A 57,671-nucleotide genomic window follows, 5' to 3' on the forward strand; every position below is an offset into this window, starting at 1 on the left:
CGGCAGAGATGAATTCATAAGGATTCAGGCAAGGCTGCCCAAGACCAGTGAGCTTGAACTCCATCTGGGAATATAGACGAATTCCATCTGCTCCATTTGCAGTAGCGCAGCGGATATAGACATCTCCATCTCCCAATCCAGTAATCACGGCCTCATGACCCTTCACCTCAATGGAAGCTGCATTGGCATCAATTCCCGCCGCATTGGTTACCCGCCATTGTACATCCTGATAGGTGGCATTGCTCGGGTGGAGCTTGACGCGGACGGGAAGGGAAGGATGATCCGGCGTCAGTTGGTTGCCTTCCGGGCAGATGATTTCCAGCTTACGTACAGGGATTTCCAGTTCATCCGGGTTAGGCATATTTTCTCCGTATACAGCCTTCGCCTCCAGAGGACAATCGGCATACAGCACCAGCTCATCTTCTGCGCAGCCGCCCGATTGGTGAGGGACAGCCTCCAGGATAAGTATTCCTTCGGCAAGCCCTGGTGAGGAGCAGCGCAGAGTGATCGGGCCAGCCTCATGGGTGCTTGCAATCACAGCCAGCAGCTTGCCGCTGAACAGCCGCCGGCTTGTTCCTTTGTATGGATCGTAATCGGTGCTGTCCCCGTTATCCAAGCCGACCAGACGCCCTGGGCCCTCTACCGTCAGATGAACCCGGTTGTTCGCATTCTCGACCCTATGTCCTTCCTGATCAGCCGTGGTGATGGTCACGAAGATCAAGTCAGAGCCGTCCGCCAGTATCTCCTGCTTGTCAGGCGTAAGGACCAGCGAGGAAGCATCTCCAAAAGAGGAGATATGGTCCGTCGCAATTACGTTGCCAAGTTCATCGTAGGCAACGGCACGAAGGCTGCCGTGTGAGTAAGGGATCTGCCATTCACCGAGGAGCTTGTGGCCGTGGGCATGATCAATATCGAAGCTGCCTTGAGATACCTCATTCAAGAACAATTCAATCCGCGGCGCATTTGAGCAGACACGCACATCAATTAACTGCCCCTCCGAGAAATCCCAGTAAGGAAAGATGTGGATCATTGGATGTGTACGGTAATCCGTCCATTCGGCTTGATAAATGTAATAAGAGTCCTTGGGGAACCCTGCCGTATCCAATTGCCCGAAGTAAGAATTTTTGGTGAAGTAAGGCGTAGGCTCGCCTATATAATCGAAGCCGGTCCAGAGAAACTGTCCAAGGGAAAAGGATGCATCCCGGTCTGAGATAATGCAGCTTTCCGTACTTTTTGCTCCCCAGCTTGTAGAGCTGTTCCCCAGAGCGGAGCACTGCTCATCATCGTCTGCCAGTACCGACTGGGCCAGCGGGAAATGATAGATGCCTCTGCTCTGCACCGTAGAGCAGGTTTCGCTGCCGTAGATGAACCAGTCGGGATGCTCCTGATGGTGAAGCTCATAATATTTCTCCGCATAGTTGTAGCCTGCGACTTTAACAATGTCAGCGCATTTCTGCGCATTTTCCCAAGGCATGTAGTTGGAACCAAACGTCACGAAGGCGTTGCCCTTAGGATCGTGGATCAAGACTTCATCCATCAGCTCTCTGGTGACCTCCTGGCCACGGGCGTCCGCATGGGTATCATAGATTTCATTGCCGATGCTCCACATCAGCAGGCTGGGGTGGTTGCGGTCCCGCCGCACCCAACTGGCAACATCCTGCTTCCACCACCCGGGAAAGAAGCGGGCGTAATCATAGGGAGTCTTGTGGCGCTCCCACATATCAAAAGCTTCCGAGACGATAAGCACGCCCAGCTCATCCGCCAGCTCCATCAGTTCAACCGCAGGCATATTGTGGGCAGTGCGTATCGCATTGACCCCCATCTCCTGCAGCAGGACGAACTGTCTGCGCAGCGCTGTCTTGTTGACGGCGGCTCCCAGGCAGCCCAGATCATGATGCTGGCAGACACCGTTAAGCTTGACATGCCGGCCGTTCAGGAAGAAGCCTGTCTGACTGTCCAGCTCAATGGTGCGGAACCCGAAGGTCTGCAGCTTCTCATCAATGACCTCATCCCCGGCCAGAAGCTCGGTCTTCAGCTTGTAGAGATGGGGATGGTTGATATCCCAGAGTAATGGCCGTTCTACTGTCAGACTGGTGGCGGCTTGTGCGGCCAAGCCGCCCTCCTCCGGGAGAGGAACGGATTCCGCACGTGTGATTATCGTTCCCTCAGCATCCAGAATGCTGTGGCTCAGCTTCATCCGGGAAGCTTCCGTGTTTTTTTCGAGCCGCAGCTCAGTCTCGACGTTCACCGTCCAGGAGTCACCGACAGTGTTCCGGGGAGCGATGTAAATGCCATCGGGAGCGATATGGGTGAGCGCAGAGGTGATCAGCCATACAGGGCGATAGATTCCTGCCCCCGAATACCAGCGGGAATTGGGCGACTCATGAATGACACGCATATAAATGATATTGTCACCCGCCGTCAGGTACGAAGTGATGTCAAATTCAAAGGTGGAGTATCCATATTTCCATGTGCCGGCTACATGTCCGTTAACGTACAGCGTGGAGTTCATATAGACTCCCTCGAAGCGGAGCGACAGGCGGCTTAAGGATGGAACCTCATCGAGTGTAAGGGTTTTGCGGTACCAGCCTTCACCATTTTCATAGAGATTATGGGTGTCATAGATCAGCCAATCGTGAGGCAGAGTAACCGGCATCCAATCGTTACTGGCCGCAGCCTTCGCCAAATCGGTCTGAAGCGGCTGCTTGCTGAACTGCCAGTCTCCGTTGAACTTCCTTTTGGTACTCATGGATAAGCTTCCTTTCTATTCTGGAATATAGCGTGAAATGCCCTCAGCGGACATACTTATTCATGGTGGCGCGTACGGCATCTGGCCCGGCGAGCATTTCAGCGAACATGGCTTCAATTTTATCGCCCAGTCCAATTGCGTATAAATCAATGCCGAATATTGCTTCATCGCTCAAAATGGATTGTACCGCTGCCGCCTTCTTCCTGTCGCTCCCCAGAGAGACTCCCTCCAGGCGGGCTTGCAGCGATTCCAGCAACGGGTCGGGGCTGGGGGCGAAGGCCTTGCCTTCATCGTCCACCCCGAGCAGGTAACGGCACCAGACGGCGATGGCGAGCGGAATCGCAATGAGCTGAGCCGGATCGAGATCACCCCGGCGGACATACGACTTGATCGTTTCGCCGAACCGGATGCCGACCTTTTGCGAGGTGTCCGTAGCGATCCGCTGCGGCGTGTCGGGGATGAACGGATTGGCGAACCGTTCCTGCAGCACCTCATCCAGAAACTGCTTTGGACTCAGGATGCCGGGATCTACTACAACCGGCAGGCCTTCCGTATAGCCGATGATCTCAACGAACCCCCGCAGCAACTCGTCCTTCATCTCATCTGCAATCAGGGTGTAGCCGAGCAGACAGCCCGAAACAGCCAGCGCCGTATGCAGCGGATTAAGGCAGGTGGTGACTTTCATCGTTTCCACCTTGTTGACCGTGTCGCGGTCCGTGAAGATGATGCCGGCTCCTTCAAGCGCTGGGCGGCCGTTCGTGAACTTGTCCTCAATAACGAGATATTCGCTGATTTCCGCATTTACGAATGGAGCGGTGTATGTGTTTTTGGAGGTGACGATGACATCCATCCCGCCAATGCCCTGCTCCAGCAGCGCCGCCTGCACCGTTTCGGACGGGCGCGGCGTAATTTTGTCGATCATGGTCAGCGGGAAGGTGATCTTGCTCTCATCTTCAAGGTAGGCCACAAATCCGGCTTCGGCCAAGCCTTTTCCGGCCCATTCTCTGGCGATGGTAAGGATGCCGTTCTTCAGCTTGTCGCCATTATGCGAGCAGTTGTCCATGCTGACAAAGGTCATTGGATATTGGCCTTTCAGGTAACGGCGGTAGGCCAGAGAAGCGACAATGCTCATCGCATGAACCGGCCGCTCCGGCCCGTTCTCGATATCTTTCTCGACGATGCCAAGGTACTTGCCGTTTGGCCCTGCGAGAGAGTAGCCTTTTTCTGTAATGGTGAAGCTGGCCATCTGCAGGCTGGGATTCTCGAATACTTCAATCAGACGAGTGTAGTCTGCCTTGCGGTTCTGATCTGCAGTTATTCCCTCTGTAATGCTGCTGATCACCTTCTTGATAAATTCGCCGCGTGCATTCATCAGCACAAGCAAGGTTAAGTTGTCGTAAGGCTTATAAGCCTTGTCAATCATCTCGAAATCAAACGTTTCCGCCGCAATAATACCGGTATTCGCCTTGCCGCTGTCGAGCAGCTTCTGGTGGGCGTTCGCCACAAAACCTCTAAAGATATTCCCCGCGCCAAAATGAATCCACTCCGGGTTTAACTGTGTATTCTCCGCCACCGCAGCAAAATCGAACCGTGGCAGTTCTACACCCGCAGCCTCCCAGGCTTTTCTGTCCGCAATACTGCTTCTGCTTAAGTGCAGCATTTTAGTTCACCCCTTTGCGATTGTCCAGACTGTCCCAGACGCCCAGAAGGTACATGATGCCCAGCGCTCTGTCGTACAGTCCGTATCCCGGACGGCAATTCTTCTCTTCGCCCCATAAATGTCTGCCGTGATCCGGGCGCACATAGCTGGTAAATCCATTCTCATGATAGGCCTTGACCACTTCAGGCACATCTACGCTTCCATCCTTGCCACGGTGCGAAACCTCGATGAAGTCGCCGTTCTCGAATACTTTTACATTGCGGATATGGGCAAAATGAATACGGTCATGGAACTCGCGGATCATCGCCGGCAGGTCATTGTCAGGATTGGTCCCGAGTGAACCCGTACAGAAGGTCAGTCCGTTGTAGGGGCTGTCGACCATGTCCAGGAAACGGCGGATAGTATCGCGGCTGCGGATAATGCGCGGGAGGCCAAAGATCGGCCAGGCCGGATCGTCAGGGTGGATAGCCATTTTAATATCGACTTCTTCACACACCGGAATGATGCGCTCCAGAAAGTATTTCAGGTTCTCGAACAGCTTCTCCTCCGTTACATCGGCGTAGGCTGCGAACAGCTCATCCAGCTTAGCCAGACGCTCCGGCTCCCAGCCCGGCATCGTGAATTCTCCGGCACCCTTCAGAATTCGGTCGACCATGTCGCGCGGGTTGTCGGTAATGGCAGCCTTTTCATAAAAGAGGGCGTTTGATCCGTCCGGCAGCTCCTTGTACAGCTCAGTCCGGGTCCAGTCGAAGACAGGCATAAAGTTGTAGCAGATGACCTTGACGCCGACTTTGGCCAGCTTGCGGATGGTGTCGATATAGATATCGATATATTTATCGCGGGAGGGCAGTCCGATTTTGATATCGTCATGAACGTTAACGCTTTCCACAACAGCGGTGCTGAAGCCCTTGCCCGTAATTTGGTCCGCGACCTTCTGAATCTCTTCCATTTCCCACACTTCGCCCGCCACCTTATGATGCAGCGACCATACAATCCCCATTACGCCCGGAATTTGCCGGATATGGTCAAGGGTAATATTATCGTTCCCTTCGCCATACCATCTCCACGTCATATTCATTGTCCGTTCCTCCTCTGGATAGATCATGTATACAAAATATACATGTCTGGATTACAATAAAGGCAGTGAAAACAGGTTTCTGAGTTCACAAGCAATAAACAATCCGAAATCTTGTATACAAGATTAATTTCAGCTTGATCATAAGATACGGGGTTTGCTTTGTCAATGCATAATCCGTGTGAAAAAAAGCACAGAAAGTGGGAAGCGTCTATGGGTTTCAAAAAAGAAATAATGAACCAGCTTAAGGATGAAATTCTATCCCTGCAGCTCAAGCCGGGGACCATTATCAGCGAAACTGCGCTCTCCGAGCGTTTTCAGTTATCCCGTACGCCGATTCGCGACATCCTCAAGCAGCTCTCACTGGAGGATTACATCCACATCTATCCAAAAAAAGGGAACATCGTTTCCTATATCGACCTGGAGTCGGTGGAGCAAATCATATACCTGCGCTATACGCTGGAAAAAGAAATCATGAAGGAGCTGACGCGCGGCATTCCGCTTAAGGACCTCCATGAGCTGAATGAGCTTCTTCTCCGCCAATTGAACTGCATAGATGAGCCGGAGAACACCGAAAGCTTCCTGAAGCTGGATGACGAATTCCATAAAACCTTGTTTATTCTCGCCGGCCGGGAATTTCTCTGGGAGGTGATTCAGCAGTTCAACGTGCATTATATCCGCTACCGCAAGCTGCATATGCTCAGGCAGGACAAGCTGAAGGAAATCCAGCATGAGCATCAGAGCCTGCTGAACTATATCGTTCAGGGACAAAAAGACGAAATTGAGGAGCTGCTGCATCACCACCTGCGCTCAGATATTAATTTGATTGATTTTCAGGAGCCGTATGCCCAGTACATCAAACAGTGATATTGCGGTATTCGCGCGGAGACTGCCCGTACCAGCGTTTGAATTGGCGGCTGAAATGAGCGATGTCCCGGTATCCCAGAATGCTGGAAATATCGCTGATGGACAAGCGCGGGTCATCGAGAAGGAGCTTGGCTTCATGAAGCATCTGCTCGGACAGAAAAACTCTGGGCGACATGCCGTACACTTGCCGGAATACTCTGTTGCAGTGGGATACGCTGATCCCCAAATCGGCTGCAATATCATCGACTCCATCCCGTCTCTCGCCCATGCTGTCCGGTTTGAAGCGCTGATACACCAGCCCCTGCAGCCGATTGTGGATCAGGTGCGCCAGTTCTACCTTCTCATAGGTGGAAGACGAGAAATTCTCCTCCAGGGAGAAGGCTTCCCAGAGCTGCCCCAACAGATCAAATACTGCGGACTGCAGCCGCATGCGCTGCAGCATGCTCAGATCGCCTGAAATCTTGGTCGAGATTTCCACCAACTTGCCAAGAGCGGGCCTGATTTGCTGAGTGATTGCACTGCCGGACTCAAACAGCACATGATCCAGACGGCTCAATAAAGAGTTCAGTATTTTATCATCAATATCAAAATGAATGCAGAAGTAGGTAAAAGGCTTGTTATCGACGCTTTTGCTGGAATGAAATTCTCCGGGTCTCAGCAGCACCAGATCACCGGCCCGCTGCAAATAGCGGCGGTGATCCACGGTAATCTGCTGCTCGCCTTCAAGCAGGTAGTTGAATTCGTATTGCGGGTGGGCATGAGTAGGGTAATCCCATTCGCCGCTCACTTTACGGATATGCATACCGAACAGATTAAGCGTTGTTTTAATATCGGGGATGATCGTTTCACTGATGCTCTGCGTGGGCGCAGGTGTGATAAAAGAAGAAACCATAATCTGACCTCCCAATTGTTGTGCAGGCTGGAGCAACGAAAGCTCCTTTTTCCTGGAGGACGGTGAAGCCGTCTCCACTTGCAGTATATCAGGCTTCAGCTTGATTTGGGTAAATTTCTGCTGGATTTGGAAATGGGCTTCGCTAACCAAGGCATGCTAGGATGGTGTTGAGCTACTGGAAAGTAAATCACGATGTGTTTGTGAAAGGAGTTATTATGGCAAATAAAAATTTGTTTTATAATGTGCAGCACTCCCCGATAGGCGCTTTTGCCAGCTTTACTTTAGGATTTAAAGGGAAAAATGGCGGTCTGGGGCTGGAGCTGGGAAAACCGGCGGATCAGAATGTATACATTGGATTTCAGTCCATCAACGGGGACAAATATGAAGCATTGCCGTTTTTTGAAGAGGTGGCAGATGCCAGCAACAGATATGATATCGAGAAGCTGGAGGAGACCGGCAATGAAATGCAGCAGGTATTCCCGGCCTCGCCGAATGGAACGGACCGCGACAAGCCGAGCGGATGGTATCAAGCTTCTCCGGTTGTTTTGAAAGCGTTTGATGATGCGCAAATTACCAGAAAATTAGAAGCAGCGACGGATACCTGGCAGGCGGGAGATTTAACATTCCGTATTTATTCACCAGTCCGTTCTGTGCCAGATCCGGCGGATGCAGATGCGGAGGAGCTGAAAGCCGCCATCATTCCTGCTGTTTTTGCCGAATTGACACTGGATAACCGTAAGGGTGTCCGTTCAAGAAAAGGCTTTTTTGGATATGAAGGCGGAGATCCATACAGCTCCATGCGCAGACTTAGCGATACAAGCGAAGGGAAGTTTAACGGTATTGGTCAAGGAAGACTGACCTCTATCGCCTGCAAGAATGAGGAGGTTCAAACGGCGCTCGGGTTCACGATGGAGAAAATCCTTGAAGAGAAGCTGGAGCACAATCTGGCCTTTGGGCTGGGCGGAACCGGAGCCATCCTGATGGATGTCCCTCCAGGCGAGCAGCGTACCTACCGTTTTGCTGTCTGCTTCTACCGTGGAGGTCTGGTGACGACAGGAATTGATGCATCCTACGCATACACCCGATTCTTTAAAAATATTGATGCCGTAGCGGACTATGCCTTGAACAATATAGATAAGCTTATCGAGTCTTGCGTATCCGCAAGCCAATGGATTGAATCGGCTAAGCTTTCGGAGGATCAGATCTTCATGCTCGCCCATGCGATTCACAGCTACTACGGAAGCACACAGTTTCTCGATGCTGACGGGAAGGACATCTGGATTGTCAATGAGGGCGAATACCGGATGATGAATACCCTTGATTTGACCGTGGATCAGCTATTCTTCGAGCTGGCGATGAACCCGTGGACGGTACGCAACGAGCTGGAATTGTTCACCTCCCGCTACAGCTATGAGGACACGGTTGTTTTTCCGGGTGAAACGGAGGAGCATCCGGGAGGAATTACCTTTACCCATGATGTCGGAGTTGCCAATCATTTCTCCCGTCCGCAATATTCCGCTTACGAGAAAGCCGGACTGGACGACTGCTTCTCTTACATGAGCCATGAGGAATTGGTGAACTGGCTGTGTACCGCATTGGTGTACATTGAGCAAACCAAAGACCGCGATTTCGTGGAACGTATGCTGCCAACCCTTTTGGCTTGTTTTGAAAGCATGCTTAACCGTGATCATCCTGTTCCGAGCAAGCGCAATGGTCTTATGGGCCTTGACAGCACACGCACCCAGGGCGGCGCAGAAATTAGTACCTATGACAGTCTGGACGCGTCGCTTGGCCAATCCCGCAACAATATTTATATGGCCGGCAAGTGCTGGGCTGCCTATGTGGCGCTGGAGAAATTCTTCAAGCAGGAAGATTATGCAGAAAAAGCTGCTTCCGCCGGGCTGCAGGCTGAGAAATGCGCCAATTCCATTACAGCTCACATGAACAGTGAGGGCTATATTCCGGCCATTATCAACGAAAATAATCAATCCTGCATTATCCCGGCAATTGAAGGGCTGATCTTCCCGTTGTTCACGGGCTGTGAGGCTGCGCTTGCTCCAGAAGGGCGGTTTGCAAACTACCTGCAAGCGCTCCGCACTCATTTGAATACGGCTCTGGTTCCGGGAAAATGCCTGTTCGATGACGGCGGCTGGAAGCTGTCCTCCACCAGCAACAACTCATGGCTGAGCAAAATTTACCTGTCGCAGTTTATAGCAAGGGAAGTCCTGCAGCTGCCATGGGATGAAGCCGGAGCGGCAGCCGATGCGGCTCATGTGAGCTGGCTGCTGCATCCCGAGCTGTCTTACTGGTGCTGGAGCGATCAAATCCTGTCCGGTCTGATCGGCGGCAGCAAATATTATCCGCGGGGAGTAACTGCAATCTTATGGCTGTACGAAGGAACAGGCAACCGGTCACTGACTAGATAAGACAACCTCACGGTTGAAGCATAATCAATTATTGTGAAAGATGGAGGAGATTTCAGATGAAAAGCGGTTATGAGGCTTGGCTAAGCTATCCTACCCAGCCGCCGGGGGAAAAAGCCGGGGACCTGCAATGGTGCAAAGCGCTATACGTTGCCGAAGAGAATGACACCATCGGGGCGGCGGCGCAGGAATACAAACGCGGTATTGCATCTATGCTGGGCATTGAGGTTGCCAGCAGCGCTGGAGCGGTTGGACCCTGTGTTGCCATAGGGACCTTCCAAGGCGGAAATACGCTTGTTGATCAGGTATTCGATGAACAGACGGTCCGTTCTGTAGGGCCGGAAGGTTATGCCATACGCACAAGTGCAGCACATCATTGCATTGCTATAGGGGCAGCTTCGCCCGCAGGAGTGCTGTACGGTGTATTCCATCTGCTTCGTTTGATCGGCACAGCTTCAGGAATTGAAGCGCTTGACGAGGTGGTAAATCCGGTTAACAAGCTTCGCATGATCAACCATTGGGACAACTTTGACGGAAGCGTTGAGCGGGGATACGCGGGGAAATCCTTCTTTTATAGCAACAACCAGTTTGTGGACAACCTGGAGCGCATCCGTGATTATGCGGTACTGATGTCTTCGGTCGGCATCAATGCCATTGCAATCAACAACGTTAATGTGCATGAGCAGGAAACGTTGTTCATTTCGCCAATCTATCTGCCCTATGTTGCGAGAATCGCCGAGATTTTCAGAGTTTACGGCATCCAGCTGTTCCTCAGCATCAACTTTGCCAGCCCGCTGCAGAGCGGTGAACTGGATACGGCCGATCCGCTGGCCCCTGAAGTACGCGAATGGTGGCGCGGCAAAGCCGCTGAAATCTATGCAGCGATTCCCGATTTTGGCGGATTTGTGGTTAAGGCCGATTCGGAGAACCGTCCGGGGCCGTTCACCTATGGACGCGACCATGCGGATGGCGCCAATATGCTGGCTGAAGCGCTTGAGCAGTTCGGCGGACTTGTGATCTGGCGCTGCTTCGTCTACAACTGCAAGCAGGATTGGCGTGACCGCAAGACCGACCGGGCCAGAGCGGCCTACGATCATTTCAAGCCGCTTGACGGCAGATTCAAGGACAATGTTATTCTGCAGATCAAGAACGGGCCGATGGATTTTCAGGTCAGAGAGCCTGTATCACCGCTCTTCGGGGCGCTTCAGCAGACGAATCATCTGATCGAATTTCAGATTGCCCAGGAGTATACCGGGCAGCAGCGCCATGTCTGTTACCTTGTTCCGCAATGGAAAGAGGTAATGGAGTTCAATACGTATGCCCAAGGAGAGCATGCGCCCGTTAAACATGTAGTGGACGGCTCGCTCTGGGGGAATTCATACAGCGGCATGGCTGCCGTCTCTAATGTCGGGGACGACATGAACTGGACCGGGCATTTGCTGGCGCAGGCCAATCTATACGGCTATGGACGGCTGGCCTGGAATCCGGAGCTCTCCTCCGAGGAAATCGCAGAGGAATGGGTCCGGCTCACCTTTGGCGCAGATCCGCTGGTGCTGGACACAGTTACCCGGATATTGCTCGATTCCTGGAGCATTTATGAATCCTATACCGCACCGCTGGGTGTAGGCTGGATGGTTAATCCCGATCATCACTATGGGCCGAATGTTGATGGCTACGAGTATTCGCCTTGGGGAACCTACCATTTTGCCGACAACCTGGGAATTGGCGTAGACCGGACCGTACGGACCGGAACAGGCTACAGCGCCCAATATATTGGCAAGAACGCCGAGCGCTACGAGTCTCTTGCGGATTGTCCCGATGAGCTCCTGCTGTTCTTCCATCATGTTCCGTATACCCATGTGCTGCATTCCGGGTCAACCGTCATTCAGCATATTTATGATACTCATTTCGAAGGTACGGAGCGTGCGGCTGAACTGCTCACCCTATGGACCCGTCTTAAAGGGAAAATGGAAGAAGCTCTCTACACCCAGGTAGAGGAGCGGCTGGCAGAACAGGCTGAGCATGCCAAGGAATGGAGAGACAAAATCAATACCTATTTCTATCGTAAGAGCGGTATTCAAGATCATCATCAGCGGACGATTTACTGAAAAGGAGACTTAGGGCATGAGAGAAGATCAACAAGTGCCGGTAAGCAAAAAACAGATTCCTGCCAGTATGGGCATATCCTTCGGAGAGATTATTGCCGGACTGACGGCCGGAATAGATGCCCCCGACCATACGGTGGATAAGCTGGAACCGGGAAATGGGGACCGCGAGGTCAGCGGCATTGTGACCGCATTTTCCGCCTCCCAGTATGTGATAGAACAAGCGATTGATTTGGGGGCGAACCTGATCATTACCCATGAAGGCATCTACTTCAGCCATCAGGATCAATTTCCCTGGAGAGAGAACGACCCTGTATTTATGCAAAAAAACAGCCTGATCACTTCTTCCGGGATCGGCATTTACCGTTTCCATGACTACTTGCACCGCTTCAAGCCGGATGGTGTGATAGAAGGGCTGCTTCGGGAGCTGGAGTGGCAGAATTATGTCACTGAGCATCAGAGCGAAGGTTCCATCCTGACACTTCCGGTGATGGAGGTCGGAGAAATAGCCGGGTATTTGAAAAAGAAGCTGCAAATTCCTTATGTGCGTGTTGCAGGAAAGCTGTCCATGCCATGCATGCGGGTGGGAATTCTAGTGGGCTACAGGGGAGGCGGAGGAGTAGCGATTCCGTTCTTCCAGGACGCCGATCTCGATCTCATTATTGCCGGAGAGGGACCGGAGTGGGAAACTCCGGAGTATGTGCGGGATGCGGTGCATCAAGGCCGGAACAAAGCCTTGATTATGCTCGGCCATGCCGAGAGCGAGGCTCCCGGGATGAAGTATTTGGCAGAGCAACTGGCGCTCCAGTATCCGGGTCTGCCTGTACATTTTATTGCTGATCGCCCGGTGTTCCAGATCGTGTGATTTACGCTATACATTAGTTTTAAAACTTTCGGAGAAACGGAAGCCGTCTCGATTGGGATGGCTTCCGTTTCTTCTTAGCGTTCTATGAATGCCACGGATGGTGTGAAAAAGCTCCATTTCCACAATAAGATCCGAACGATCGGGGGCTTGACTAGGTGAACAAGGGGGGGAGTGTATATTCTGGATCAGGAGAATCATATATTCTTAAAGTGATGAACTGAAGATGTAATATATTAAAATAAACACCTTTAGATTGTATTATTATAATAAAAGATGATATTTTTCATTATCAAAATATTATTAACTTGAGGTGGTGCGAAGTGATAAGGGATAAAGGTTAGAAATGGAAAGATTTTTATATCAATCCTTTTGAAGCTGGAAGCCGAAATGGATACCCACATTGGCATTGATCTGGACGGAAATAAAGACGTGCTGGGCATGTGGATTGGTGAAGATGAGTCCTCCAGGTTCTGGCTGAGCGTGCTGAATGAGCTTAAGAATCGCCGCCTACTGGATATATTCTTCCTCTAAGATTATCTGTGTAGGCCAGTTTTCCATCCATAGTTATTACGGCAGCTTCCATATCCTTAATTCTATTAACTTTATGGATAATTGAAGCAGCATCTAACCCAAACAATTCTGTAGTATATATATCGCAGTCCAGCGACCTGTCAGCAATAATAGTTAAAGAAGCGACATTATTTTCTATTGGATAGCCTGTTCTGCTGTTAAATATATGATGGTACTTATTACCCCCCTTCTCTAAAACTCTCTCATATATTCCTGATGTAACAACGGATTGATCCCTTATTCTGACGAGCGCTGCCGCATTTCCTCTTGGCAAAAACGGATTCTGTATTCCGACTTTCCAGTCACTCCCTCCAGAGGGCGGATCTCCATGAACAAGAACATTGCCTCCCATATCTACCATAGCTGAGCTAGCTCCATTTTCCTTAAATAATTCCATAACTTTATCAGCAAAATAACCTTTAGCGATAGCCCCAAGGTCTATCTCCATCCCTTTTTTAAAAAAATAGATGGTTTTTTGCTCATCATCAAGTTGTATATTTTCAGGATTTAAGAGCTCCAGCACCGTCTTTATATCCTCATCTTCTGGAACATGTGCCTCGCGGAAACCAATTCTCCACAATTTAATTAATGGACCTATCGCAATATTTAAATATGAATGTTCACCTAGACTGTGTTCTTTTCCTGTTTTTATGAGTTCATACAGCTCCTCGTCCACCTTTTGCGGGCTTAATGCAGCTGCTTTTTTTAGCATCGCAAGCTGTGAGTTATCACTATTGGCACTAAAGACTGCTTCATAACGTAACAGCATATTCTCTGCTTCCTGGACGAGCTTTTCAGTATCTGCCCCCTTTATATAGAGGGATATTTTTGTTCCCATGAGATGTATAACCTTTGTATACTTATTCATTACAGCCTCCTATATCGCACATTTTTGTCCATGAGTTAGGAAGGTATCTATCAGGTCATTATCAACACTAGTTAGTGTTCTTTCACCATGATAGGCTATAAAATAATCCAAACTCATCTTATCTACGGGAATTTGATATATATTGTATTCAGAGGGGCACTCCTCGATATAGATACTTTCTGGCACGAAGGTCAGACCCAAATTATGCTTTGCAAGCTTAAGTACAGTGTGTATTTCGTTGCTTTCCATAATGATTTTAGGTTGTATCTTATAGACATTTAACAGTTGATCTATCTGTTTTCTGATAGCAGAGCCTTTGGAAGTCAGTATCAGCTTTTGATTCAAAATTTTAGTTATGTCAATAGTTCCTTCTGGAATGATCGCTACATCCTTCTGGTATAACTCACAGCAGCACGGAATAACAGCCCGGTAACTTTGCCTGCCCCAGCTAACCGAGTTTAAGTTTGGAGAAATATTTCTCGAATTTTGCCCAATCCAAAAATCCAACTCATTGTTTTGCATGAGTTTCTCATTCTTTTCAGGTAAATCCTCTGAAAGTTCTATTTTGCAATTAGGATAGATGTTCAAAAAATTTGGTAAAAAAAGAGGTAAAAGGTAGGTCCCAAGGCTAGGAAGCACTCCTATCTACCTTACTGTCTGTATCCGACACATCTGATATCTCCCTAAGAAGCTTTTCATAGCTATTTTCCAGTGAAGTTAAATACTCGTAGTATATCTTCCCCTGCTCGGTTAACCTGTATGGCAGCTTGCTGCGAGTTATTAGCTCACAGTTCAGCTGACTTTCGACTTTTTTTATAACCTGCGTCAAATAAGGCTGAGAAATATAAAGTGCTTTGGCAGCCTTGCTAAAATTGCTGTATTTTAAAAGGGTATCAATATAATACAGGATATCTTTAGAGTTTAATTTTGACATGATCATCACCACTTTGTGAAAAAAATAACTTACTTAGATTGCGCTTGATTATAACAAATTAGTTATCAAACTTCAATAAATAACTATTAGATAGGTATATCTTTGACATGCTAAAATTATACAGACAGATCATGTCTGATAGTTACTCACATCATTGCGAAATTTTAAAGCACAGAAAGGGGATTACCATGAATTATTTAGCAATCGTAGGCACTAATTCAGATGTGTCAACTAATCGCATGCTGCTTCAATTTATGCAAAAGCATTTTTCTAGTGAGGCGGGGATTGAACTATATGAAATTAGGGATTTACCTGCCTTCTATGAAGTAGAGGATTCTGATATTCCCGAGAAGGTAGCAGAATTATCTGATAAAATTTTCAAAGCTGATGGAGTAATTATAGCCACCCCAGAGTATGATCATGCCATACCTGCAGTTTTAAAAAGTGTACTTGAATGGATTAGTTACACGAGTCAGTCAATTACAGACAAGCCTGTTTTAATAGTTGGTGCCTCTCATGGAGCACTTGGTTCTTCTAGGGCACAAGCGCATCTTAGACAAATTCTTGATTCACCTGAGCTTGCTGCCAGACTAATGCCAAGCAGTGAGTTTCTTTTAGGAAAATCACAGGGTGCATTTGATAGCGCAGGTAATCTCATCTACCAAGACAAGCTATTGGAGCTTGATGAAATCTTCAGGGAATTTGTTTTGTTTACAGAGATTACTAAGGAACTTCTGGCAAAAAAGATGTTGAACAAAAAAGCTAAAAAATTCTCTTGGCGAGAGTAGGGGGGCTAATATCAATGAAACTCATAGCGATTGTTGGGACAAATGCAAAAAAATCTTATAACCGCAAGCTTCTTCAGTTTATGAAAAAACATTTTGAGTCAAGGGCAGAAATTGAAATACTTGAAATTACAGATGTCCCCATGTTTAATCAATCAGATAACCAGTCCTACAGTAAAGTAATACAAACGTTTAATGAGAAGATTATTGCAAGTGATGGCGTAATTATGGCTACTCCTGAGTACAACCATTCAATCCCCTCGGCTCTTAAAAGCCTGCTTGAATGGCTAAGCTTTGAGCTTCACCCACTTGCTGGCAAACCAGTGATGATAGTTGGAGCTTCGCTTGGTACCCAGGGTTCCTCTCGTGCGCAGTTACATCTTCGTCAAATTCTAGATGCACCAGGGGTAGAAGCTAATGTAATGCCAGGGTATGAGTTTTTGCTTGGGAGTGCAAATAAGGCGTTTGACGACTCGGGTAATCTTAACAATGAAGGAACGATAGATTTCTTAGAGATATGCTTCCTGCGCTTCTTACGCTTTGCTAAAATTGCAAATCAGCTCAACGAGGAAGAGGAATTTAACTTTAAGCCTGGTGTGTACGAGGTGAATGCAATAGGTCACAGTGGCAACCTTCCGATGAAAGTATCCTTTAGTGAAAATAGAATAGAAAGTATAAATATAGATTCGAAGGGGGAAACAGAAGGACTTGCCGATGTGGTCTTTGTAAGAATTCCAAATAAAATTATCGAAGGACAGACACTGAATGTTGATGCTCTCTCAGGTGCTTCTGAAACAAGTAACGGTGTAATAGATGGTGTAGCCAAAGCTGTTAAGCTTGCTGGAGTTAACCCTGATATACTTAAAAGACGTCCAAAACCTGCCAGCAGCCGAATCAGAGAAGACGAAGAATACACTTGTGATGTAGTAGTTGTGGGCGGAGGCGGTGCCGGACTTAGTGCTGCTGCTACAGCTTTACAGAATGGGGCAAGTACTATTGTTCTTGAGAAATACCCTGCAGTGGGTGGGAATACGATACGTTCAGGTGGTCCTGTCAATGCTGCAGATCCCGCATGGCAGCAACAGTTTGATGAGAATCCAGGAGAAAGACATACTATTGAGAATTTATTAAGTACGGATGAGAGCTTGATACATTCAGAATTTTTAGATGATTTCCATGCACTTCAGGAAGAGTTTTCAGCCTATCAGAACAAGTTTGGCACACAAAAGGCCTATTTATTTGACTCCCCGCTTCTTCACAGAATGCAAACTTATTTCGGGGGTAAACGAACTGACCTTAATGGCAACAGTATATACGGACAATACGACCTGGTAAAAATACTGACAGACAGAGCCTTAGAAAGTGTTAAATGGCTGGAGGAGATCGGTGTTGAGTATGATAAAAGCATTGTGTTTGCTCCCGTTGGCGCACTTTGGCGTCGCGGTCATAAGCCTGTCAAAAGCTATGGTTCCGCGTTTATACTATCACTCAGTAAATTTGTAGAGGAGCACTCCGGAAAGATTATTACAGACAGCCCTGTAAAGGAATTCATCATAGAGGAGGGCGAGATCGCGGGAGTGATAGCAACCGGTGTCAATGGTCAAAAGATAACGGTTCATGCCAAAGCAGTTGTGCTAGCAAGTGGCGGTTTTGGTGCAAATACGAAGATGCTCAAGGAGTACAACACCTACTGGAGTCATATTGATGATGATATAAGAACCACCAATTCCTACGCTATGACTGGTGATGGGATATTGCTTGGTAAAAGCGTGGGAGCTGCCCTTACAGGAATGGGATTTACGCAGATGATGCCTGTAGCTGATCCTGAAACCGGTGAACTATTCAGTGGCATTCAGGTACCTCCTGAAAATTTTGTAATAGTCAACAAAAAGGGCGAACGCTTTGTCAATGAATTTTCCGGACGAGATGTTTTAACAAAAGCTGCTATTGAGCAAGGGGGGTTATTCTACCTTATAGCTGATGATGAGATAAAGAAAACCGCAGCGAATACAAGTCAAGAAAAGCTAGAACGTCAGGTAGAAGCTGGCACACTATTTAGAGCCGATACCATAGAAGATCTAGCAGTAAAAATCGGTATGGAGCCTAAGATTCTTAGAGATACCGTTGATAAATATAATTCATATGTAGATAAGGGCTTTGATCCTGAGTTCCATAAGGATACATTTAGCTTAAAAGTAGAGAAAGCTCCATTTTATGCTACTCCTAGAAAGCCGGCAGTTCATCATACTATGGGCGGCCTTAAGATAGACACTAAAACCCATGTATTAGATGAAAACGGTCAGCCAATTGCCCATCTTTATGCCGCTGGAGAAGTTGCAGGAGGGATCCATGCAGGTAACCGCCTTGGTGGTAATGCCCTGACTGATATATTTACCTTCGGACGAATTGCCGGTAAGACTGCCGTTGATGAAATGAAATAGTGTCAGTATACAATTGATAGATATAAGAGGGGGAGACTAGGGTTCCCTTTGACGAATAATTCTATTCATATTTTGCTCTTTTTGGAGCGAAGCCACCACGCCCCTGCCGGGAAACGGCAGGGGCTACTTAATGCCCAGTTCTCAGATTTTGGAGTTAAGGACTCAACTTTCGGTGCGACCAAGCAATGGAGGTCTTTACATTGAAATGAAGAAATCACGGCCTGGAATTTACCGCTTTAACCTGATTACTCCGTACATGAGGGGCTAAGTACGAAAAGGAGCTTATTTTAAACAATCTTCCTGCAGCTATCCAGAAAATTATTTTTGCCGATTAATTTCTGAGTATGAAAATGACTTCAATCGCTGCATTTTTTGAAATTAAGCTTTTGAGAAAGTAGAGGACTGTTCTCCGCCAGTAGAATTTCTACTTTTGAGACAGCCCCTTGTTTTTTTATACAGAGAAAAAAATAATTATTACAAAATTCAGAGAATTTCCATATGACACTCAATGTTACATAAGCTATAATGAGTTCTAAAAAAGAAAACGGGGCGTGTAAAGTAAATGAATCAATCTAAAGGTGAAAAAAGCCTGCTCGCGGAGAAGAAGGAGCGTTTTTCTTCCAGCGGCTTTATTTTTGCGGCCATCGGCAGCTCTGTTGGTCTGGGAAATATGTGGAAGTTCCCTTACATCACAGGGGAAAATGGCGGCGCGGCTTTCTTCCTGCTCTTCATCGTCTGTCTGATCCTGATCGGCTTGCCGGTGCTATTGGCCGAGCTGGCGATTGGACGCAGCGGACGCGGAAGCGCGGCGACTTCGTTCATACGTGCCGGAGGCGGAAAAGGCTGGAAGGCAGCGGGAATACTGCAAGTCGTGGCGCCTTTTCTAATCCTCTCCTTTTATGTTATCGTTGCAGGCTGGACGCTGAACTACGCGATGATTGCCTTCAATGGACAGCTGTTCAGCACGGGTGATTATGCAGGCGAATTTGGCTCCTTTATCTCAGGATATATGCCGATTGTCTGGCAGGGCGCAGCCATGCTGATTACGGCGGGCGTAGTTATTCTTGGGGTATCAGGTGGGATTGAGAAATTCAACAAAGTATTGATACCCGGCCTGGTTGTTCTCCTCATTGTGCTCATGATTCGTGCGGTAACCTTGCCGGGCGCAAATGAAGGAGTATCCTTCTTCCTCAAACCGGACTTCTCGGTGCTGACGGCGGAATCCGCGCTGGTCGCCTTGGGACATGCCTTTTTCTCGTTGTCGCTCGGGATGGGGATTCTACTGACTTACGGCTCTTACGTGGATAAAAATCAGTCGCTGGGTACCGCTGCATTAGCGATTGGTGCCGGAGATTTGCTCTATGCGTTTATTGCCGGATTGATTATTTTCCCGACAACGTTCTCGTTTGGCATTGCCCCGGATCAGGGGCCTTCGCTGATTTTTATCGCTCTGCCGGCGGCCTTCTCGGCTATGCCTTTCGGCGGGTTCTTCGGCGGTCTGTTCTTCATCCTGCTCGCGATTGCTGCTTTGACCTCGGCTGTATCCCTGCTTGAAGTGCCTGTATCCTTCGCGATGGAGCGCTGGAACTGGAGCCGTCAGCGTTCGGTCTGGATCTTGTCTCTGGTCTGTTTCCTGCTTGGTGTTCCTTCGGCGATGTCGCTGGGAATGTTCCCTGAGCTTACGTTTGGCGGCAAAGCCCTGTTCGACTGGATGGATTTCATCACCTCCAACATTATGCTGCCGTTTGGCGGTCTGCTGATTACCGTTTTTGCCGGATATTTCTGGAAAGGGGCAGCGGAAGCGGCTGGGCTGGAGGCTCGCTGGTTCCGCATCTGGTTGTTCATGCTCCGGTATGTTGCTCCGGTTCTGGTGTTCCTGGTGTTGCTCCATACTTCGGGAATTCTTAAATTCTAGTTCAACAGCCATTTATCTGCAAAATGGACAATCAAGCTCTACAACCCTTGTGGCTGTAGAGTTTTTTTGTTTTGAATAAATATCTTGAATATCAATATAGTGTTATAAATTAGTCTATAATTGCTATTTTTAATATTTTTATATCGTTATAATGCTAAAGGGAAGTGTTGATTATGGACGACATACCTATTGCGCAACTTGAGGAGTGTACAAAGATGGTTACATTATTACTGATTATTATTTACCTCGCATTTATAGGTCTTGGGCTGCCTGACTCGTTGCTTGGGAGCGCATGGTCTGTTATGAAGCTCGATATTGGTGCCACAACAGAAATGGCAGGTTATATATCGTTAACGGTTTCATTCTGTACGGTTGTATCCAGTTTATTTGCGAGCAGATTGCTGCATAGGTTTGGCACAGGCAAGGTAACATTGTTCAGTATCCTGTCAACAACGATTGCTTTATTTGGATTTTCTTTCTCAAACGAGTTCGTATTCTTTATACTTCTGGCGATACCATTGGGATTAGGCGCTGGTTCTGTAGATGCAGCATTAAGTAACTATGTGGCGCTGCATTTCAAAGCCAAGCATATGAGCTGGTTGCATTGCTTCTGGGGGATTGGAGCAATGACGGGACCTATTGTAATGTCATTTTCGCTGGATAATGGGAATAACTGGCGTGCAGGATACCTTACGATTGGGATAGTACTTACTGCCATAGTGATAATATTATTGGGCTCGCTGTCTTTGTGGAAGGTTTTTGAGAACGGCAAGATAGAGGAAGGCGACGGGAAGAAGCTGATCAGTAACAGAGAAGCTTTACGAATCCGGGGAGTGAAAATGTCCATGGCTTCCATGCTTTGTTACAATGGTTCCGAGACAGCCGCTGGTCTATGGATGGCATCCTTCTTTATAGCAAGCAAAGGAGTTTCTCCTGGCACAGCCGCAGCGTTTACTTCTTTATTTTATATTGGAATCATAATTGGACGTATTTTTTCCGGATTTCTCTCGACTCACGTATCAAGTAAAAGCCTGATCCGATACGGCGGGTTAATTGGCTGTGCCGGACTTCTGATTCTTATTTTACCGGTTCCAGCTTGTGTTGCTGCAGGAGCATTGCTTATTGTGGGACTAGGCGGAGCACCAATCTATCCGAGTATTGTTCATGCCACACCGGAGCGGTTTGGAGAAAAGGCTTCTTCCAGTGTAATTGGGCTCGAAATGGCAAGCGCTTATACAGGTTCTACACTGATACCATTATTAATGGGGATAATCGCAAGCCAATTTGGAATGTTTATGGTGCCTATTATTTTGCTGCTGCTGTTTAGCATTATGTTTGCAGCTTCAGAAATGGTAAATAGAGCTTCAGTGGGAGCAAAAAAGGCAAAGGCATAGACTGCCCTTCCGGCTTCCTAATGGAAAGCGTAAGGGCAGTCTGGTTTTCTTGGGTTAACTCCCGGGATCAAACCGAAGTCCAGCCTCCGTCCACATACAGTGTTTGGCCTGTCGTGTAGCTGGAGGCGTCCGAGGCAAAATAGATGGCGGCGCCATTCAATTCATCCGGATTGCCGGGCCGGCCGGCAGGACATTGCGCATTGTACAGCTTGAGAAAGCTGTCCTGATATAGGGTGCCTTCCGTCATTCCCGTGCGGAACAAGCTGGGACCGATGGCGTTAACCGTTATACCATACGGAGCAAGTGAAGCCCCCATGCCTCTGGTCAAACTCAAAACCGCGCCTTTGGAGGCATTGTAGGCATGGAGCGGAGCCGACTTGCTGCCGATCATGCCGCAGATGGAGGCCATATTGATAATCCGGCCGTAGCTTCTGTCTTTCATAGGCTTAATGACATGCTTGGACACGAGAAAGATGCTCTTCAGGTTGGTATCAATCACCCGGTCCCATTCCCTCTCTTCCAGCGCCTCCACTGAACCAGCGGAGGCGACTCCTGCATTGTTCACCAGGATATCGATCTTGCCCCAATGCTGGAGAATGGTTGCGACTGCAGTCTCAATCTCATCCTCATGGGTCACATCGCATCTCAGTGACAGAGCCTGGCGGCCTGCGGATTCGATCTCCGTGGCGGGTGTTCTCAGCTCGTCCAATCTTAGATCCAGAAGGGCTACATCCGCGCCCTGGGCGGCGAACGCCTTGGCCAATTCTGCGCCGATTCCGCCAGCCGCGCCGGTCACAACAGCCACCTTGCCGCTTAAATCAAACAGATTATTCATTACAGCCCTCCTTTTGATCCCACCAGTCCCAGCGCAAATAAGAATACGGCAGGAAACTCACAGGATTCACTTTGGACAGTACGCTGCCCCGCAGCAGTACGGTATTGCTGACCGTATAGATGCCGCCCAGCAGCTTGACCACTTCCAGCTCGGCCCAGGGATCGTGCGGCGAGTCCACCAGGGTGATTTCGACCTCAGCAGCCGTCAGCACACTGACATCCATTGATGTGTTCTGCTGAATCAGGAGCGGCGGCAAATCGAACCCGTTGCCGTCTGCGGATTTGGAATATTTAATATTGAAGACAGGCAGACCGTCCCCATAATGCTCGTTCAGTATGTTCTGTCCGTCTTCCGCATTCATCTTTCCGCTTAATGTCGCGTTGACCCGGAAAAATTCAATGCCCCTACGTGAGACGCTGCCTTTGACCTGCTGATCCTCTTTACTGAGACTGATGTCAGCCATCTTCTTGGGAAAACCGTAAAGCTCGCGGCCAAGCCCCATTGCGATATCATCGTTAATCGGCATGGACAGACAATAGCTTCCAAGCTGTCCGTTATACTCCGAGAGCACGAATATGGCGGCTTCACGGTAAGGGTCACAGAAGCTGGTGCGGGGATAGTCGGCTACGAAGGCCTGGACCAAAGGCTTTGGGCCGGGCGTTAGCGGGGAAGGCAGAATCCGCCGGATAATCTCAGGGGATGTTTCCTAGTAAACCGTAAGTGTCTCGGCATTATAGAACGTCGTAGGTGTTGTGGTTCTTTTTACAATTTCGTTTACATCTTTAATAAAGCTGCTCATCTTTAATTCCTCCTCTTAATCACTGTCAGCTTCAATGTAACATAGCCTCATTTATGATTATATATATGGAAAATATAAAAATAATTGGAATCTATGTGCATGGCGCACTATAATAAATAAAGGGTGAGAATATGAGTATTAGCTTTGAACAACTGACCGGACATTTTGGCAACAGAGCGGTCCATGTTCATCTGAACAGGAAATTAAAGGCGGATTATAGTGATGCAAAACTGATTACGAAGAGCCAAACCTGCTTCGCGCCCGAGTTTATCTATGTGGGCAAGAGCTCCATGCTGCCGGGTAATGCGGAGAATATGGAGAATGCCAGCTTCATGCTGATCAATGACGCAGTGCTTCCGGTTCGGGAGTATGTGGGGAACAGTCCGAATATGATTGAGTTTCAAGCGAGCGAGGATGTCTTCGAAATCTACAACCAGACCAGGGAGCTGTTCTTAGAGAAATCCGTAACGGAGCAGGCGAAGGCAAAGCTGCTCGAAGCGTTTGTGGCCGGAAAAGGGCTGGACCATATCGTATCAGTGGCGGCAGAGCTTTTGGGTAATCCAGTGATAGTCATTGATTTAAGCTATAAAGTTCTGGCCAATTCGGACAGCGCAGAGATAACCGATCCGATCTGGAGAGATAATGTGCAGAAGGGCTACTGTTCTTATGATTTTATAGCCACTGTCAAAAAGATCAAAAGCGTGCAAAACGGTGTAAAGTCTGTAGAGCCATATGAAGTGGTCTGTAGTGGCAGTGCTGCCGTGAAAGTGGTGGCGAAGGTTAAAATCGGGGACAAGTCTGTCGGCAATGTTATTCTGCTGGGCTGCAGACGGGCTATCCTTCCAAGGGATCATGATCTGGCCTCTTTTGTCAGCGAGATGGTAGCGGCGGAGCTGCAGAAGATCAGCTTTTACCGGAATTCTACTCATGCCGTGTATGAAGAAATAATCTACGATCTGCTGGAGAATGACCTCAGCGGCAAAGAGCTTGCTGAAGAGAGAATCCGAAGCTGTAATATCAAGCTGAACGGCAAGCTGTCCGTGCTGGTGCTGGATATTGCGCGGTATGATGCTTCTGACAAATACAACGGGTATTTACGGGATCGGATCAGTACGTTTTTTAAGGCGGAACGCCTGATTTTTTATAATGAGCACATTGTCACGGTCAGAGACCGGGAGCTTAGGGGAGCAGCGGGAATGGAGTTCGGCCCCGATATGCAAGAATTTCTAACCTCCAATCAGATCCGCCTGGGCATCAGCAGTGAATTTACGGATATTGCGGATTGCCGCAAATATTATCTGCAGGCGGTCAAAGCGCTTGAGATAGGTCTAATCACCATGCCTGCTGATCCGGTGGTCTTATACTCCGATGTGCAGATGTATGACATGCTATCTTCTTATACACAGAGTGATTACCGGGACGTGTGCCATCCGGGGCTGCTTACATTGCGGGAATATGATGTGAAGCACCATACTGACCTGTACCACACGCTTTTTATCTATCTGAAGAACAACCGGCAGCTGCAGAAGACCGCGGCCCAGATGTTCATCCACCGCAACACCTTGCGGTACCGGCTGCAGCAGATCAGTGTGTTGATTCATGTCGATTTAGACAATATTGATAACGTTCTCAAATTATATATGTCCTATAAAATGACCGCATACCTTGATAAAGTGAGAGAAGCTGGAGGCGGTGCAAGCAGATAGATTCCGTTTATTTTTATTGACATTTCATCAGGAAGAAGCTTCAAGGTAGAGCGGATGCCAGGGCCCGTACCTATTTCCCCCGTACAGGCACTTCTAGGCGATAACCCACATACAATAGAAGGACCATGAACCCGTAGTTCTCATTGCTGACCGGTTTCATTGTACATGTGCGGGAGGTGTCGCCAAGTTGCCAGGAATTATAAGCACAATTGCGCTGCTGATCAAAGAACTGACGCTGCTGGTATCGTACGTAAGGAACAATGCCTTTCCCCAGCCGCTCTCGGAGCAGGAGGAAAGCAAATACTTAGGGATGATGGCCGAGGGGGACGCCAAGGCCCGCAATTTGCTCATTGAACATAATCTGAGGCTTGTTGCGCATATCGTCAAGAAATTCGACAACACCGGCGAGGACATGGAGGACCTAATCTCCATCGGCACGATTGGTCTGATCAAGGCCATCGAGAGCTACCGCCCGAATAAAGGCACGAAGCTGGCTACTTTTGCGGCTCGTTGTATAGAAAACGAAATACTGATGCACCTCCGTTCGCTCAAGAAAACCCGCAAGGACGTATCCCTGCATGATCCTATAGGAACTGACAAAGAGGGGAACGAAATTACCCTTATAGATATCCTCGGCTCCGAAACCGACGACGTGATCAAGGAAGTCGATCTCAAAATCGAGAAGAGCAAAATCTACCGCAACCTCGACATCCTGGATGACCGGGAAAAAGAGGTAGTCGTCGGCCGTTTCGGCCTGGATACCGGCGGGGAAGAGCGCACGCAGCGGGAGATTGCGAAGGAGCTGGGCATCTCGCGGAGTTATGTTTCAAGAATAGAAAAAAGGGCGCTGATGAAGCTGTATCATGAGTTTTATAAGGCGAAGCGGTGAGAAGTGAAAGACAAGTTCGAAGCAGTATCTCTTAAAAATACAACCTTAAAAAGCGACTTGTCTGCGGATGAGTTGCTTTTTGGTTCAAAAGGATAACAAATCATGATGCTGGCTTTCGGTGAGAAACAACTGCTCTGCACGTTGTATTCGCATTTTTTTGAGGTATTCGGTAAATGTTTTCCCGGATGTAGATTATTAGAATCTGATCCGAATTCCGAAAGATAGACCGACAGGTTCATTCGTGAATGATCTATCTTCCCCAGTTGCCGGATGACGCCTATCAATGATATCCGGGGATCTTCAAGCACTACTGATGAAACAGAGAGGTCTTTTTGTGTTCCTAACTTATAACAAGATGGAGTTCACGCTTGCAATCTAGAAGTTGTATCTATAATATTAAGTATGATAAAATGACACATTTTGCCGCGAAAGCACAGAATTATTGAGAGAAAAGCAAATATTTTACGAGGTGTCTGAAATGACTGAAAAAGAAAAATCACATGCTGGCTTGATATACCAACCTAATGACCCAGAGCTTGTTGCGGACCGTGATGTCACTGTGAAGAAACTGTACGACTATAACAATCTACACCCACTGGAGCGCGATTTACGACGTGACGCTATACGCGAATTGCTCGGTAAGGTCGGCGAAAATTGTGTTGTGGAGCAGCAGCTTTTTTGTACATATGGGTATAATACCACGCTCGGCAATAATTGCTTCATTAATCTCAACTGCAAACTTATGGACAGCGGGTTCATTACGATTGGAGACAACGTATTTATCGCCCCCAATGTTTGTATCATAACGGAAAATCACGCGATGGATGTGGAGCAACGTTTGGCGGGACTAGAATACACAGCTCCTGTCACGATTGGCGACAACGTCTGGATCGGTGCTGGAGCCATCATATTGCCAGGCGTAACGGTCGGCGCGAGTAGTGTAATCGGTGCAGGCAGTGTTGTTACTAAGGATATTCCGCCGAACACTTTGGCTGTCGGCAACCCTTGTAAGGCAATCCGGTCACTTTAATTATCACACAGACTTTATTACGCCGCATAGTTTTAGTTGAGAACCGCAATCTCGATATTCTGGATGAACGCGAGAAAGAAGTCGTCGTGGCCGATTCGGCCTGGACACCGGGGGGGAGGAGCGGACACAGCGGGAAATTGCGAAGGATTTGGGGATCTCGCGGAGTTATGTGTCAAGGATAGAGAAGAGGGAGCTCATGAAGCTTTATCATGAGTTTTATAAGGCGAAGAGTTAGCTAATAAATTGCCTGTAGGAATGAGACACTAAATGCCTCGATCCTGCAGGTTATTTGTGTTTTTGATTTAGGAATTCAAATATCAATACAGTATTGTATTAAGTTTCAGGCGGATATAAAAAGCGTTGCACTGTGGTATACTCAAATTATAAGTGGAAATGAGGTGTTTGTGTAATGATGAATCTTACGAAGGACCTTACTAAATTGATCCGTTTAACGGGTGACCGGGCGAAATTGGATGCTAAAGCAAATGGAACCTATATAGTATATAAGACAAATGAGGGGCAAATTGTTAGAGAATATAGTACGGGTAAGATCGAGAAAATGAATGAACAAGATTTCATCCATGAATGAGACAAAGGCAACGATGTTTGTGTTTGCAGGTAATAATAGAAGCGGAAAGAGTACAATCCCCACGCATCCTGAAAAGAGTAAAGTATCCGCGGGAAAAGAGGCTATAAGGATAGCCAGGGAGTGTATCCGAAATAAGTGGGACTTCACTGTAGAAACACTTTAGCTGGTGGTAACGTTATAAGGCAGATGAGGGACGCAAAAGAACAGGGCTTTGAAATCATTATGTTTTATGTGGGACTAGGTGATGTTCGGCTAAATATTGAACGTGTTGCTTTGCGCGTGAAAAACGGTGGTCATCATATTGAAACCGGGGATATTATCAGACGCAATGTTACAAGTATGAATAATCTGTTATCTCACTTAGACCTAATTGACCAATTAATAGTTGTTGATAATAGTAAAGCTGATGGGGAGTTTATTCTTGAGGCGGATAAAAGCGGGATAAAATATTATTTAAATGAATTACCTGAATGGGTCAAAATAATCGATAAACAATTACAGATTAAATACAAAACGTAAAAATAACCAATTCGAATCGGAAACGATCGTAATCGGTTTATTTTTTTGACATCGTATCGTGTCCACAACCTCAAGAAATTCGACAACACCGGCGAGGACATGGAGGATCTCATCTCCATCGGCACGATTGGACTGATCAAGGCCATCGAGAGCTACCGCCCGAATAAAGGCACGAAGCTGGCTACTTTTGCGGCTCGTTGTATAGAAAATGAAATTTTGATGCACCTTCGTTCGCTCAAGAAGACCCGCAAGGACGTATCCCTGCATGATCCTATAGGAACTGATAAAGAGGGGAACGAAATTACCCTTATAGATATCCTTGGCTCTGAAACCGACGATGTGATAAAGGAAGTCGATCTCAAGATCGAGAAGAGCAAAATTTACCGCAACCTCGACATCCTGGATGACCGGGAAAAAGAGGTAGTCGTCGGCCGTTTCGGCCTGGATACCGGCGGGGAAGAGCGCACGCAGCGGGAGATTGCGAAGGAGCTGGGCATCTCGCGGAGTTATGTGTCAAGAATAGAAAAAAGGGCGCTGATGAAGCTGTATCATGAGTTTTATAAGGCGAAGCGGTAGGCTGAAAATTGCAAAGCAGCATCCGTTAACAATAGAGTGATCAGAAGGCGACTTGTCTGCGGATGAGTTGCTTTTTATTTTTGAAGTGAGGAAAAATAGTTAAAGGAGTATTGAGATGACATACAAAGACGTGTATGATCTTCATATCCAACTGCTACAGATTTACGAAAAGAATGAGACACACTAAGGTGCACATCAGAAACAGATAAACTACTTCAAGAGACAATTTTTCATGACTGAAGATGTAGTTCGCTCTGAAAATTACTTCAATTAAGCTAACTTCTCTATTGCTTATTGTTACATTTCGGCATCATCAAGAAGGAAGAGGACGGCGAAGCGCCACCGACTCCGGAGGTTCCAACACTATACCGGATACAGCGACGCCAACACCTTCACCAACAGCGACGTCTGCTCCTGGCGGCTCGACTATGACAACACCAACGCCTACACCGCCAGCGTCTGCTTCTCCAACGCCAACACCGACGGCGACTGCCGCACCAACAGCTTCACCTGCCGGTAGCCTTGTTTTGTTTGTATGTAAGAGATGCATATACATACCATATTTTATATGTATCTAATCAATTGAACAAATAACGATGTAATTTCAAACAAAAAAACCCTTTATATTAAGGGTTTGGAAATTTAAATATGGTCGAGACGACAGGATTTGAACCTGCGACCTCTTGCTCCCGAATTAAGGGAGGCATTCCTTGGTAATACGAGAAAATAGGGAAAACTGTATGATAAGATCGTTATTTTCTTCTTTGAGAGGCTTTTTCACCATTGGAATTAGAGGCTACATACTCATAAAACATAAAAATTTATTCAATTCGAAAATTCCATTTGATTTATTTCACATGCTATGTAGACCCGAGATAAGTGTATATTAACTAAGGAATGTTAGAGGTGAGAAATTGAAAATCATCGAATTAACAATTGTATTAAATGATGAAGTGGGAAACCGCGTTGAACATTCTGACTTGGTTGCCTGGCCATTTGTCCCAAGAGTAGGAGAAATGATTTTATGGAACTATAAATCTTATCTTGTGATAAATGTTGTGTGTACTTTTGAAACAAATCCAGCTGATTATAATTATGACGCGCATCCCATTAAACAAAGCACGGTTGCTCATGATATATGTTATAAAGTTTATTTGAAGCCTAATAATTAAAAACTTGTGCTCCAAAGTCGCCACAAATAGGGCGGCTTTTTTAATGTCAAACCGACAATATTCGTTATTAATGCTTTGGTAAGCATGCCTCAAGCTTTGAAGATAAATTGATTTACGAGGCGTTTGAAATTTGAACCTGGAACCAAAGTGGTGCTTTAGGATAGGTTGATCGGAAATCGCTGGGCGCGTAGGAGTCAGCGAAGCCACAGTATCTAACACCATCAGGGATTATTACACTCGTGGAATTCACGAGACCCTACGATACCGCGAGCGTAGCGAACCCGCACGTTCTTCCCCTGTGACCGGCGAAGTGGAAGCTCGAATTATCGCACTTGCCTGTTCTCAGCCTCCGCAGGGATATTCTCGCTGGACGATCCGCCTGTTGACCCGTCGTGTGATTGAACTTCATATTCTGGAATCCGTTGGACGAGAAACGATTCGAACAACTTAAAAAAAACAAGGCTTAAGCCTCACTTGAAAAAACAGTGGTGTATTCCCGCTAAATCCAGCAGTGAATTTGCCGCTCGGATGGAAGATATCTTGGAAACCTATGCCCTCCCCTATGATCCTGAAATCCCACTCCTTTGTATGGATGAGCAGCCCGTGCAACTATTGGATCATACGAGGCCTCCACAAGAGATGAAGCCCGGACAAGTCCGCCGGGAGGATTATGAGTATGTGCGCAAGGGAAGTTGCAGTTTGTTTATGTTCACCGAGCCACTCGCAGGGTGGCGTCACGTACAGGCTTCGGAAAGACGCACCAAATCGGACTGGGCTCTACACATCCAGGAACTGTTGGAAATCCATTATCCAGAGGCAAAACGGGTTCGACTAGTGATGGACAACTTGAATACACATACGATTTCTTCCTTGTATGAAACGTTTGAGCCTGAACGTGCGTTAGCCTTGGCCAAGCGTTTGGAAATTCATTATACACCTAAGCATGGTAGTTGGCTGAACATCGCTGAGATTGAACTCAGCGCACTGACGATTCAATGTTTGAACCGTCGAATCGCCTCTATTGATGAACTACAGGACGAGGGTCAGCTTGGAAAAACGAGCGTAACAAGGCTCAGAAGTCGGTTGAATGGCAATTTACTACCGAACAGGCTAGAGGTAAATTAAAACATCTCTATCCCAAAATTTAATTCGGTCAAGGTACTAGTATCTCATCAATCCTTAAATTGTGGATAAATGTGTTTTAATTTGATCCTTGCTTCATCGGTAGTGAACTGCCAATCCACACCCTTTTGACTTTGGTTTCGGGTACATTCCCATGCTGATAGTTCATAAGCCAATTGGGAGATCGAAGGAATGCGTCGTCCCAGACATTGGCTGGTCATGACGCTAAGTTCAATTTCTGCGATATTCAGCCAACTGCCATGTTTCGGCGTGTAATGAATCTCCAATCGCTTGGCCAAGCGACGGGCGGTTTCAGGCTCGAATGCTTGGTAAAGCGAAGCGATGGAGTGAGTGTTCAAATTGTCTATCACCAGTTTGATTTTTGGAACTTCAGGATAATGAACATCCAGTAATGCTCGCACTTGCTCAGCCCACTCGATACGGGTTCGCTGCTCCCGTACCGTGACATGACGCCAACCTGCTAAAGGTTCCGTGAACATAAAAATGCTGCACGTTCCATGGCGAACGTATTCACTGTCTTCCCTCAAGGGCTTGGCAGGTTTCATTGGAATGGGCTCTCTGACTTCATCCTGTAATTGATACGGTTTTTCGTCCATACAAATGACGGGACAGAAAGCGTCGTAAGGCAACTGATAAACATCCAGTACATCCTCCATCGCCGCAACAAACGTCGCATTTTACTCAGGGGGGATACACCAGCATTTACGAATGTGAGGTTTAAGTTCGTTTTTTAATACCTGTCTGACGCTTTCGTGAGAAATGCTATCGATGTATTTCAGTTCGACTGCCCGATCTGCCAATAGTTCCAGGGTTCAGCGGCTTCTTCCGTCCGGTGGAGTGCTGCAACTAAGCGCAATGATTTTAGCTTCGACTTCACCGGTAACCTTAGGCGCAACAGGCGGTGTGATTCGTTTTTTTCTTCCGATCGCGCCTTCCCAGCCTTGCGCAGCATACGCTTTTCGAACATTATAGACGGTATTGACGTGTACCTGCATGCGCTCAGCGATCTCCAATTCTTTTAAGCAACCGCCTGACCTGTTTTCATCAGCCGCCAACAGGATCCCCTTAGTGGGATGACTTTTTTCTTGCAATTCTGCCCATACTGACAGTAAAGATGATGAGAAATTGTGCTAGATTAATTAATAGACACATGATGCCCATTTGGAATAACCGAATGGAATAGCTCGAGATACGAAAGATGCATTCTTAATATCAATTGAAAATCTGCTCAAGAACAGATATCATTTTCGAATAATATGATTGGAGGGAAGGTAATTGAAAAAAACAAGTGACTTACAAATGAACGTTTCAAATCTCATAAACATTTCAGTTCTTGATTTTAAAAGTAATGTTGAGCATACTCAACGTGAAATTAAGCTTATCTATGTACTTATGGGAGACCTAAAAGTAAAAATTAATCAAAAAGAATATGACATGAAGGATTCTGATTTTATTTTGGTGAATTCGAATGAACTACATTCCATTCAATCAGAAGAAAATAATTTATATATTTTGATCTTATTAGATTACTCAATCTTAAGTAATATTTTAAGTCAAAAACACCTATTATTTATGTGCAATTCAATCGAAAATACCACTTTAGCAGATCAGAACTTAAGAAGATTAATTAAAGAATTACTTTACATTTTTATCAAGCAAGATTTTAACTTACAAAGAGAATTCCATGGAAAAGCATTTCAACTAGTTTCGATTTTAATTTTAAATTATTTAAGCAATAATAGTGAGTATAAAATAAAAGAGGATATTTATGGTAAAGGAAGCAAGGAAAGGTTAGGAGACATAGTTCAATATATTGATGATCATTATCAAGAACCCTTGTCCTTAGAGGAAGTAGCAATGCAACATTTTATTACTGTCCCTTATTTGTCGAAATACTTCAAAAAACACACCGGGAAAAATTTCTTGGAATATCTGAACGAGGTTCGATTGGTCCATGCAGTAAATGAATTACTCCAATCAAATAAACCTATTATAAACATTGCCTTAGACAATGGATTTCCAACATTGGCTTCATTTAACAGAGTATTTAATAGACATTATCAACTTAAGCCAGCAGAGTATAGAAGAAAAATGGAAAAATCAATAAACGAAAAAGATGAAGACTCTTTTAAGAACCTTAATGATAATAATCTACTTGAAGTGGAAAAAATTAAAAGAGTACGCGAGTATATAGACAACGCTGAAAATAATAAATTTGAAAACTATACTGAGTCTCATGATGATGTACAAAAACAAACAATTAAAGTTGATAAAGTAGAAAGATTGACAAAGTATTGGAATAAATTAATTAATATCGGTTATGCGAAAGATGTTTTAAATTCAGATATGCAAGAACAAATAATCCTTATGCAAAATGAAATTAAGTTTACGTATGCAAGAGTATGGGGGCTATTTAGTGATGAAATGATGATAGTAGATCTTCTTGAAAAGGGAGTTACATATAATTTTTCGAATACGAACAAATTATTGGATTTTTTTGTGAATAACAAATTAACTCCGTTCATAGAATTAGGCCCTAAATCAAAAATGATATCAAAAAATATTGAACAAACATTAGTTCTGAAACCACTAGTTGTGAAACCAAACAATGATAAGATACTAGAAGATTATAAAAATCTAATTAGAGCATTTTTATTAAACTGTGTTGAGAGATATGGGATTGAGGAAGTAGAAAAATGGTACTTTGAGATATGGAATTATTATATTGATCCATTTAGTGATGAAAATATACAAATAGATAATAGTATCCCTCCAACTCATCTTTATAAAAAATATTTTAAAGAGTTTGCTGTCTTGAAAAAGACAATTAACGATATTGTTCCTTCTGCTAAGGTTGGAGGGGGCGGACTGCAAAACTTAGAAAGTAAGAGTATTGAATTGTTTTTAACGGAATGGAAGAAAGAGAGCGTAAATCCTGAATTTCTTTCGGTTTATATATATTCGTATAGTTCCATAGAGAACCAGAATAATAAACGGACCCCCATGAAAAATCTGCAATCAACCAATCCTGACTATGTACAAAATGCACTTAAACAATTAAAAAGAACAATGAAAAAAACGGGTTATGGTCATATAGAACTTAATGTGACGGAATGGAATACCTCCATATCAAATAGGGATTATTTAAACGATAGCTGCTTTAAGGCATGTTATATAGTAAAAAATCTTATAGATAATATTAATCAAAATCATATTAATATGATGGGTTATTGGCTATCCTCTGATATTTTTAGTGATTACAAAGATACAAAGAATCTTATCTATGGAGGGGCTGGATTAGTTACAAGGAACGGAATAAAAAAACCTAGTTACTATTCTTTCATTTTATTAAAGCATCTTGGGGAAATATTAGTTGCAAGAGGTGAAAATTATATTGTTACAAAAAAATCGGGCAATCAGTATCAGGTTCTGTGCTTCAATTATAAACATTTTAATTACGCCTTTTATATGCATCCAGAGGGAAGCAAAGGCGTTAATGAGCAATATGACATTTTTGAGGATAATGAGACGCTAAAGCTTTCTCTGACCCTTCAAGGAATTATTAATGGAAAATATCGAATTAAGGAACTTATGCTGAATCGTAATCATGGAAGTATACTGGATAAATGGTTGGAATTTGGTGCAATAGACGATATGAAACAGGATGAAGTAGACTATCTCAAACAAATATGTATGCCTCTTATGAAAGTGAAGCATACTGAAGTGACGAATTGTTCCATTGTTCTAAATGGAGAGTTGGAGCCGCATGAAGTGAAATTATTTGAGCTTAATTTGATATTTGGAGAGTGATAGGCTTTGAAGAGATAATTCGGATAAGCCGTATTCAAACCAAAAAGCAGGAGAGCTATTTTCCGACAACAGGAAATTTGCTATCTTGCTTCTTTTTTGTTGCACACTTCTAAACTTGGGATGACGCATTGTAATAAAAGTTGACTAAGTTTTTTGAGTAAAAGAAATATCCGAATATATCCAAATTCATCCAAATAACATTTTTTGTTAACCGAAGAATAATATTGTACACAATTATTAAAAAAAATATGCCTATTTTTAATCTACAAATTGGGGGATTGAAAAACATATCAAGATTAAAAATAAAAGTGAAATTAAGGATAAGAACAGTAAGGAAAAATGAGAAGATGCAGAGTATGATCTTAATGAAGGAAGAAGTAAAATAATTAATTATTAATACGTTTAAAGATGTGGGGGTATATACCAAAAACATTCTTTGAACATAAAGATGAGGTGGAAAAAACGTAAAGTGAAAAATCTTACGAAGTGGGAAGCTTTAGAACTAATTTTATAATGAGATTTGAAAGCGGTTCCAATGTTTGTCTTTAATTTTCTTGAAGTATGAAATGCCTGCATTAATTAAAAAGTGTAAGGGGAGTGACAACATGAATGTGCAAGCTGCTCAAGGGGAAAAGTCAAGTTTAGTTCCAAAAGGTAAGCTCAGTATAAAAGAAAAATTAAGTTATGGCATGGGGGATTTTTCGTCAAATCTTGTGTGGGGAGTTATTGGTAGTTTTTTGCTTTATTTTTATACGGACGTTGCCTTAATTCCTGTTGCGGCAACTGGTAGTATTTTTCTTATATCAAGACTTTTAGACGCTTTTATCGATCCTGTAATTGGGGGGGCTGTTGACCGAACAAACTCTAGATGGGGACGCACTAAACCGTATATCTTATTTGGAATTATACCATTGTGTGTATTCTTCATCTTATCCTTCACAACAATTGATTCCTCTAATACAGTGAAGATCATTTATGCATATATTACTTACATTGTTGCTGGTATACTCTATTCCGTTGTAAACGTTCCATACGGCGCATTAATGACTTTATTGACAAGAGATACTAATGAAAAAACACAGCTTGCCAGCTTTCGTATGGCTGGAACAGGATTAGGGAATATCCTTGTTGCTGTTGTTACTATGCCTCTCGTTGGTTTTCTGGGGAATGGAAATGAACGGCAAGGATTCTTATGGACAGCAGTTCTCTTTTCTGGAATTGCAATAATAAGCTTCTTTATTCTTCTGAAAAACTGTGAGGAGCGGTATATCGAAACAACGGTTGTGGCTAAAGAAAAAATAAGTCTTATGAAAACTTATAAAAGCGCTTTTAAAAATGGCCCATGGGTTTCGTGTACAATCTTTGCCTTAATGCAATTTATTAAACTTGGAGCTTTTCTTGCTATTACTATTTATTTCTGTATCCAGGTTCTAAATGATCCTGCTATGATTTCCGTTTTGTTGCCGCTGTATTCTTTATGTGTAATCGTTGCATCATTCATTACTCCATTTTTTATAAAAAAGTTTGGGCACCGTAAAGCAAATATATGTGCACTTATTGTATATTGTCTTGGCTATATGCTACTCCCACTATTTGTGGATAACCTGACTGTATTTATTGTTATCTATTTCATTACGAACGTTATTGGTGGAATTTGTGGTGGTTCTGTTTATGGGATGATTGGTGATTCAGTTGATTATAACCAATGGAAATTCGGAATTCGTTCAGAAGGTACTCTTTTTGCCGGATATAGTTTTGCTACAAAAGTAGGTATGGCTATTGGCGGTTCGGTTGTGGGGTATGCTTTGGCTTTTGCAGGTTATGATACAAACAATGTCACAGCTTCAGCTGTAGATTCAATAAAATATATTTATTTCTTGGTACCGATTATTTGCAGTTTATTCCAAATTATTACCATTTCCTTTTATAAGTTAGATAAACTGCATCCGCAAATAGTATCAGAATTAAATGTAAGAGCTTAAAAATAATATCGTTTTTTTTAATCTTTCCTTATTTTAAAGATATTAATGAAAAAATTGAATGGAATGTACATTTTCTAAGATACTTTTTGAGAAGGAACTATGAAAGATGTTAGTTAAGATAATTAAGTAAAGCAAACATATTGTTTATTGATAACGTTTCCGGGAAAAGGAGGGAATTTAAAAGAAGAGTATTATTAATCTTTGAATAGGTTTACATTTTTCAAATAGGAGGCTTACAAATGAAATTCAGTATGCAGTTACCCTTGGTGGATACCATTTGCGACGATAGTTTGGAAAACACCTATGTCAACGGAAAAAAGCTAGGATATGAATTCCAAATTCGCCTTAGTAATTATAGAGGGCATTATCTGTCGTGTATTGAAGAATTCGGTGTAACGGTTGATGGTTTTGAAATCGCTTCAGATGATCTTACTTTCTGTTTGAATGAAAAAGAGTTCACAGTTAGACAGTTGCCAAGTCTGATTTCAGAATTTTGGAATCTAAAAGAGGCAGCAAAAATTAAAGTTTTTGCACCAGGTGGTTTATCAGAAGGTGAGGAACATATAATTGATATAAAACTTCTATTGCGTGTTCCTTATATGCCTGTGCCGGGAAGTAAAGAAGACGATCATGAATATTTACAATTGGATTCTTGTGGCAGCAAAACTTTGGTGGTTCATGATCTTGTGGAGGGGGCATAAAGAATATGAGCAACATTAAATTGGGTGTTTCATTATATAGCTTTACAGAGGATTACGTGAATGGGAAATTATCACTAGAAGATTGTATCCGTACAGCTGCGGAATTCGGAGCACAAGGATTTGAGCTAGTAGGAACTCAAATGCTATCTTCCTATCCTTATACAAATGAAAAAGTGATAAATGAGTTTCAAGCAATCACAAAAGATTATGGAGTTGAATTCGTTTCATATGGGGCAAACACAGATCGAGGTATGAGATCTGATCGGAACCTTACTGAAGAAGAAATGCTGCAATCAGCCATTCTTGATGTGAAAACTGCTAGCAAACTCGGTTGTAAGGTGATGAGAGCACAATATCTTTTATCTCCTACCTCGTTAGGAAAACTAGCACCTTACGCAGAAAGTTACGGGGTTAAGGTTGGTGTGGAAATTCATAATCCTGAGACCCCAACGTCGCCGGTTATGAAAAAATACTTAGAGGTTATCGAAAGAACAGGATCGAAATATATTGGGTTTATACCTGACTTTGGCTGTTTTGCAACTCGTCCAAATAAGCTTCAGTGGGATGGAGCATTAGCGAATGGTGCACCTATTGAATTATTGGAACTAGCAGCACAACTTCGCTATGCAGAAGTCCCAAGAGAAGAAGCGCGGCAGCGTTTGCTTGAAGCAGGTGCTAATGAAGCCGTTATGGGAGCCTTCCAAGGAATGTATGGATATGTAACCTTTTATAAGGAACCAGATTTGAAAGGTTTGAAGGAAATCATGCCATACGTTTTTCATTTCCATGGGAAATTCCATTATCTAAGCGAGGAACTTGAGGAAGCAAGCATTCCTTACCGAGATATTCTATCAGTAATTCATAACTCAAATTTTGATGGTTATATTATGTCGGAATATGAAGGGTATATCATTAAAGAATACACTGATCAAGCCCCTAATACAGCACTTTTAATGACCAAACGCCATTTGGATATGGAAAAAGCGATTTTAGAATCGTTAAAGTTGAGTTAATAAAAATGCAGTTAAACAACCTGGGCTCTGTGGAAGAGCACAGGTTGTTTAATTTTCCCAAACTTATACAAAGGAATCAACGATATACTTGAAACAAATGATTGGGGGAATGAATTTGAGTGGTTCAGATATTCTCAATTCTGCTCTTAATGATTCTGAATTAATTATTATTTCAGTTAAAAGTAATAAAAATATTTTAAATCATGCGCATAGTGATGTTGAATTAATATATAACATTAGAGGCAACTTACAAGTGCAGGTAAATAATAATGAATTCAAGATGGAGAATTCAGATTTTTTGCTAATTAATTCGAATGAATTTCATTCGTTTCATTCCCAAGATGAAAATTTATTTGTTATTATTACATTTAATTATTATAAACTGTGCTCAATGTTTAATCAAAAACAAATTCTCTATTCTTGTAATTCCATTAAACGAAATTATTTTAAAGATTTGGAAGTAAAAAGGGCAATTGAAGAATTAATATCACTGTATATAAAACGAAAAGTGAATTCTAGTATTGAATTTATGTTAAAAGCCATTGATTTAATCTCAATACTAACAAGAAATTATTTAAAAAAATCAGATGAAATTGAATTAGAAGATAATTGCACCAAAAGCAGTCAAGATGAAAGAATCAATGAAATAATTAAATTTATTCAAACCAATTATCGAGAACCTTTGTCGTTGGAGAAAGTTTCAAACATGTATTATATTTCTGTGCCGTACTTGTCAAAATTATTTAAAAAGTATGTAGGAACAACATTCTCTCGATATTTGAATAAAATTCGACAAGCATATGCTATAAATGAACTAGTTAACACTAATAAGTCCATAACCCAAATTGCTTTGGATAATGGATTTCCTACTTTAACATCCTTTAATCGGGTTTTTTATGAGTTAAATAAAATGAAACCAGCAGAGTTTAGAAAGCAATATTTCACAAAAGTGAATAAAGAAGATATATCTTATGATAGCGGCACAACAGATCATGTAGAAAGCTCTGAGGTAATATATAAACTGCGTGAGTATTTAGATAGCAGAGCAACTGATGATCAACAAACGATTACAAATATTGTGGACAATATTCAAACTGAGATTATAAAAACAGAAAGGGGAGAAGCATATACAAAGTATTGGTCAAAATTGATTAATGTTGGTTATGCAAGGGATCTTTTAAACTCAGATATGCAAGAGCAGCTCAAGAAGCTTCAAAATGATATAGGATTTTCTTACGCCAGGGTGTGGGGGATTTTTGAAGACGATATGCAGTTAGAGGATCGTTCAGAGGGGGATATTCAATATAATTTTTCGACTACCAATAAGGTATTAGATGTATTGGTGAATATTGGTATAAAGCCCTTTATTGAACTCGGTCCTAAACCTAAAATTATATCAAAAAATATAGAAGAGACATTGGTTTTTCAACCTATCATGAAAAGATCGCTGGAAGAATGGAGGCATTTATCCCGAGGCTTTTTATCTCAATGTGTAGAACATTTTGGGATCGAAGAAGTTGAAACTTGGTATTTTGAAATTTGGAGACCGAACTTTGATTTTATACGGAATCGTAATGAAACTAATATAGATCAACTACAGGATCCGTTTCAATTCCAAGAGTATTTTAAAGTATTTGGTGAATTCAAGAAAATTGCTAAAGAGATTGTCCCCACTGCTAAAGTAGGCGGCTGTGGATTAAGTATGGATTCTGAAGGTGATAAATTACATTTACTGCTTCAACAGTGGAGAAAAGAGGAATTCCAACCCGATTTTCTTTCTGTATATCTTTATCCAGTTGAAATGGAACGAGATAACAAACAAATTCCTAATTCCCAATCAGCCAATCCAGAATATATTTTGAACACTCTTACAGAATTAAGGAGATCTTTGAAGAAGTCCGGCTTTAATGAACTTGAACTGAACGTTACAGAATGGAATATTACAGTTTCTAATCGTGACTATCTGAATGATAGTTGTTTTAAAGCTACTTATATGATTAAAAATGTCATTGAAAATTTAACTCAAAATAAAGTGAAAATGATTGGTTACTGGTTGGCCTCAGACATATTTAGCGATTTTAGAGATTCCAAAAATCTTTTATATGGCGGAGTTGGATTAGTCACTAAAAATGGAATAAAAAAACCGAGCTATCATGCCTTTGCTTTGTTAAAAAGGTTGGGTAATATACTAGTTGCTAAGGGGAAAAATTATATTGTAACAAAAAAAACGGGGGACAGTTTTCAAGTTTTATGCTACAACTATAAGCACTTTGACTATTCTTATTATCTAAGTCCTGAAGGAAGTATAAGCATTAATCAACAATATGAGATATTTGAAAATAATGATTCTCTTGTCGTATCGTTAAAAATACAAGGAATAAAAAATGGAAGATATCGTTTAAATAAACTTAAGTTGAATCGGGAACATGGAAGTGTCCTTGATGAATGGTTTAATATAGGGCAAGCTCATGATATGAAACAGGACGAGATTGATTATTTAAAGCAAATTTGCATACCTGAATTGAAGATCGAAAACATTACGGTTAATGATGAATCAATTGTGCTACAGGGGGAACTTCACCCACATGAAATAAGATTGTACGAATTGAACTTATTATTTAATGAAAGATAACTTATGTATTAGAGGTTAAGAACAAGAATAGTAATATTATTCTTGTTCTTTTTATTATGTTTTAAATTAAGTAATGAATATGATGAAAATAAGCATTTACTAAGTTAATTACAGTGATGGAATAACTGCGGAGAAGCATTAAGATAAGAGTGTAAGCGGAATCATAATTCTTAAGAGGTCAAAGGACTTCAAGAAAATGGAGGATAATAATGACTAAGAAATTAAAAATCGGGATTATTGGATGCGGTGGAATTGCACATCAAAAACATCTTCCAGCTCTAGCGAAATTAGCTAATAAAGTGGAACTGGTAGCTTTTTGTGATATTGAGTTGGACCGAGCCGAAAAAGCTGCTAAGGAATATGGAACACCAGATGCACTTGTTTTTGAAGATTACAAAAAAATGTTGGAAGATAAAAGTATTGACGTAATTCATGTATTAACACCTAATATTTCTCACTCCTACATTACTGTAGACTCTCTTGAAGCAGGAAAACATGTAATGTGCGAAAAACCAATGGCAATTAGTTATGAAGAAGGTAAGAAAATGCTGGATGCTGCTAAAAGAACAGGTAACAAGCTAACAATTGGCTACCAAAATCGTTTCCGTGCAGACTCTCTTGCTACGTATAAAGCTTGCCAAAACAATGAACTTGGAGATATTTATATGGCTAAAGCCCATGCGATTAGACGTCGTGGGGTACCGACTTGGGGTGTATTTCCGGATAAAGAGAAGCAAGGTGGCGGGCCTCTGATCGACATTGGAACTCATGCCTTAGATTTGACATTATGGTTTATGGACAACTATAAGCCAAAGAGTGTCTTTGGTTCGACTTATCAAAAACTAAAGGATAAGCCGGAAGGAAATAATTTCGGTCCATGGGATCCAGAAACATTTGAAACAGAAGACTCTGCATTTGGTTTTATTAAAATGGAAAATGGTGCAACAATTTACTTGGAAGCAGCATGGGCGCTAAATATGATTAATGCAAAAGAAGCTCAAGTAACGCTATGTGGAACTGAAGGCGGAGCGGAAATGTTCGGAAAAGCCTACATCGACCAAGGCTATGTTGTATATAACAAGGTATTACATGATCAGTTAGTAGAGACTCAACCATCCGAAGCTGGTGGGGTGTTTGGATTTACTGGAACTTCTCTTGAACAACGTGATGCCGAAGCAATCCAATGGATTGATTGTATCCTAAATGATACAGAGCCTGTTGTTAAACCAGAACAAGCGCTTGTCGTTACGCAAATCTTGGAAGCCATTTATAAATCTTCTGAAACAGGAAAAGTGATTGAACTTTCATAAAAAAAGTGGAGGAAAGACACTATGAAACTGGGTTTTAATAGTGCTATTTTAGATGGATGTACTTTCGAAGAAGTAATTGATTTTGCATCTGAAAATGGCTTCTCCTGTGTCGAATTATGCGCTTGGCCAAAGGGGAGAGCCGTTCGAAAATATGCTGGTGTTACTCATATTGATTTAGATAACTTAGATGTTGATTACGTCTTGAATTATACTGAGGCTAAAGGAATTCAAATATCTGCAGTTGCATATTATCCAAATCCGCTTCATCCTAGTGAAGAGCAAGGTGACTACATCGTAGCACACTTGAGAAAATGCATTGAGGCAGCAAGCAAGTTGGGGGTAAACTTAGTCAACACTTTTATTGGTAGAGACCAAACAAAAACTGTAGAAGAAAATCTAGAAAGGATGGTGAGAATCTGGAAACCACTTGTTGATTACGCTGAAGGACTTGGGGTTAAGATTGCTATTGAAAACTGTCCTATGCTATTTACAGAAGATGAATGGCCAGGTGGACAAAATTTAATGACTACCCCGGCTGTCTTTAGACGAGTATTTGAACTGATTCCAAATTTAAATTTTGGATTAAACTTTGATCCTTCCCACTTTGTATGGCAACAAATGGATTATATTAAGCCTATTTATGAATTTAAGGAACGTATTTTCCATATCCATTTCAAAGATATCAAAGTGTATAAGGACCGTTTAAATGATGTGGGAATTATGGCTACACCGCTTAAGTATATTTCGCCTAAACTTCCAGGATTAGGTGACGTAAACTGGGGTCAATATGTTTCTGCACTAACTGATATTCAATATCGTGGCTATGCTGTAATTGAAGTAGAGGATAAAGCGTTTGAAGATTCGCTTAAATCAAGAAAAGATTCAATTAAGATCAGTAGAAACTACTTAAGCCAGTATTTCTCTTAATCGTACATTTTATTGTAGTTCAACATCAAATTTTTAGAGGATAGAAGTCTAGTAAGGGCTTTTATCCTCTCTTTATGTAGAATCCGTGTAGAGGTGAGTTGAGGATGAAGAAATTAATAGGGATAGATTTAGGAGGAACAACTGTAAAATTTGCTGTATTGAGCGAGGAGGGGGAGATTGAACAAAAATGGAGTATTGAAACGAATATCCAGAACGAAGGGAAATATATTGTACCTAATATTATCGAATCTATAAATTATCGGCTGCGTTTATATGATCTTAGTTCAAAGGATGTTATAGGAATTGGTATGGGTTCGCCGGGAACTGTAGACCGCGAAAAAGGCAATGTTATAGGGGCATATAATTTAAATTGGAGCACCTTGCAGCCTGTAAAGAAGCAAATTGAAACTGGAACTCGGATTGATTTTTTCATAGATAATGATGCCAATGTAGCAGCACTAGGAGAAGGATGGAAAGGTGCTGGTGAGGGTGGATCAGATGTAGTATTTATTACACTCGGAACAGGTGTCGGTGGAGGTATTATTACGAATGGAATTTTAGTTCATGGAGCTGTTGGTGCAGGCGGTGAGATCGGGCATATTATCGTACAACCGAGTGGATACCATTGCACTTGTGGTAATCAAGGTTGCCTGGAGACCGTTGCCAGTGCAACAGGAATAGTACGCATAGCCAGAGATCTATCTGAAGGGTTTGAAGAAGAGTCGGAATTAAAATTCTTAATTGATGACGGGCAAGAAGTTACAGCTAAGACGGTATTTGACCTAGCGAAACAAGGAGATAAATTAGCTGAAAAAGTTCTAGGCAAATTATATTATTATTTGGGATTAGCATGCGGTAATATTGCGAATATTCTAAATCCTGAATTTATTATTTTGGGGGGCGGAGTTTCGGCTGCTGGAGAAACGTTATTGAAGGGTGTAGATGAAGTTTTTAATAAGTTTGCATTTCCTCAGGTGCGGACAAGCACTAAACTCAAGTTGGCGGAATTAGGAAACGACGCAGGAATCATTGGTGCTGCCTCGTTAGTAAAAACACAGAAGCAATAAACTTTATAATAAGAGGTTAAAAATTGTGTATGTATTTTTAACCTCTTATTTTTTGTATATAGATCGAATTAAACAGAATGAATATTAACAATAATCAGGTTAACAGGAAGAAGGAAGCAATCAGTTAAACATAATAAAATTATATTGTAAACGTTATATAGAGTGCAAGGCTACTTACAACATCCTACATGCAAAGGAGATTTCTTATTAATCATATTCATTGTTGTTCTATAGAAGTTAACGACTAATTTTTTTTAGAAAGGGAGATTGAAATGAAATTAGGCATTATCGCATCGCCAAGCGAACAAAGCTTCGCCATGGCCCAAAGCAGAGGACTCATTTTTTTGGAATTTTGCATTAATGAAGGGGATGACGTTGAAGCGTTCTATGAAAACCTTAACCGCTATCAACAATGGATGGAGCAGTACCAGATTGCAGTCGGTTCCATTGGCCGCTGGAAGTCGCTGCGCATTGATGAGCAAGGGGGAATTATCAGAGAAGAAGTGGAACGCATGTACCGGCTGATTGATGCAGCTAGTGAGCTTGGTTGTCCGAGTGTCGTAGCTGGCTGCAACTATGTGGAGGGACTGTCGCTGTATGATAACTGTTCTGCTGCTATTGCGTTTTTCCAGCTTTTACTGGATTATGCCCGGCCTAAAGGTATTAAAATTTCAACCTATAACTGCAGGAAAGTCAACTTCGTGAATACTCCGGAAGTATGGGCAATCATCCACGGTCATTTACCGGAACTGGGCATTAAATATGATCCTTCCCATGCCCGATTCTTTGGAGGAGATTACATGCAGGAGACACTCGATTGGGGTCATCGCTTTGCCCACGTGCACTTAAAAGGGTCGCTGCTGGTTAACGGTGTAAAGGTAGATGAGCCGCCGGCCGGTATGGACCAGACCGATTGGCCTTCCTTTATCGCCATCCTGCGGACACGCGGGTATAAGGGCGGACTTAGTATTGAACCGCGCCAATCTGCACTTCCTGAAGAGCTGGCCGGGAAAGGTATTGATTATTCGGCAGCATATTTCAAGAAATTATTGCTCCAACATTAATGAAAGAGGTGACAGCTATGACAAAACTCAGATATGGTCTTATCGGTGCCGGCGGGAATGCGGAGAAAAAACATATTCACGGTTATTTGAATCTACCCGGTGTTGAGGTTGCGGCTATTTGCGATGTAGTGCTGCACAAGGCAGCTTCAATGGCTGAAAAATACGGGGTAGCCGGCGTATATACCGATTACAAAGAGATGATTCGTCAAGAACAGCTGGATATCGTTAGCATCGTTACGCCGAACTTTCTCCATGCCGAAATTGCTGAATATGCACTCTCCCAAGGTGTCAATGTTCATTGCGAGAAGCCTTTATGCATGAGCGTAAACGAAGCCCGGAATATTCTGGCTGCGGAACGGGCTTCAGGCAAGAAGGTTATGATCGGTTTAAACAACCGATTCACGAATGAGACGGTTTTCCTGAAACGATGGGTTGATGACGGTAAGCTAGGGGATATCTACAGCGCGAAAGCTGGTTGGATCAGACGAAGCGGGATACCGGGAAGGGGTACGTGGTTTACTAACAAGAATCAGGCAGGCGGGGGAGTAATGATTGACCTTGGTACCCACTATCTTGATTTGGCTTTATACCTTATGGGAAAGCCGGAGCCTTCGTATATCTCAGGGACGATTCATCAAAATTTCGTGCATACGACCGCGCGCAACCGTAATGGCTATAAAGGAATTGAAGGCGGTTTATTTAATGTGGAAGATACGGCTAACGGCTTTCTCAGTCTTAATAACGGGTCGACCGTTGCCTTCGATTTCAGCTGGGCCTCCAATATTGAGCAAGACCGTTTCTATGTGGAACTGCTCGGAACGAAAGGCGGGGCAAGTCTTACGAACGGACAATTGAAGCTGTTCGGCGAATATTCGGATATTTGCCTGGATATTGTTCCGAAACTTAATTTAAATGCAAATCTGCAACTGATAAATGAATTCCAGCATTTCTATGACTGTATTGTACAGGAGAAGAAAAAACTGATCGCTCCGGCTGAAGACGGCCTTTATTTTGCTGGAATTATGGATGCATTTTACGAAAGCGCAAACACCAATAAACCGGTTGCTTTTGACTCGGCCCGGATTCAGGAAATTTTGCTTCACAATTAAGCTTTGAGAGGGTGAGAACCAGGCCTTGATTTTTTGCGAAATTTCGATTTTGAACCGACCGCCCGCAATTTCATTACAGCAGAATATTCACTTGATATACATGCTGAAAGGGGAACTGGCCGTTACTCTAATGACAGGTGACTTCATTCTTCGGGAAAATGATTTTATGGTTCTCGATCCTAGGATGGTGCCGAAGCTGCAAACAGCAGGTAATATTTGGGGTGGAAATTAATGAAGCATTGGCGTTTCAAAAAGTGCTTCATTCACATGGAATGATCATTCGTCAGGTTTTTCCTACGTTTAATCAATATGAGGGTGCTTCTCTATTAGGAAACACAGGTCAGATGATAATATTGGAAAGTACTGACTTAACCAGAGCTATTATCCCGGAAGATGAAACAAGCTCCCGTCTAATATATACAAGAGAGAAACGAAAGCCAAACAGTGTGTACAGTTGTAAAATATGCAAAAAGGTTTTCTTTATTGGCAGGGATAAGAACTTTAAAACTATAGAAGAATTAAAAAGCGAAGGTTGCCCATATTGTGGGAATCATAGATTTGAAATACAGCAAAAAGACCAGGAAGCCCAATATACAATTTCAAGGCCATTAGGCAGACACATTCTGGCTGATTTCTATGGGTGCCAGCCTTCAAAGCTTAATGATACAGATCAAATTCGATCCTATATGCATAACGCGGCGATCAAAGCAAATGCTGAAATCGTTCAGGAAAGCTTTCATAACTTTGAACCATGGGGTGTTAGCGGAGTGGTGGTGATTCAGGAGTCCCACCTAACGATCCATACTTGGCCTGAATATGGTTATGCTGCAGTCGATTTATTCACTTGCGGAGACAATGCAGATCCCTGGGCCGCTTTTGATTACTTGAAGGTTAGTCTTGAAAGCATTAATGCAGATTACAGTGAAATATCTAGAGGACATCCCTGTGGAAAGTGACGACACTCATTTGGAGCTTCGTGATCAAGCGAGGCAAGGGATATAAGGTGCGGAGTTTAAGGACGATCTGGTGGAAGACAGATGACAAAGAGGGAAATGAAATCACCTTTATAGATATCCTTGGTTCGGAAACAGACGATGTTATCAAGGAAGTCAATCTCAAGATCGCGAAGAGCAAAATCCAACCTTAAAAAGCGACTTGTTCGCGGATGAGTTGCTTTTTGCTTCAAAACGGAGAACAGACCATGATGCTGGCTCAGGTATGGACTAATGGCAAGGGAACTATAATATTAATTAAATGTCCCGTAGATAAGTTTATTCAAAAAGAGTGAAGATATAGAAGCATGCGAGGAATTCCTTCGCATGCTTTATTAATTTTGAAGTCTGGCTCCACATAGTGGGGCTTTTTCTTTTTGCTAAAGGGCTGCCCAAAAGGGCAGAGCGTGTCTGCCCTTTTGGACGATGGCAGAAGAACTCCCAATCTATAAGATTAAGGCACAGAGACAAACATTTAGCAAAGAGGAGACGATACTGAAATGGCAAAAATATTATACAGACTGGGGTTTTGGTCGGCGAAGAACCGGCTTAAAGTCCTTCTGGGAAGCATCACACTTTTGGTAGCAGCAGCTATTGTGGCGCTGTCGATGGGAATCCATTTTGGTGAGGAGACCTCCATTCCCGGGCTTGCCTCGCAAAAAACACTGGAGGTTATGGAAAGGGAATTTCCAAACCCGCAGAGTGGACTCGGTAAAACCCAGCTGGTGCTGAAGGCTCCGGACAATGAAAAGTTATCCTCTGAGGCCGCAAAGCAGCTCATTGCCGCCAAACTCAAGGAAGTGGCAGCAGATCCGGAGATTGCCTCAGTCGTTAGCCCGTATGATAACCATTCGTTGAATGCGGACAGCACCATCGGCTATGCCGCAATCACTTATAAAGTGCCGGGTGATGAAGTAACAGAGGCATCGAAGGGTTCACTTGATCAGATTGCGGAAAACCTGCGGGATGCCGGCTGGCAGGCTGAGCTGATCGGAGACGGCTATGTGAAAATGGCAACCAGCAGTCCGACGGAAGGGCTCGGGGTACTGCTGGCCCTGGTAATCCTTGCAATAGCTCTAGGTTCTATCATTACGGGCATTTTGCCGATTCTTACAGCGGGTTTAGGCCTTGGCTTCGGTATTATGCTGATTATTATAGGAACCAGTTTCTTAGACATTCCTTCTTTTGCCTTATCACTGGCGGGAATGCTTGGATTGGCAGTAGGTATTGACTATGCACTGTTTATTATCGCCAGATACCGTCAGCAGCTTGCAGAAGGTTATGAACGGCGTGAAGCAATTGCCATCGCGAACGGAACGGCGGGGAGTGCGGTTGTGTTTGCCGGAGTAACGGTCATTATCGCTCTGGTCGGATTTTCCTTCGTTGGAGTGCCGTTCCTTACAGCTATGGGTATGGCTGGTGCAGTTACTGTATTAACCGCAATACTTATGACGATATTCGTCGTACCTGCGATTTTGGACCTGCTGGGGGGCAAGGTTAAAGCGCCTGCCAAGCGGGCAGGAAGCAAGCAGAAGCCGGCGGGCCGCGGTAATCTGTGGGGAAGATTTGTTACCGGTCAGCCTTTAGTAGCTGTCGTGCTGGGTGTAGCGTTGCTGGCAACCATTGCTCTGCCGTTCTTCCACATGGAGACGGGTCTTGGAAGTGACGGCCATAAATCGCCGGATAAAACCGAACGCCGGGCCTATGATCTCCTGTCCGAAGCATATGGCGAAGGGTATCATGGACCGTTAGTGATTTTGGCTGAAACGGATGGCGGGAAAGAGGCTGCGGCCAATCTCAATAAAGTGATTGAGGAAGTAAAAACTTATCCCAACGTTGCGATGGTAAACCCGGCAGTCACCGCGCCTTCCGGAAAAGTATCGCTGATTACAGTTATGCCAACAACAGGCCCTAATGATTCAGCAACCATAGACCTTGTCCATCTGATTCGTGATAAGGCACCGGAAATAGAGCAGCAGGATCATATCAAGATTGGTGTAACCGGCAGCACGGCTGTCAATATAGATATCACGCAGAAATTGAATCAGGCCTTGCCTAAATTCTGCCTAATCATTGTCGGTCTGGCCTTTGTACTGCTTATGCTGGTGTTCCGTTCGATTTTGGTTCCTATTAAGGCAGTACTCGGATTTATTCTGTCGCTCGGCGCAACCTTGGGTTTTGTCACCTATGTTGTTCAGGACGGCCATTTCCAGAATATATTCGGGTTCTATGCCAAGGCGCCGGTGTTTAATTTCCTGCCGATCATTGTAGTCGGTGTTCTGTTCGGCCTGGCGATGGATTACGAAGTATTCCTGGTCAGCCGGATGCGCGAGGAATTTAAGAAGAGCGGAGATGCCAAAAAATCCGTTCTTGCCGGTATCCGTCACAGCGGCGGAGTCGTAACAGCAGCAGGACTCATTATGGTTGCCGTCTTTACCGGATTTATTCTGGCAGAGGAGCCTATGGTTAAGGTCATGGGGCTGGCGCTCGCCTTCGGTGTTCTCTTTGATGCTTTTATCGTCCGGATGCTCATCGTTCCCGGGGTAATGACCTTGCTTGGGAAGTCGGCCTGGTATTTTCCAAAATGGCTGGACCGCCTGCTTCCGAATCTCGATGTGGAAGGTGAGGGAGTGATGGAGGAAGTAGAGAAGAAACAGCGGGACTTTGCGAAGGAATCTAACATCAGATTTTTGGCTAAGCCATTAGAATAGATTGGTTCGAGAAGCGGCAGGCATTGATTAGAACAACATTCAATGCCCGCCGCATTTTCATCCATGGATTGTTGAAAAACTGGAGGGGGTACAGACGAAGAACGGGCGAGAGTGAGAAACTCTTGTCCTTTTTTATATACTGAGAATCTCCGGACGTACTGCCCAAAAGGGCAGACTCAAGCTCCCTTTCGGACGATGTTGCCCGATCTCCACTATTGTAAGATGAGAATGTAGCAAAGAAATAGATGGTATTCAACGAGAGAACTTTAAATATAAGATGAAGGGAACTTCGATATTATATGAGACTAAAAATGATTATAAATCCAGTTTCGGGACATATTAAGGCGCGTAACATCATTGCTGACGTAATTGACCGTTTGAAAAGAAAACATGCATTAAATGATAAAGATATTTTTTTTACCTCTATGAATAGTAAACCAATTGAAAGATCTTTTTTCGAGCAATGCGATGTAATTGTAGTGGCTGGCGGTGACGGAACACTTCATTATGCTGTCAATTCTATAAAACAACTTGGTATAGATAAACCAGTCGCATATCTTCCAACAGGAACTGTAAATGATTTTGGGAATTGTTTGAGTCTGCCATGCACGGCGGAAAAATTTTGTGAAATGCTGGAAGGAGCGAGAATAAAAAAGATTGATCTTGGTTTAGCCGGAGATGAATATTTTCATTATGTGGTTGCCGGAGGTACAATAAATTCAATTAGCTATACTACCAATCAATATTTGAAAAACATGTTTGGAGAAAAGGCCTACTATTTATCTGCTGTACCTAAGCTAGCCAAAATATTTCAAGGCACACACATAAAGATAGAGAGTGATGAACTGCATAAAGAGCAAGAAGCACTATTATACCTGGTTACTAATTCGTCTGTAGTAGGCGGACATGAGGGAATGGTCCCGGGTGCAAGAATGGATGACGGGCATCTCCACGTACTAGTTATAAAGAAAAGCTCGCTATTTAACACCATACAGCTATTATTTGATATTAAAAATGGCACACACATTGGACGTTCAGATGTTCTATATTTTAAAACCAAACGATTAAGCATTACGCAATTTGATCTAAATGCAGCCCATATTGGAATTGATGGCGAGAAGCGCAGCAGTTCAATTGAAAATATAGAGATTGTCCCACAAGGTCTCGCAATAATCGTACCTTCGAAAGAGATTGCGTAGGATAATACACGATCTTAATAGCGCTACCGATCATATTTGAAGATAATAAAGGAGAGCCCGATGAAAAGTAGAGAAGAGAGAAGCTAAGCTTGGTCCAGATGAGGGGGAGGAAATTGAACGAAAAAAACGGAATGCAGAGTATTAGCGATTTATTCGCTTCAAGGCTGCCGACTTTAATTTGGGTATCAATTGTATATGCTGGAACCATGATATTGCAATTTCTTAAGGAACCCTTGATTTTAGAGAGTGCTGTATTTACAAGTTTATTTACAATTCACGTATTATTACATTGGAACTCCTACAGAGTCACAAACAAAAAATTCTGGATTTACTTCTCAGTTCAAGCAGCTTTAATCTATTTGTGTGCCATTTTAATGCGAGACGGGTATCAGGCGGTTTTAATCGGGCTGCTGCCTGTACTGATAGCTCAGAGCCTTAGCTATTCATTCCGTGTGAAGAGAGTAGTGTTCGTTTCACTGATCAGTATTATTGTTTTTTTTGATTCTGCTCTGACTGTGGGAGATAGGGATGAACTGATCGTGTTTCTTCCTATTTTTGTTCTGATGCTTATTATTGTGCTGGCTTATGCAATATTATTCTTCAAGCAGGTTCAAGAGCGGCTCAGAGTTCAGAGCTTTCTGGAGGATTTGAGAGAAGCCCATGAGAAGGTAGAGGAATTAACCCTTGCGAATGAACGCCAGCGTATGGCGCGGGATTTGCATGATACACTGGCACAGGGTGTGGCCGGACTCATTATGCGGCTTGAGGCTGCAGATGCTCATATGTCACAAAATCATCCGGAGCGGGCACAAGAAATTATTAGGCAGTCCATGCAGCAGGCACGCCGGACATTGGCTGAAGCCCGGAGAGCGATTGATAATTTGCGGTCAAAATCAGCTCCAGAGTTAGATTTCAAAGAGGCAATTGCCGATGAAATTGAACATTTTAGAGAGGCTACGGGTATCGTCGTATCCACGGATTACCGTTTGAATAAACGATTGTCCAGACTGCAGATGGAACACAGCTTGCATATTGTTAAAGAATGTCTGACTAATATTGCCCGCCATGCAAAGGCTGGTAAAGTATGGGTATTTGTTTTTGCGCAAAACGACAGGCTAATCATTGAAATTAGGGATAATGGTATCGGATTTAAAACAGATGATATTGGCAAGGATGCCGGACACTATGGGTTACTGGGCATTAATGAGCGGGTAAGACTAATAGGAGGAGAAATTTACGTGAACAGTAACCCGGAAGGAACTAGTGTTAAGCTGGAAATACCATTCATTGAAGGAGAACACAAATGAATTTATATAAGATTCTGATTGTAGATGATCATTTTGTTGTCCGGGAAGGATTGAAGCTGATTCTGGAGACCAGCGAGCAGTTTCAAGTCGTTGGTGAAGCCGAGAACGGTTCACAGGCTCTGCCAATGATTAAGGAACTGCAACCGGATGTAATTCTGATGGACTTGAATATGCCAGTTATGGGCGGACTGGAAACCATGCAAGAGTTAAGGAACCAAGAATGCTCAATTCCGGTGATCATTCTCACGACCTATAACGAAGACGAATTAATGATCAGCGGTCTGGCCATGGGAGCGAAAGGTTATTTATTAAAAGATACTAGCCGTGAGAATCTTTTCAGAAATATTGAGTCGGCAGTACGTGGAGAAACCTTGCTTTCAGCAGATATTATGGAACGCGTAATTGCAGCCAAGGCGCAGGAGAAAGGTTCAATCTCTTCTCAAAATGAAGCTACTACGTTGACCGGCAAGGAAATCAGCATTCTGCAAGCTGTTGCCAGGGGGTTCAAAAGCAAAGTGATTGCCATTGATATGGGAATCTCCGAGCGTACAGTAAAAGCACATTTAACGACTATTTACAATAAACTTGGAGTGGATTCACGTTCTCAAGCGGTAGCTGTTGCACTTGAGCGGGGGATTTTGGAAAAGTAACATTGAAGGCGGAATATTATCTAAAAAGTTGAACAGACCTAGCCGAATTATGGCTAGGTCTGTTCTGTTTTTCCAATGCTCAGAAGAGGCAGTTGTGATATAATGACGTCGTTGTTTGTGAAATGCAGAACTATAATATGAAAATAGGATGGAACATATGAAGGGGTATATTAAAAAAGTAGATACAAAACGATTGATCATTATGATTTTCGGCAATGTATTTTTGGGCATGGGAATCAGTATTTTTAAGCTGTCCGGCATGGGGAATGATCCCTTCAGCGGCATGGTGATGGCACTTGCAGATTCCAGCGGTATCACCTATGCAAATTTTCTGATCTTACTGAACCTGGTATTGTTTGTAATCGAATTCATAACGGGACGAAAGTATATCGGAGCCGGGACTTTCGTAAATGCAATTCTTCTGGGCTACATAGCTACTTTTTTTCATAGTACCTGGCTAAATCTGCTCGGTGAACCTCAGCTGTTATGGCAGCGGGTGGCCATTGTGGCGATTGGCGTGGTGGTATGCAGCTTTGGGGTATCCCTGTATCAGACATCGGATGTGGGAATAGCCCCCTATGACAGCCTGTCCCTGATTATGAGAAATTATTTTCCAAAAATCTCTTATTTTTGGCACCGCATGTTTACAGATGCCCTTTGTGCTTTAATTTGCTTCCTATTCGGTGGCATTATAGGTTTGGGAACACTGGTGTCCGCATTAGGTCTGGGACCCATCATTCATTTTTTTGATGTGAATTTTACGAAGAAGCTTCTGGCAAAAGAGGGTCCAAAAGCGAATAACGATTCAATTACGATGACTTAATATACGATCTGGCTTTGGGAGTACATTGCAATTACTGCATGAAAAAGAAAAGGAAGGTAGGTTGAAAGATGCCAGCAACAACTCAAGTGTTCAGAGCAACAGAAAACAATGTCAAGATCATCGGACGGACCCACTACTATAAGGATGTGCTGTGGCTGGCGCTCTCAGGCGGCGGGGTGGAATTTTCATTCTATGGTAAGAAAGCGGAGATTACATTAATAGGTGATGCTATTGCCTCAACCGGCAATAATCTCGCCCGGATTGGCATCAACGTAAACGGAAGACGGGTGATTGACGATCAGTTGAATAAGCCGCTTACAACGTACACAGTATTTGAAAGCGATACTGAGCAGAATGTAACGGTAACGGTTATTAAGCTATCAGAGGCGGCGATGTCAACAGCGGGGATTCAGGAGATCACCGTTGATGCTGCAGACGGAATAAAGCCGGCCCCGGACAACGTACATACGATCGAATTCATCGGCGATTCCATTACTTGCGGCTATGGCGTTGATGATGAGCATGAGCTGCATTCTTTTTCCACAGCTACGGAAGATGTCACGAAAACCTATGCATACCTGACCGCCCAGCAGCTACAGGCTGATTACAGCATGGTTTCGTATAGCGGATACGGTATTATTACAGGCTACACGGAAAACGATCAAAAGCTTACCACGCATCTTATCCCGGATTACTATGAAAAAGTGGGCAAGTCTGAGGGGAAATTTGACGATACCCTGCTGCCTCAAGAATTACGGTGGGATTTCAATAAGCTTGTGCCTGATCTGATTGTCATTAACCTCGGGACGAATGATGATTCTTACACTAAGGATGATATAGACAAGCAGACAGAATATGCTGAAGAGTATGTTCGATTTCTTAAAATGGTCAGACGCAATAATCCCCATACCCCAATTCTTTGTACGCTGGGTATTATGGGAGGCAGGTTATATCCGTTTATCGAAAAAGCAGTTAATGAATTCAAACAAGAAACAGGCGACAGCAATATTACGGCAATGAAGTTTGACGAGCAGCTTGCAGCAGACGGCTACGCCGCTGATTTCCACCCGTCTCAAGCTACTCACAGCAAAGCGGCGAATAAACTGACTGCTCAAATCAAAAAGCTTATGAAGTGGTGACAAGAGAGGGCACGCGGGTAATGAAATCACCTTATCTTTTGTTGCTTTTATGAACATCTTCCGTGCCACAATCCAAGGCAGTCTTGTAATATGAGCATTTATGTTCAATGACTGCCATTGTTTTTTTTAATTCCTCCATCTGTGCTTCTACACAAGCTTTCCGCTCCAGGAACATGTCATATCTTTGCTGCAAGGTAGAATCCCCCTCAGAGCACCACTCAATGAAATGTTTAATTTCCTTAATCGGCATCCCGGATGCTTTCAGACATTCAATTATTTTTAGGGCTTCAATATCCGATTCTTTAAATATGCGTCTCCCGCTGGAGGTCCTTTCTATAAAAGGTATAAGTCCCTCCTTGTCATAGTAACGCAAGGTATGTGGTGTCAGGTTAAAGTGTTCTGCAACTTCGTTAATGGAGTATGTCTTCATGATGTATCTCCTATCTCCAATTTCATTGACTTCGAGTTAACTCTAACAGGGATTTTATCACGGTATCTGCTGATTGTCATGTTTCAGTTATAAGCAAAATAAAATTATCACTTGACTTAGAGTTAACTTTAAGTAATAACATATGGTTTGTATGCAGGCGTTACATCTTTTAAATCAAATAAGAAGAGAGGTTTTGACAGATATGATGAAAGTTAATGCACGTGCTACATTCAGTCCTGAGGGTCCGTTCAAGCTGACCGCGATAGAGCGCCGGAATCTCCAGCCGCACGATGTTCTCATTGAGATTAAATACGCAGGGATTTGCCACTCAGACATCCATACAGCCCGCGGGGAGTGGGGACCGGTGAAATATCCTCTCGTTCCGGGACACGAGATCGCCGGCATTGTCAGCCAGATTGGTTCCGAGGTTACAAAGTTTGCCGTCGGCGACCGGGTAGGGGTAGGCTGCATGGTTGACTCCTGTGGAGAGTGCAGCAGCTGCCGTAAAGGAGAGGAGCAGTATTGCCTTAATGGGAATACGGGCACCTATGGAGCAATTGACCGGCATGGACATTATACGCAGGGAGGTTATTCCACCCACATCGTCGTAACGGAAGGCTTTGTAGTTAGAATTCCTGACAGTATTCCGCTTGATGCTGCTGCGCCTCTTTTATGTGCAGGGATCACAACCTATTCACCGCTGCGCCATTGGGGAGCCGCTCCCGGCAAGAAGGTAGCTGTCGTTGGACTTGGCGGGCTTGGACATATGGCAGTGAAGCTCGCTCATGCTATGGGAGCAGAGGTTACTGTTCTATCACAGACGCTCAAGAAGAAAGAAGACGGCTTGAAATTAGGAGCTGACCATTATTATGCCACAAGCGATCCGGAAACGTTCAAATTACTTGCCGGTTCGTTCGACCTTATCGTGAATACAGTAAGCGCGAAGATTGATATGAGTGCCCATCTATCGCTCCTGGCGCTGGACGGCACACTGGTCAATGTCGGTGCTCCGGCGGACCCGCTGGCAGTTAACGTGTTCTCGCTGATCGGCCAGCGCCGGTCGTTTGCCGGATCAATGATCGGTGGAATTCAAGAAACGCAGGAAATGCTTGACTTCTGCGCGGAACACAATATTGCCTCTGAGATCGAAGTTATTTCCGCTAACCAGATTGATGAAGCTTGGGAGCGTGTATTAGCTTCAGATGTCCGGTACCGGTTTGTAATTGACATCAGCACGATGGAGCAAGAGTAAGGGGCAGCCATTTTTTTGACATTACCTCGGTACAGAAAGCAACTTGTCTACGGATGAGTTGCTTTTTGTTGTTTGTATATTTCTTTGAAACACGATGTTGGCAAACTCTTAAAAATGCCCTGTAAAACCTATAAATCATCCCTTTGACTTCAGAATTAACAGGGGTATATTTTCTTTTGGATAGCGCCCTTGAAACAGGTTATGTACAATCATTAATAAAGTCGTTAAGCAAAGGAAGGGCAAAGCATGGAATTCCAACAATGGACACGAAGGTCAAAGGCAACGATAAGAAACATGAAGTTTCAAAATAAATTAATGGCGGGGTACCTCTTGGCCTGTGTTATTCCTCTATTATTTGTAAGCGTATTCATATTTCATCAGGCGGCTGCCGGGCTGGAAAATTCCTCTCAGGAATTTGCTTCATTATATACGTCACAGATCAAGACGAGCCTGAACGAGTTCCTTGATGAATATGACGAGGTCACGAAGTCAGTGCTGGTCGACAACGAATTGATTTACGGGCTGGGTGAAGCCCGGAATTTACCTATGGACGAGCAGGTAAATCAGAGACTCGCCGTTCAGCGCCTGCTGATGCGTGTTGCGTTGCTTAAATCCGAGATTAGTACCGTGATGTTAATCAGCCGCGACAACAGTGTGTATCAGTATACATCGACAACAAGCCGGGTGAATGAGAATGCACTGCTGTCCCGGAAGTGGTATAGAGAGATCGACAGTTCCAATGAAACCTTTTT

General features: G+C 43.8%; 47 protein-coding genes and 5 pseudogenes (2 of these 52 cut by a window edge). 39 read left to right on the top strand and 13 right to left on the bottom strand.

The window, feature by feature from the left end:
- The 3 genes in view from AC0LWN_RS08780 to uxuA are tightly spaced (at most 43 nt apart) and all read right to left on the bottom strand, a layout consistent with a single transcriptional unit that may run on beyond the window.
- Positions 1-2,749 carry the 5' portion of a glycoside hydrolase family 2 TIM barrel-domain containing protein gene (locus tag AC0LWN_RS08780; protein WP_474664336.1) on the bottom strand. Its footprint begins 737 nt before the window's first position, so the window shows 2,749 of its 3,486 coding nt (coding positions 1-2,749); its start codon is at positions 2,747-2,749; its stop codon lies off the left edge, out of view.
- A 43-nt stretch (positions 2,750-2,792) separates the two neighbouring features.
- Positions 2,793-4,409: a mannitol dehydrogenase family protein gene (locus AC0LWN_RS08785; RefSeq protein WP_474664338.1), complete on the bottom strand. Its 1,617-nt coding sequence runs from the start codon at positions 4,407-4,409 to the stop codon at positions 2,793-2,795.
- A 1-nt stretch (position 4,410) separates the two neighbouring features.
- A complete protein-coding gene (uxuA, locus tag AC0LWN_RS08790; protein WP_474664340.1) occupies positions 4,411-5,487 on the bottom strand; it encodes a mannonate dehydratase in 1,077 nt (358 codons plus the stop codon).
- A 210-nt stretch (positions 5,488-5,697) separates the two neighbouring features.
- Between uxuA and AC0LWN_RS08795 the strand changes: the two genes are divergently transcribed.
- Positions 5,698-6,351 carry a GntR family transcriptional regulator gene (locus AC0LWN_RS08795; RefSeq protein WP_474664342.1) on the top strand — a complete coding sequence of 218 codons (654 nt, stop codon included), beginning with the start codon at positions 5,698-5,700 and terminating at the stop codon, positions 6,349-6,351.
- Here the strand turns inward: AC0LWN_RS08795 and AC0LWN_RS08800 are convergent.
- Positions 6,341-7,243: an AraC family transcriptional regulator gene (locus AC0LWN_RS08800; protein WP_474664344.1), complete on the bottom strand. Its 903-nt coding sequence runs from the start codon at positions 7,241-7,243 to the stop codon at positions 6,341-6,343. The genes AC0LWN_RS08795 and AC0LWN_RS08800 overlap by 11 nt on opposite strands.
- Positions 7,244-7,458: 215 nt before the next feature.
- Here AC0LWN_RS08800 and AC0LWN_RS08805 point away from each other — a divergent pair, with 215 nt between their 5' ends.
- The 4 genes and pseudogenes from AC0LWN_RS08805 to AC0LWN_RS08820 all read left to right on the top strand — a co-directional run.
- Entirely contained in the window at positions 7,459-9,669 is a 2,211-nt protein-coding gene (locus AC0LWN_RS08805) for a glycoside hydrolase family 52 protein (protein ID WP_474664346.1), read from the top strand.
- A gap of 56 nt (positions 9,670-9,725) precedes the next feature.
- Entirely contained in the window at positions 9,726-11,774 is a 2,049-nt protein-coding gene (locus AC0LWN_RS08810) for an alpha-glucuronidase family glycosyl hydrolase (protein ID WP_474664348.1), read from the top strand.
- Positions 11,775-11,841: 67 nt separating this feature from the next.
- Positions 11,842-12,636 (top strand): Nif3-like dinuclear metal center hexameric protein, encoded by a 795-nt coding sequence (locus AC0LWN_RS08815; RefSeq protein ID WP_458964618.1) that lies wholly within the window; start codon positions 11,842-11,844, stop codon positions 12,634-12,636.
- Positions 12,637-13,035: 399 nt separating this feature from the next.
- A pseudogene (locus AC0LWN_RS08820) lies at positions 13,036-13,155 on the top strand (transposase); the annotation flags it as partial.
- Here the strand turns inward: AC0LWN_RS08820 and AC0LWN_RS08825 are convergent.
- Genes AC0LWN_RS08825 through AC0LWN_RS08835 form a run of 3 tightly spaced genes read right to left on the bottom strand, consistent with a single transcriptional unit; the run spans position 13,130 to position 15,008 of the window.
- On the bottom strand, positions 13,130-14,074 hold the full coding sequence (locus AC0LWN_RS08825) for an FAD:protein FMN transferase (RefSeq protein WP_474664350.1): 945 nt from the start codon (positions 14,072-14,074) through the stop codon (positions 13,130-13,132). The pseudogene AC0LWN_RS08820 and the gene AC0LWN_RS08825 overlap by 26 nt on opposite strands.
- Positions 14,075-14,083: 9 nt before the next feature.
- Positions 14,084-14,713 (bottom strand): LysR family transcriptional regulator substrate-binding protein, encoded by a 630-nt coding sequence (locus AC0LWN_RS08830; RefSeq protein WP_474664352.1) that lies wholly within the window; start codon positions 14,711-14,713, stop codon positions 14,084-14,086.
- Positions 14,703-15,008, bottom strand: a complete 306-nt coding sequence (locus tag AC0LWN_RS08835; RefSeq protein ID WP_474664354.1) for a LysR family transcriptional regulator — start codon at positions 15,006-15,008, stop codon at positions 14,703-14,705. The genes AC0LWN_RS08830 and AC0LWN_RS08835 overlap by 11 nt, the downstream gene beginning before the upstream one ends.
- 188 nt (positions 15,009-15,196) lie before the next feature.
- Here AC0LWN_RS08835 and AC0LWN_RS08840 point away from each other — a divergent pair, with 188 nt between their 5' ends.
- The 4 genes from AC0LWN_RS08840 to AC0LWN_RS08855 all read left to right on the top strand — a co-directional run bounded on the left by AC0LWN_RS08840 (position 15,197) and on the right by AC0LWN_RS08855 (position 21,543).
- Positions 15,197-15,796 (top strand): NADPH-dependent FMN reductase, encoded by a 600-nt coding sequence (locus tag AC0LWN_RS08840; RefSeq protein ID WP_474664356.1) that lies wholly within the window; start codon positions 15,197-15,199, stop codon positions 15,794-15,796.
- Positions 15,797-15,810: 14 nt separating this feature from the next.
- Entirely contained in the window at positions 15,811-18,234 is a 2,424-nt protein-coding gene (locus AC0LWN_RS08845) for a flavocytochrome c (protein WP_474664358.1), read from the top strand.
- Between the two features lie 562 nt (positions 18,235-18,796).
- On the top strand, positions 18,797-20,149 hold the full coding sequence (locus AC0LWN_RS08850) for a sodium-dependent transporter (protein ID WP_474664360.1): 1,353 nt from the start codon (positions 18,797-18,799) through the stop codon (positions 20,147-20,149).
- A gap of 215 nt (positions 20,150-20,364) precedes the next feature.
- The gene (locus tag AC0LWN_RS08855; protein WP_474664362.1) at positions 20,365-21,543 is read left to right on the top strand and encodes an MFS transporter; all 1,179 of its coding nucleotides are present in this window, start codon (positions 20,365-20,367) and stop codon (positions 21,541-21,543) included.
- A gap of 67 nt (positions 21,544-21,610) precedes the next feature.
- Here AC0LWN_RS08855 and AC0LWN_RS08860 read toward each other — a convergent pair whose 3' ends face one another.
- Positions 21,611-22,378: an SDR family NAD(P)-dependent oxidoreductase gene (locus AC0LWN_RS08860; RefSeq protein ID WP_474664364.1), complete on the bottom strand. Its 768-nt coding sequence runs from the start codon at positions 22,376-22,378 to the stop codon at positions 21,611-21,613.
- Positions 22,371-23,072 (bottom strand): annotated as a pseudogene (locus AC0LWN_RS08865) (acetoacetate decarboxylase family protein); the annotation flags it as partial. The gene AC0LWN_RS08860 and the pseudogene AC0LWN_RS08865, both read right to left, overlap by 8 nt.
- A 236-nt stretch (positions 23,073-23,308) precedes the next feature.
- On the opposite strand from AC0LWN_RS08865, the gene AC0LWN_RS08870 reads away from it, so the two are divergent.
- From AC0LWN_RS08870 to sigK (AC0LWN_RS08900), 7 genes and pseudogenes are all read left to right on the top strand, one after another.
- Positions 23,309-24,883 (top strand): PucR family transcriptional regulator, encoded by a 1,575-nt coding sequence (locus AC0LWN_RS08870; protein WP_474664366.1) that lies wholly within the window; start codon positions 23,309-23,311, stop codon positions 24,881-24,883.
- Between the two features lie 187 nt (positions 24,884-25,070).
- Entirely contained in the window at positions 25,071-25,772 is a 702-nt protein-coding gene (gene sigK / locus AC0LWN_RS08875; protein ID WP_019912689.1) for an RNA polymerase sporulation sigma factor SigK, read from the top strand.
- A gap of 478 nt (positions 25,773-26,250) precedes the next feature.
- Positions 26,251-26,802, top strand: coding sequence for a sugar O-acetyltransferase (locus AC0LWN_RS08880; RefSeq protein ID WP_474664369.1), 552 nt, complete (start codon positions 26,251-26,253; stop codon positions 26,800-26,802).
- A gap of 44 nt (positions 26,803-26,846) precedes the next feature.
- A pseudogene (locus tag AC0LWN_RS08885) lies at positions 26,847-27,037 on the top strand (sigma factor-like helix-turn-helix DNA-binding protein); the annotation flags it as partial.
- A gap of 174 nt (positions 27,038-27,211) precedes the next feature.
- Positions 27,212-27,391 carry a hypothetical protein gene (locus AC0LWN_RS08890; RefSeq protein ID WP_474665017.1) on the top strand — a complete coding sequence of 60 codons (180 nt, stop codon included), beginning with the start codon at positions 27,212-27,214 and terminating at the stop codon, positions 27,389-27,391.
- Between the two features lie 135 nt (positions 27,392-27,526).
- The gene (locus AC0LWN_RS08895; RefSeq protein WP_474664371.1) at positions 27,527-27,910 is read left to right on the top strand and encodes a hypothetical protein; all 384 of its coding nucleotides are present in this window, start codon (positions 27,527-27,529) and stop codon (positions 27,908-27,910) included.
- A gap of 9 nt (positions 27,911-27,919) precedes the next feature.
- Positions 27,920-28,486 carry an RNA polymerase sporulation sigma factor SigK gene (gene sigK, locus AC0LWN_RS08900; protein WP_474664996.1) on the top strand — a complete coding sequence of 189 codons (567 nt, stop codon included), beginning with the start codon at positions 27,920-27,922 and terminating at the stop codon, positions 28,484-28,486.
- A 313-nt stretch (positions 28,487-28,799) separates the two neighbouring features.
- On the opposite strand, the gene AC0LWN_RS08905 is transcribed toward sigK (AC0LWN_RS08900), so the two are convergent.
- Positions 28,800-29,036 carry a hypothetical protein gene (locus AC0LWN_RS08905; protein ID WP_474664373.1) on the bottom strand — a complete coding sequence of 79 codons (237 nt, stop codon included), beginning with the start codon at positions 29,034-29,036 and terminating at the stop codon, positions 28,800-28,802.
- Between the two features lie 364 nt (positions 29,037-29,400).
- Here AC0LWN_RS08905 and AC0LWN_RS08910 point away from each other — a divergent pair, with 364 nt between their 5' ends.
- The 3 genes from AC0LWN_RS08910 (at position 29,401) to AC0LWN_RS08920 (ending at position 30,783) form a co-directional block, all read left to right on the top strand.
- A complete protein-coding gene (locus AC0LWN_RS08910) occupies positions 29,401-29,658 on the top strand; it encodes a hypothetical protein (protein ID WP_474664375.1) in 258 nt (85 codons plus the stop codon).
- A 175-nt stretch (positions 29,659-29,833) separates the two neighbouring features.
- Positions 29,834-30,109, top strand: a complete 276-nt coding sequence (locus tag AC0LWN_RS08915) for a helix-turn-helix domain-containing protein (RefSeq protein ID WP_474664998.1) — start codon at positions 29,834-29,836, stop codon at positions 30,107-30,109.
- Between the two features lie 23 nt (positions 30,110-30,132).
- Positions 30,133-30,783, top strand: coding sequence for an IS630 family transposase (locus tag AC0LWN_RS08920; RefSeq protein ID WP_474664377.1), 651 nt, complete (start codon positions 30,133-30,135; stop codon positions 30,781-30,783).
- Between the two features lie 47 nt (positions 30,784-30,830).
- Here the strand turns inward: AC0LWN_RS08920 and AC0LWN_RS08925 are convergent.
- Together AC0LWN_RS08925 and AC0LWN_RS08930 are read right to left on the bottom strand one after the other, a co-directional pair.
- Positions 30,831-31,460: pseudogene (locus AC0LWN_RS08925) on the bottom strand (IS630 family transposase); the annotation flags it as partial.
- Between the two features lie 153 nt (positions 31,461-31,613).
- A complete protein-coding gene (locus tag AC0LWN_RS08930; protein WP_474664379.1) occupies positions 31,614-31,856 on the bottom strand; it encodes a helix-turn-helix domain-containing protein in 243 nt (80 codons plus the stop codon).
- 220 nt (positions 31,857-32,076) lie between these two features.
- On the opposite strand from AC0LWN_RS08930, the gene AC0LWN_RS08935 reads away from it, so the two are divergent.
- The 18 genes and pseudogenes from AC0LWN_RS08935 to AC0LWN_RS09020 all read left to right on the top strand — a co-directional run bounded on the left by AC0LWN_RS08935 (position 32,077) and on the right by AC0LWN_RS09020 (position 55,237).
- Positions 32,077-34,611, top strand: a complete 2,535-nt coding sequence (locus AC0LWN_RS08935; protein WP_474664381.1) for a GH39 family glycosyl hydrolase — start codon at positions 32,077-32,079, stop codon at positions 34,609-34,611.
- 605 nt (positions 34,612-35,216) lie between these two features.
- A complete protein-coding gene (locus AC0LWN_RS08940) occupies positions 35,217-36,593 on the top strand; it encodes an MFS transporter (protein ID WP_474664382.1) in 1,377 nt (458 codons plus the stop codon).
- 239 nt (positions 36,594-36,832) lie between these two features.
- On the top strand, positions 36,833-37,294 hold the full coding sequence (locus tag AC0LWN_RS08945; protein ID WP_474664384.1) for a C-glycoside deglycosidase beta subunit domain-containing protein: 462 nt from the start codon (positions 36,833-36,835) through the stop codon (positions 37,292-37,294).
- Between the two features lie 5 nt (positions 37,295-37,299).
- On the top strand, positions 37,300-38,307 hold the full coding sequence (locus tag AC0LWN_RS08950; RefSeq protein ID WP_474664386.1) for a sugar phosphate isomerase/epimerase family protein: 1,008 nt from the start codon (positions 37,300-37,302) through the stop codon (positions 38,305-38,307).
- 97 nt (positions 38,308-38,404) lie between these two features.
- Positions 38,405-40,939, top strand: coding sequence for a GH39 family glycosyl hydrolase (locus AC0LWN_RS08955; RefSeq protein ID WP_474665000.1), 2,535 nt, complete (start codon positions 38,405-38,407; stop codon positions 40,937-40,939).
- Between the two features lie 209 nt (positions 40,940-41,148).
- Positions 41,149-42,249 (top strand): Gfo/Idh/MocA family protein, encoded by a 1,101-nt coding sequence (locus AC0LWN_RS08960; protein ID WP_474664388.1) that lies wholly within the window; start codon positions 41,149-41,151, stop codon positions 42,247-42,249.
- Positions 42,250-42,270: 21 nt separating this feature from the next.
- Positions 42,271-43,176 (top strand): sugar phosphate isomerase/epimerase family protein, encoded by a 906-nt coding sequence (locus tag AC0LWN_RS08965; RefSeq protein WP_474664390.1) that lies wholly within the window; start codon positions 42,271-42,273, stop codon positions 43,174-43,176.
- Between the two features lie 104 nt (positions 43,177-43,280).
- The gene (locus tag AC0LWN_RS08970; protein WP_474664392.1) at positions 43,281-44,243 is read left to right on the top strand and encodes an ROK family glucokinase; all 963 of its coding nucleotides are present in this window, start codon (positions 43,281-43,283) and stop codon (positions 44,241-44,243) included.
- Between the two features lie 272 nt (positions 44,244-44,515).
- A complete protein-coding gene (locus tag AC0LWN_RS08975; RefSeq protein WP_474664394.1) occupies positions 44,516-45,307 on the top strand; it encodes a sugar phosphate isomerase/epimerase family protein in 792 nt (263 codons plus the stop codon).
- Positions 45,308-45,324: 17 nt separating this feature from the next.
- A complete protein-coding gene (locus AC0LWN_RS08980) occupies positions 45,325-46,416 on the top strand; it encodes a Gfo/Idh/MocA family protein (RefSeq protein WP_474664396.1) in 1,092 nt (363 codons plus the stop codon).
- 221 nt (positions 46,417-46,637) lie between these two features.
- Positions 46,638-47,372: an adenosylmethionine decarboxylase gene (gene speD / locus AC0LWN_RS08985; RefSeq protein WP_474664398.1), complete on the top strand. Its 735-nt coding sequence runs from the start codon at positions 46,638-46,640 to the stop codon at positions 47,370-47,372.
- 83 nt (positions 47,373-47,455) lie between these two features.
- A pseudogene (locus AC0LWN_RS08990) lies at positions 47,456-47,554 on the top strand (RNA polymerase subunit sigma-70); the annotation flags it as partial.
- 354 nt (positions 47,555-47,908) lie between these two features.
- The gene (locus AC0LWN_RS08995; RefSeq protein ID WP_474664400.1) at positions 47,909-50,119 is read left to right on the top strand and encodes an MMPL family transporter; all 2,211 of its coding nucleotides are present in this window, start codon (positions 47,909-47,911) and stop codon (positions 50,117-50,119) included.
- Positions 50,120-50,430: 311 nt separating this feature from the next.
- A complete protein-coding gene (locus AC0LWN_RS09000) occupies positions 50,431-51,318 on the top strand; it encodes a diacylglycerol/lipid kinase family protein (protein WP_474664402.1) in 888 nt (295 codons plus the stop codon).
- Between the two features lie 113 nt (positions 51,319-51,431).
- Positions 51,432-52,625 carry a sensor histidine kinase gene (locus AC0LWN_RS09005; protein ID WP_474664404.1) on the top strand — a complete coding sequence of 398 codons (1,194 nt, stop codon included), beginning with the start codon at positions 51,432-51,434 and terminating at the stop codon, positions 52,623-52,625.
- A complete protein-coding gene (locus AC0LWN_RS09010; RefSeq protein ID WP_474664406.1) occupies positions 52,622-53,275 on the top strand; it encodes a response regulator in 654 nt (217 codons plus the stop codon). Before AC0LWN_RS09005 ends, AC0LWN_RS09010 begins: the two co-directional genes overlap by 4 nt.
- 148 nt (positions 53,276-53,423) lie before the next feature.
- Entirely contained in the window at positions 53,424-54,098 is a 675-nt protein-coding gene (locus AC0LWN_RS09015) for a YczE/YyaS/YitT family protein (protein WP_474664408.1), read from the top strand.
- Between the two features lie 68 nt (positions 54,099-54,166).
- A complete protein-coding gene (locus tag AC0LWN_RS09020; protein ID WP_474664410.1) occupies positions 54,167-55,237 on the top strand; it encodes an SGNH/GDSL hydrolase family protein in 1,071 nt (356 codons plus the stop codon).
- Positions 55,238-55,268: 31 nt separating this feature from the next.
- Here the strand turns inward: AC0LWN_RS09020 and AC0LWN_RS09025 are convergent, their stop codons facing one another.
- Positions 55,269-55,667 (bottom strand): MerR family transcriptional regulator, encoded by a 399-nt coding sequence (locus AC0LWN_RS09025; RefSeq protein ID WP_474664412.1) that lies wholly within the window; start codon positions 55,665-55,667, stop codon positions 55,269-55,271.
- A gap of 202 nt (positions 55,668-55,869) precedes the next feature.
- Here AC0LWN_RS09025 and AC0LWN_RS09030 point away from each other — a divergent pair, with 202 nt between their 5' ends.
- On the top strand, positions 55,870-56,919 hold the full coding sequence (locus AC0LWN_RS09030) for an NAD(P)-dependent alcohol dehydrogenase (protein ID WP_474664414.1): 1,050 nt from the start codon (positions 55,870-55,872) through the stop codon (positions 56,917-56,919).
- 294 nt (positions 56,920-57,213) lie between these two features.
- A protein-coding gene (locus AC0LWN_RS09035) for a cache domain-containing sensor histidine kinase (protein WP_474664416.1) crosses the window boundary here: on the top strand, positions 57,214-57,671 show its 5' end (the start). Its footprint extends 1,318 nt past the window's final position; 458 of the gene's 1,776 nt are visible here — the first part of the coding sequence; the start codon lies at positions 57,214-57,216; the stop codon falls past the right edge of the window.

The sequence above is a fragment of the Paenibacillus sp. sgz302115 genome, assembly GCF_056120445.1.

Coding starts and splice junctions, on each gene's coding strand:
- AC0LWN_RS08785 (WP_474664338.1), bottom strand. CDS start 4,409: ATGCTGCACTTAAGCAGAAGCAGTATTGCGGACAGAAAAGCCTGGGAG.
- uxuA (WP_474664340.1), bottom strand. CDS start 5,487: ATGAATATGACGTGGAGATGGTATGGCGAAGGGAACGATAATATTACC.
- AC0LWN_RS08795 (WP_474664342.1), top strand. CDS start 5,698: ATGGGTTTCAAAAAAGAAATAATGAACCAGCTTAAGGATGAAATTCTA.
- AC0LWN_RS08800 (WP_474664344.1), bottom strand. CDS start 7,243: ATGGTTTCTTCTTTTATCACACCTGCGCCCACGCAGAGCATCAGTGAA.
- AC0LWN_RS08805 (WP_474664346.1), top strand. CDS start 7,459: ATGGCAAATAAAAATTTGTTTTATAATGTGCAGCACTCCCCGATAGGC.
- AC0LWN_RS08810 (WP_474664348.1), top strand. CDS start 9,726: ATGAAAAGCGGTTATGAGGCTTGGCTAAGCTATCCTACCCAGCCGCCG.
- AC0LWN_RS08815 (WP_458964618.1), top strand. CDS start 11,842: ATGGGCATATCCTTCGGAGAGATTATTGCCGGACTGACGGCCGGAATA.
- AC0LWN_RS08825 (WP_474664350.1), bottom strand. CDS start 14,074: ATGAATAAGTATACAAAGGTTATACATCTCATGGGAACAAAAATATCC.
- AC0LWN_RS08835 (WP_474664354.1), bottom strand. CDS start 15,008: ATGTCAAAATTAAACTCTAAAGATATCCTGTATTATATTGATACCCTT.
- AC0LWN_RS08840 (WP_474664356.1), top strand. CDS start 15,197: ATGAATTATTTAGCAATCGTAGGCACTAATTCAGATGTGTCAACTAAT.
- AC0LWN_RS08845 (WP_474664358.1), top strand. CDS start 15,811: ATGAAACTCATAGCGATTGTTGGGACAAATGCAAAAAAATCTTATAAC.
- AC0LWN_RS08850 (WP_474664360.1), top strand. CDS start 18,797: ATGAATCAATCTAAAGGTGAAAAAAGCCTGCTCGCGGAGAAGAAGGAG.
- AC0LWN_RS08855 (WP_474664362.1), top strand. CDS start 20,365: ATGGTTACATTATTACTGATTATTATTTACCTCGCATTTATAGGTCTT.
- AC0LWN_RS08860 (WP_474664364.1), bottom strand. CDS start 22,378: ATGAATAATCTGTTTGATTTAAGCGGCAAGGTGGCTGTTGTGACCGGC.
- AC0LWN_RS08870 (WP_474664366.1), top strand. CDS start 23,309: ATGAGTATTAGCTTTGAACAACTGACCGGACATTTTGGCAACAGAGCG.
- AC0LWN_RS08880 (WP_474664369.1), top strand. CDS start 26,251: ATGACTGAAAAAGAAAAATCACATGCTGGCTTGATATACCAACCTAAT.
- AC0LWN_RS08890 (WP_474665017.1), top strand. CDS start 27,212: ATGATGAATCTTACGAAGGACCTTACTAAATTGATCCGTTTAACGGGT.
- AC0LWN_RS08905 (WP_474664373.1), bottom strand. CDS start 29,036: ATGCATCTCTTACATACAAACAAAACAAGGCTACCGGCAGGTGAAGCT.
- AC0LWN_RS08940 (WP_474664382.1), top strand. CDS start 35,217: ATGAATGTGCAAGCTGCTCAAGGGGAAAAGTCAAGTTTAGTTCCAAAA.
- AC0LWN_RS08945 (WP_474664384.1), top strand. CDS start 36,833: ATGAAATTCAGTATGCAGTTACCCTTGGTGGATACCATTTGCGACGAT.
- AC0LWN_RS08950 (WP_474664386.1), top strand. CDS start 37,300: ATGAGCAACATTAAATTGGGTGTTTCATTATATAGCTTTACAGAGGAT.
- AC0LWN_RS08955 (WP_474665000.1), top strand. CDS start 38,405: ATGATTGGGGGAATGAATTTGAGTGGTTCAGATATTCTCAATTCTGCT.
- AC0LWN_RS08960 (WP_474664388.1), top strand. CDS start 41,149: ATGACTAAGAAATTAAAAATCGGGATTATTGGATGCGGTGGAATTGCA.
- AC0LWN_RS08965 (WP_474664390.1), top strand. CDS start 42,271: ATGAAACTGGGTTTTAATAGTGCTATTTTAGATGGATGTACTTTCGAA.
- AC0LWN_RS08970 (WP_474664392.1), top strand. CDS start 43,281: ATGAAGAAATTAATAGGGATAGATTTAGGAGGAACAACTGTAAAATTT.
- AC0LWN_RS08975 (WP_474664394.1), top strand. CDS start 44,516: ATGAAATTAGGCATTATCGCATCGCCAAGCGAACAAAGCTTCGCCATG.
- AC0LWN_RS08980 (WP_474664396.1), top strand. CDS start 45,325: ATGACAAAACTCAGATATGGTCTTATCGGTGCCGGCGGGAATGCGGAG.
- AC0LWN_RS08995 (WP_474664400.1), top strand. CDS start 47,909: ATGGCAAAAATATTATACAGACTGGGGTTTTGGTCGGCGAAGAACCGG.
- AC0LWN_RS09000 (WP_474664402.1), top strand. CDS start 50,431: ATGATTATAAATCCAGTTTCGGGACATATTAAGGCGCGTAACATCATT.
- AC0LWN_RS09010 (WP_474664406.1), top strand. CDS start 52,622: ATGAATTTATATAAGATTCTGATTGTAGATGATCATTTTGTTGTCCGG.
- AC0LWN_RS09015 (WP_474664408.1), top strand. CDS start 53,424: ATGGAACATATGAAGGGGTATATTAAAAAAGTAGATACAAAACGATTG.
- AC0LWN_RS09020 (WP_474664410.1), top strand. CDS start 54,167: ATGCCAGCAACAACTCAAGTGTTCAGAGCAACAGAAAACAATGTCAAG.
- AC0LWN_RS09025 (WP_474664412.1), bottom strand. CDS start 55,667: ATGAAGACATACTCCATTAACGAAGTTGCAGAACACTTTAACCTGACA.
- AC0LWN_RS09030 (WP_474664414.1), top strand. CDS start 55,870: ATGATGAAAGTTAATGCACGTGCTACATTCAGTCCTGAGGGTCCGTTC.